This is a genomic window from Mycoplasma sp. SG1 (assembly GCF_023612375.1).
Classification (GTDB): Bacteria; Bacillota_I; Bacilli_A; order Mycoplasmatales; family SG1; genus SG1.
Window position 1 is genome coordinate 230,686 of sequence record NZ_CP076852.1, and the last position, 57,671, is coordinate 288,356.

The 57,671-nt window shown below is 26.3% G+C and carries 56 protein-coding genes, 1 tRNA gene and 2 pseudogenes (1 of these 59 running past the window's edge); 58 read left to right on the forward strand and 1 reads right to left on the reverse strand.

The window, feature by feature from the left end; genetic code table 4:
• Positions 1-481: the 5' portion of a hypothetical protein gene (locus JRW51_RS01160; protein ID WP_250328858.1), read on the reverse strand. 167 nt of this gene lie to the left of the window's left edge; 481 of the gene's 648 nt are visible here — the first part of the coding sequence; its start codon is at positions 479-481; the stop codon falls past the left edge of the window.
• A gap of 247 nt (positions 482-728) precedes the next feature.
• On the opposite strand from JRW51_RS01160, the gene JRW51_RS01165 reads away from it, so the two are divergent.
• From JRW51_RS01165 to JRW51_RS01445, 58 genes and pseudogenes are all read left to right on the forward strand, one after another.
• Positions 729-1,646, forward strand: a complete 918-nt coding sequence (locus JRW51_RS01165; protein WP_250328859.1) for a hypothetical protein — start codon at positions 729-731, stop codon at positions 1,644-1,646.
• A 4-nt stretch (positions 1,647-1,650) separates the two neighbouring features.
• Positions 1,651-2,490 carry a hypothetical protein gene (locus JRW51_RS01170; RefSeq protein WP_250328860.1) on the forward strand — a complete coding sequence of 280 codons (840 nt, stop codon included), beginning with the start codon at positions 1,651-1,653 and terminating at the stop codon, positions 2,488-2,490.
• Positions 2,491-2,493: 3 nt separating this feature from the next.
• On the forward strand, positions 2,494-3,537 hold the full coding sequence (locus JRW51_RS01175; RefSeq protein WP_250328861.1) for a hypothetical protein: 1,044 nt from the start codon (positions 2,494-2,496) through the stop codon (positions 3,535-3,537).
• Between the two features lie 61 nt (positions 3,538-3,598).
• Positions 3,599-4,270 (forward strand): copper homeostasis protein CutC, encoded by a 672-nt coding sequence (locus JRW51_RS01180; RefSeq protein ID WP_250328862.1) that lies wholly within the window; start codon positions 3,599-3,601, stop codon positions 4,268-4,270.
• Between the two features lie 127 nt (positions 4,271-4,397).
• Entirely contained in the window at positions 4,398-5,810 is a 1,413-nt protein-coding gene (locus JRW51_RS01185; protein WP_250328863.1) for a Sapep family Mn(2+)-dependent dipeptidase, read from the forward strand.
• Between the two features lie 98 nt (positions 5,811-5,908).
• Positions 5,909-5,984: transfer RNA gene (locus JRW51_RS01190), tRNA-His, on the forward strand.
• Positions 5,985-6,009: 25 nt separating this feature from the next.
• On the forward strand, positions 6,010-6,465 hold the full coding sequence (tsaE, locus tag JRW51_RS01195) for a tRNA (adenosine(37)-N6)-threonylcarbamoyltransferase complex ATPase subunit type 1 TsaE (protein ID WP_250328864.1): 456 nt from the start codon (positions 6,010-6,012) through the stop codon (positions 6,463-6,465).
• A 1-nt stretch (position 6,466) separates the two neighbouring features.
• Entirely contained in the window at positions 6,467-7,042 is a 576-nt protein-coding gene (locus JRW51_RS01200) for a hypothetical protein (protein ID WP_250328865.1), read from the forward strand.
• Positions 7,036-7,985 (forward strand): annotated as a pseudogene (gene tsaD / locus JRW51_RS01205) (tRNA (adenosine(37)-N6)-threonylcarbamoyltransferase complex transferase subunit TsaD). Before JRW51_RS01200 ends, tsaD begins: the two are co-directional and overlap by 7 nt.
• Before the next feature lie 78 nt (positions 7,986-8,063).
• Positions 8,064-8,612: a DNA-directed RNA polymerase subunit alpha C-terminal domain-containing protein gene (locus JRW51_RS01210; protein WP_250328866.1), complete on the forward strand. Its 549-nt coding sequence runs from the start codon at positions 8,064-8,066 to the stop codon at positions 8,610-8,612.
• Between the two features lie 119 nt (positions 8,613-8,731).
• On the forward strand, positions 8,732-9,739 hold the full coding sequence (gap, locus tag JRW51_RS01215) for a type I glyceraldehyde-3-phosphate dehydrogenase (RefSeq protein ID WP_250328867.1): 1,008 nt from the start codon (positions 8,732-8,734) through the stop codon (positions 9,737-9,739).
• A gap of 13 nt (positions 9,740-9,752) precedes the next feature.
• On the forward strand, positions 9,753-10,976 hold the full coding sequence (locus JRW51_RS01220) for a phosphoglycerate kinase (protein ID WP_250328868.1): 1,224 nt from the start codon (positions 9,753-9,755) through the stop codon (positions 10,974-10,976).
• Positions 10,977-10,984: 8 nt separating this feature from the next.
• Positions 10,985-11,764, forward strand: coding sequence for a triose-phosphate isomerase (gene tpiA, locus JRW51_RS01225; protein ID WP_250328869.1), 780 nt, complete (start codon positions 10,985-10,987; stop codon positions 11,762-11,764).
• 190 nt (positions 11,765-11,954) lie between these two features.
• Complete coding sequence (gpmI, locus tag JRW51_RS01230; RefSeq protein WP_265739912.1) at positions 11,955-13,286, forward strand: 2,3-bisphosphoglycerate-independent phosphoglycerate mutase; 1,332 nt, start codon at positions 11,955-11,957, stop codon at positions 13,284-13,286.
• Positions 13,287-13,296: 10 nt separating this feature from the next.
• Positions 13,297-13,512 carry a hypothetical protein gene (locus tag JRW51_RS02775; protein WP_265739913.1) on the forward strand — a complete coding sequence of 72 codons (216 nt, stop codon included), beginning with the start codon at positions 13,297-13,299 and terminating at the stop codon, positions 13,510-13,512.
• Positions 13,494-14,456 (forward strand): ATP-dependent 6-phosphofructokinase, encoded by a 963-nt coding sequence (locus JRW51_RS01235; protein ID WP_250328870.1) that lies wholly within the window; start codon positions 13,494-13,496, stop codon positions 14,454-14,456. The genes JRW51_RS02775 and JRW51_RS01235 overlap by 19 nt, the downstream gene beginning before the upstream one ends.
• Positions 14,457-14,466: 10 nt before the next feature.
• Positions 14,467-14,679, forward strand: a complete 213-nt coding sequence (locus JRW51_RS01240; RefSeq protein WP_250328871.1) for a hypothetical protein — start codon at positions 14,467-14,469, stop codon at positions 14,677-14,679.
• Positions 14,680-14,707: 28 nt separating this feature from the next.
• Positions 14,708-15,553 (forward strand): peptide chain release factor-like protein, encoded by an 846-nt coding sequence (locus JRW51_RS01245; RefSeq protein ID WP_322948508.1) that lies wholly within the window; start codon positions 14,708-14,710, stop codon positions 15,551-15,553.
• Positions 15,534-16,430 (forward strand): methyltransferase, encoded by an 897-nt coding sequence (locus tag JRW51_RS01250; protein ID WP_250328872.1) that lies wholly within the window; start codon positions 15,534-15,536, stop codon positions 16,428-16,430. The genes JRW51_RS01245 and JRW51_RS01250 overlap by 20 nt, the downstream gene beginning before the upstream one ends.
• A gap of 106 nt (positions 16,431-16,536) precedes the next feature.
• A complete protein-coding gene (locus JRW51_RS01255) occupies positions 16,537-16,809 on the forward strand; it encodes a hypothetical protein (protein ID WP_250328873.1) in 273 nt (90 codons plus the stop codon).
• 167 nt (positions 16,810-16,976) lie between these two features.
• Entirely contained in the window at positions 16,977-17,855 is an 879-nt protein-coding gene (locus tag JRW51_RS01260) for a thymidylate synthase (protein WP_250328874.1), read from the forward strand.
• A gap of 6 nt (positions 17,856-17,861) precedes the next feature.
• Positions 17,862-18,362: a dihydrofolate reductase gene (locus JRW51_RS01265; RefSeq protein WP_250328875.1), complete on the forward strand. Its 501-nt coding sequence runs from the start codon at positions 17,862-17,864 to the stop codon at positions 18,360-18,362.
• Between the two features lie 26 nt (positions 18,363-18,388).
• Positions 18,389-19,126: a lysophospholipid acyltransferase family protein gene (locus tag JRW51_RS01270; protein WP_250328876.1), complete on the forward strand. Its 738-nt coding sequence runs from the start codon at positions 18,389-18,391 to the stop codon at positions 19,124-19,126.
• Positions 19,107-19,877, forward strand: a complete 771-nt coding sequence (locus tag JRW51_RS01275) for a hypothetical protein (protein WP_250328877.1) — start codon at positions 19,107-19,109, stop codon at positions 19,875-19,877. Before JRW51_RS01270 ends, JRW51_RS01275 begins: the two co-directional genes overlap by 20 nt.
• Positions 19,870-20,421, forward strand: a complete 552-nt coding sequence (gene scpB / locus JRW51_RS01280) for an SMC-Scp complex subunit ScpB (RefSeq protein ID WP_250328878.1) — start codon at positions 19,870-19,872, stop codon at positions 20,419-20,421. The genes JRW51_RS01275 and scpB overlap by 8 nt, the downstream gene beginning before the upstream one ends.
• Positions 20,422-20,447: 26 nt before the next feature.
• Positions 20,448-21,080 (forward strand): L-threonylcarbamoyladenylate synthase, encoded by a 633-nt coding sequence (locus JRW51_RS01285; protein WP_250328879.1) that lies wholly within the window; start codon positions 20,448-20,450, stop codon positions 21,078-21,080.
• Positions 21,067-22,314, forward strand: coding sequence for a serine hydroxymethyltransferase (glyA, locus tag JRW51_RS01290; RefSeq protein ID WP_250328880.1), 1,248 nt, complete (start codon positions 21,067-21,069; stop codon positions 22,312-22,314). The genes JRW51_RS01285 and glyA overlap by 14 nt, the downstream gene beginning before the upstream one ends.
• 12 nt (positions 22,315-22,326) lie before the next feature.
• Positions 22,327-22,902: a hypothetical protein gene (locus tag JRW51_RS01295; RefSeq protein WP_250328881.1), complete on the forward strand. Its 576-nt coding sequence runs from the start codon at positions 22,327-22,329 to the stop codon at positions 22,900-22,902.
• A 110-nt stretch (positions 22,903-23,012) separates the two neighbouring features.
• A complete protein-coding gene (locus JRW51_RS01300; protein ID WP_250328882.1) occupies positions 23,013-23,813 on the forward strand; it encodes a F0F1 ATP synthase subunit A in 801 nt (266 codons plus the stop codon).
• A 123-nt stretch (positions 23,814-23,936) separates the two neighbouring features.
• Complete coding sequence (gene atpE, locus JRW51_RS01305; RefSeq protein ID WP_250328883.1) at positions 23,937-24,260, forward strand: ATP synthase F0 subunit C; 324 nt, start codon at positions 23,937-23,939, stop codon at positions 24,258-24,260.
• 30 nt (positions 24,261-24,290) lie between these two features.
• The gene (locus JRW51_RS01310) at positions 24,291-24,875 is read left to right on the forward strand and encodes an ATP synthase F0 subunit B (protein WP_250328884.1); all 585 of its coding nucleotides are present in this window, start codon (positions 24,291-24,293) and stop codon (positions 24,873-24,875) included.
• A 29-nt stretch (positions 24,876-24,904) separates the two neighbouring features.
• On the forward strand, positions 24,905-25,468 hold the full coding sequence (locus JRW51_RS01315; protein WP_250328885.1) for a F0F1 ATP synthase subunit delta: 564 nt from the start codon (positions 24,905-24,907) through the stop codon (positions 25,466-25,468).
• Positions 25,469-25,485: 17 nt separating this feature from the next.
• Positions 25,486-27,105 (forward strand): F0F1 ATP synthase subunit alpha, encoded by a 1,620-nt coding sequence (gene atpA / locus JRW51_RS01320; RefSeq protein WP_250328886.1) that lies wholly within the window; start codon positions 25,486-25,488, stop codon positions 27,103-27,105.
• Positions 27,106-27,114: 9 nt separating this feature from the next.
• Positions 27,115-28,020 (forward strand): ATP synthase F1 subunit gamma, encoded by a 906-nt coding sequence (gene atpG, locus JRW51_RS01325; RefSeq protein WP_250328887.1) that lies wholly within the window; start codon positions 27,115-27,117, stop codon positions 28,018-28,020.
• A 33-nt stretch (positions 28,021-28,053) separates the two neighbouring features.
• Complete coding sequence (gene atpD / locus JRW51_RS01330; protein WP_250328888.1) at positions 28,054-29,523, forward strand: F0F1 ATP synthase subunit beta; 1,470 nt, start codon at positions 28,054-28,056, stop codon at positions 29,521-29,523.
• Positions 29,524-29,532: 9 nt separating this feature from the next.
• Positions 29,533-29,943, forward strand: coding sequence for an ATP synthase F1 subunit epsilon (atpC, locus tag JRW51_RS01335; RefSeq protein ID WP_250328889.1), 411 nt, complete (start codon positions 29,533-29,535; stop codon positions 29,941-29,943).
• Between the two features lie 3 nt (positions 29,944-29,946).
• Positions 29,947-30,159, forward strand: coding sequence for a DUF1146 family protein (locus JRW51_RS01340; RefSeq protein ID WP_250328890.1), 213 nt, complete (start codon positions 29,947-29,949; stop codon positions 30,157-30,159).
• Positions 30,160-30,262: 103 nt separating this feature from the next.
• Positions 30,263-30,793 carry a hypothetical protein gene (locus tag JRW51_RS01345; protein ID WP_250328891.1) on the forward strand — a complete coding sequence of 177 codons (531 nt, stop codon included), beginning with the start codon at positions 30,263-30,265 and terminating at the stop codon, positions 30,791-30,793.
• A 14-nt stretch (positions 30,794-30,807) separates the two neighbouring features.
• Entirely contained in the window at positions 30,808-32,124 is a 1,317-nt protein-coding gene (locus tag JRW51_RS01350) for an ABC transporter permease (protein ID WP_250328892.1), read from the forward strand.
• A gap of 2 nt (positions 32,125-32,126) precedes the next feature.
• Entirely contained in the window at positions 32,127-33,278 is a 1,152-nt protein-coding gene (locus JRW51_RS01355; RefSeq protein WP_250328893.1) for a hypothetical protein, read from the forward strand.
• On the forward strand, positions 33,236-34,096 hold the full coding sequence (locus tag JRW51_RS01360) for an ABC transporter permease (protein WP_250328894.1): 861 nt from the start codon (positions 33,236-33,238) through the stop codon (positions 34,094-34,096). Before JRW51_RS01355 ends, JRW51_RS01360 begins: the two co-directional genes overlap by 43 nt.
• A gap of 158 nt (positions 34,097-34,254) precedes the next feature.
• Positions 34,255-36,594, forward strand: a pseudogene (secA, locus tag JRW51_RS01365) (preprotein translocase subunit SecA); the annotation flags it as partial.
• Between the two features lie 221 nt (positions 36,595-36,815).
• Positions 36,816-37,760: an alpha/beta fold hydrolase gene (locus JRW51_RS01370; RefSeq protein WP_250328896.1), complete on the forward strand. Its 945-nt coding sequence runs from the start codon at positions 36,816-36,818 to the stop codon at positions 37,758-37,760.
• 22 nt (positions 37,761-37,782) lie between these two features.
• Positions 37,783-38,388: a hypothetical protein gene (locus JRW51_RS01375; RefSeq protein WP_250328897.1), complete on the forward strand. Its 606-nt coding sequence runs from the start codon at positions 37,783-37,785 to the stop codon at positions 38,386-38,388.
• A gap of 379 nt (positions 38,389-38,767) precedes the next feature.
• Positions 38,768-40,516 carry a site-specific DNA-methyltransferase gene (locus JRW51_RS01380; protein ID WP_250328898.1) on the forward strand — a complete coding sequence of 583 codons (1,749 nt, stop codon included), beginning with the start codon at positions 38,768-38,770 and terminating at the stop codon, positions 40,514-40,516.
• A 43-nt stretch (positions 40,517-40,559) separates the two neighbouring features.
• A complete protein-coding gene (locus JRW51_RS01385; protein WP_250328899.1) occupies positions 40,560-41,684 on the forward strand; it encodes a hypothetical protein in 1,125 nt (374 codons plus the stop codon).
• Positions 41,685-41,933: 249 nt separating this feature from the next.
• Positions 41,934-43,604 carry a site-specific DNA-methyltransferase gene (locus JRW51_RS01390; protein ID WP_250328900.1) on the forward strand — a complete coding sequence of 557 codons (1,671 nt, stop codon included), beginning with the start codon at positions 41,934-41,936 and terminating at the stop codon, positions 43,602-43,604.
• Between the two features lie 80 nt (positions 43,605-43,684).
• The gene (locus tag JRW51_RS01395; protein WP_250328901.1) at positions 43,685-45,319 is read left to right on the forward strand and encodes a P-loop NTPase fold protein; all 1,635 of its coding nucleotides are present in this window, start codon (positions 43,685-43,687) and stop codon (positions 45,317-45,319) included.
• 514 nt (positions 45,320-45,833) lie between these two features.
• Positions 45,834-47,237, forward strand: a complete 1,404-nt coding sequence (locus tag JRW51_RS01400) for a site-specific DNA-methyltransferase (RefSeq protein WP_250328902.1) — start codon at positions 45,834-45,836, stop codon at positions 47,235-47,237.
• 40 nt (positions 47,238-47,277) lie between these two features.
• Positions 47,278-48,903: a DNA methyltransferase gene (locus JRW51_RS01405; protein ID WP_250328903.1), complete on the forward strand. Its 1,626-nt coding sequence runs from the start codon at positions 47,278-47,280 to the stop codon at positions 48,901-48,903.
• Positions 48,904-49,072: 169 nt separating this feature from the next.
• Entirely contained in the window at positions 49,073-49,804 is a 732-nt protein-coding gene (locus JRW51_RS01410) for a hypothetical protein (protein ID WP_250328904.1), read from the forward strand.
• A gap of 246 nt (positions 49,805-50,050) precedes the next feature.
• Positions 50,051-50,584, forward strand: a complete 534-nt coding sequence (locus tag JRW51_RS01415) for a C-5 cytosine-specific DNA methyltransferase (RefSeq protein ID WP_250328905.1) — start codon at positions 50,051-50,053, stop codon at positions 50,582-50,584.
• 53 nt (positions 50,585-50,637) lie between these two features.
• Entirely contained in the window at positions 50,638-51,072 is a 435-nt protein-coding gene (locus JRW51_RS01420; RefSeq protein WP_250328906.1) for a hypothetical protein, read from the forward strand.
• A 473-nt stretch (positions 51,073-51,545) separates the two neighbouring features.
• Positions 51,546-51,692: a hypothetical protein gene (locus JRW51_RS01425; RefSeq protein ID WP_250328907.1), complete on the forward strand. Its 147-nt coding sequence runs from the start codon at positions 51,546-51,548 to the stop codon at positions 51,690-51,692.
• 325 nt (positions 51,693-52,017) lie between these two features.
• Positions 52,018-52,608: a hypothetical protein gene (locus JRW51_RS01430; RefSeq protein WP_250328908.1), complete on the forward strand. Its 591-nt coding sequence runs from the start codon at positions 52,018-52,020 to the stop codon at positions 52,606-52,608.
• A 496-nt stretch (positions 52,609-53,104) separates the two neighbouring features.
• Complete coding sequence (locus JRW51_RS01435; protein WP_250328909.1) at positions 53,105-54,661, forward strand: site-specific DNA-methyltransferase; 1,557 nt, start codon at positions 53,105-53,107, stop codon at positions 54,659-54,661.
• Between the two features lies 1 nt (position 54,662).
• Positions 54,663-56,957 (forward strand): DEAD/DEAH box helicase family protein, encoded by a 2,295-nt coding sequence (locus tag JRW51_RS01440; protein ID WP_250328910.1) that lies wholly within the window; start codon positions 54,663-54,665, stop codon positions 56,955-56,957.
• 67 nt (positions 56,958-57,024) lie between these two features.
• Positions 57,025-57,639: a hypothetical protein gene (locus JRW51_RS01445; protein ID WP_250328911.1), complete on the forward strand. Its 615-nt coding sequence runs from the start codon at positions 57,025-57,027 to the stop codon at positions 57,637-57,639.
• The last annotated feature ends 32 nt before the right edge of the window (positions 57,640-57,671 follow it).

Consider the following 57,671-nt stretch of genomic DNA (forward strand, 5'->3'; position numbering starts at 1 on the left):
GTCTAGTTGTATCGTATCATTCATATGGTGTCATTCAATGATCATATGCGTCTTTAGCAGAATGGCCTCCGTGAAAACATGGAGTGAATATATTAACTTGGAATTGTATTTTTGCAAAAGTAGATAAAGTTAATGTACCACCAGCGTTAACAAAGGAAATAACAGCGGTTCATAAATAAGTTGGCATATAAAATTTTATTTGATTATATATTCCTGCAGTTTCTTCTTTAAATCCAGACATTTCTCCGTTGTAGTATAGCGAACCGGTATCTTTCTGAATACAATAGGTACCGTAATCACAATTATGATTTATAGATGAAGGATCTGGGATACCGTTATTTGATGATGAATCCTTCAAAGTTTTTTGAAGATCTTTTGATGATGAATTAAACGGATTATTCGATGTTAAAAGGAAACCAAGAACTAAACCAATAGATGTTATTGCAATGCAGATAGAAATTTTAATTTTATTTGTGTTCATTTTTGATATTTTTTTTGACCTTAGAGTAGTTACATTCAGAAAGTATTTTAACAATGGGTACATAAATACAATATTTTACAAAAGTTTTATATACAATTTTATAAATCACAAAAAATAAAAAAAAAATCAAAAAATAAAAATTATTAAGGATTATTTTTTTCAAAATTTTTAATTTTTTTATTTTTTAGAATATTTTATATTTATAAAGGACGTAGTAATACAAAGAGATTCTGTTACTATTTACTTTATGTTTAACAAAATTACCATTCTTAAAGAATCAAAAAAACCGTTAATAGTTTGTACATTATTAACCACCGCATTACTTTCTTTTGCTGGTTGCGGAAAGTCTGAAAATATTTTGAATGATGATATTAGGCATTTTTTAAGCAATAAAACAAATTCAAAAGAATGAGAAGAAGGGATGAGGGATGTTAGTAATAGTGTTACCAATAACCCTAACTTAAATCAAAATAAAAATAAATACTTTGGTGCTTTGAATTTTTTTAATTTTGCATATACAGATAATGTTCATTTTCATGACTATAAATGAGGTAAAACCAAAACACCATTCGATCACGGACAAACATTAACAAATTCAAAAATTATAAAAACAGATAGCGACGGATATTATGTTTTAGTAAACACAAGAGATAATTTTAATGATCGAATATCAAGCCCAGAATTAGTTTTTGTTGATAAAGCTATTGCAAACTATTCAATAATCGATTTCAATGAAACAAAAGCAGATTCTGATCTTGATAATGTTTTTAAATATTTTTATTGGTCATTTATCCAATCTAAATACGCAACTTTTACTGACAACATAATTTCAACATCTTCTAATATTATTTGTGCAATTGAAAAAACACATTATGAAAATACTTTCAAAATGTGTCAACAATTAAATCCCGCTGATCGTAATATAACAGAAGTTACAGATCAAGAATTCGGTTTCATTGATGCGATTTCTGATAGTTTTTATTATTCAAATAATTTTTCTTCTTTGAATGGATGGGTAGATATTAATTTTTTCTTAATTGATAAAGATGATACGATAAACAACCAAAACTTAAAAATAAAAGTTACTTGAAGATTTTATTATCACAAAAACGCTCCTTTATCTTATAAATTTTTAAGATATCAACTTATAGATTATTCAAATTAAAATTATGAAAACAAAGAAATCAATTTTTAAATTAACTCTTTTTATTCCAATTTTATCAGCGTTATTCGCTGGTTGTGGCGTTTCAGATAATTTTAATTGAAGCAAAGAACAAATAAATCAATTTATTAAAGAAAACTATCAAAATTTAGAAAACAATTTAGATTTTAAACAAAAAATATTTGCACAATCTAATGCATTTGAATATGAAGCTTTAGATAATCATTCCATTTATGCAAATAATCTTTGTTCGCCTGCCAATTTATTAAATTTAAGTGAATCATATTATCTTGGCAAATATACAAATGTAGGGAATATTAGCAATGACACTTTTTTTAAAGTTTTGGTTATTTATCAAAATTTAACAACCGGTGGTGATATCATGTTAATTTCATATATTGATCAACAAACCCAAGAAGTTAATATTTCAAAAACATTTCTATACGATATGGGATCATTTTTTAAGTTCCCGCAAAGTCTTTCTAAAGGAAGTACATTGCCTGAAATCAACAATTATATAACCAAATTTTCAACAGATAGAATTCGAAGAAATTATAAAGGTGCAAAAGTAAATACTGATACAGCTGGAGAAAATATTAAATTTTTTAATATTTTAAATGATGGATTCGATTTTAAGAATAGTGATTCAATTGAAAATATTGGGATTAAAATTAATAAAATGAATACCATTTTGGAATTTTCTGTTAATTTTAGTTATGAGGATTATGCTCATACTGCTCAATTTGAAACATTAGTAAACATTGATAATAAAGGTATACATTTCAATTATGAAGATCAAGATAAGAAAGTACTATTAATCAATAAAATAAATTATTTTTTTAGATAAATCATGAAAAAGTTCAAAAAAAATATTATTAAATTATCTAGTTTATTTTTAACATCATCAGGGATGATGATGTTCGCAGGGTGTTTTGATATTAATTACAGCGATAGCGAGATAATTGATAAAATAAATACAATTCTTGAGCAGTATGATAATACAAAACCATTTCAGGCGATGGTTCTTTACAATTCAATGCAAGGAAGAAAAATTTGATCTATATATGATGGTTTTAATGATGATGATCGACTGCCAAAAGATGATACACCATATATTGCAGCATACGATCCTGATTACTTAGCGAATGGACAAGCTAAAACTCAGACATGATCTATTTTTGATGCTGAAGGGGTGGGGAGAAACTATAATTTTGATGTCATTAAACTTGGAGATAAAGTTGCCCCTAACGTTTATAATGCCTTAATTGAATTAGATCAACCGAACCCTACTTCTGAAAGTCCAGCTGTATCACAAGATAATCAACTTTTATTCTGGCTACAGTTCAACATTAAAAATATGTCTTATGATCAAAACAGTTACAACGCAAACACCGTTCTTAATCAGTGGTTTAGACAATCAGACAATCCGATTAATAAATTAACTTCAAAGAATTTTACAGGAATTTATCAAAATATTCAAGCCCAAGTTACAAGCCAAAAATTACCACAACCACCTTTACCTGATGAAAATTCTATTCAAAGGGTAGATGTCCCTGAAAGTGAATACCAATATAATGGTTATTCTGGTTTCATTAAATCAGTTGATCCAAGTATCGCTTGAACAGTTGATTCTAATGACCAAGTTCACATGAAATTTTTAAGCATCAGTTTATGATATCAGCAGATTATTACATATAAAATATGAGATACTAAATCTATGGACTATTATTATGTATATGTTCCTTTGTTTATTGCGATTCATTTTAACATCAACAATGGTCTAATTACAAATCAATACTTTGAGACAGCTTCAGATCCAGGTGATAGCATAGACGTAACCACCCCTCATCGTGATTGAGTATTAGCAAATGAATCATATAATAATAACAATTAAAAGAATAATTATAATTATTAAAAATAGATTAATCAATTAAAAAAATTTATCAAACTTTATTATGTTTTTAGAAGTTATAGCTACATCAGTCGATGATTGTTTAACATTAAATGAGCAGGCCAAGATCATAGACAGAATTGAACTATGCGTTAATTTAAAAAAAGGTGGATTTACCCCAACTATGGAATTAGTTGAAGATTGTCTTAAAATTTCAAAAATACCAATTAACATAATGCTTAGAACAACTAAACATTTTACTTTAAAAGATTCTGAATTGGATGAATTAAAAGGAATAGTTAAATACATAAAACAAAACTTTGCCCACTTAAAAGCTTTTAATGGTTTTGTTTTTGGAGCGATTAATAACGATAAAAAATTAAATATTGACGCGATGAAAGAAATGGTTCAATTAGTTTTACCATACCAATTAGTTTGTCATCGTTGTTTTGAAAAAGTTATTAACAAAGATAAAGCGATTGTTGAATTAGAAAAAATGGGGGTAAAAGAAATTTTATATTCTGCGATTACGGTTGAAGAAATTTCTAAAATCAAGTCATTACCTTCAAAAAAAGTTCAATTTTTAATTGGCGGAGGAGTAAATTTTACGAATAAAGTTTTTCTTTTGAAAAATAATCTAAAACGTTTACATATCGGTAGTTGTATTCGTCATAAAGACAAATGATCAGAACCAATAAATGGCGATAAAATCCAAGAATTTGTTGATCTAAAATAAATTATTTTTAAAACTCCATTCCTATCCTTTAACTTTTGTTATATTTTCTTTTATAATTAAAAAAAATAAATATAACATTTATATTTATGTATTTTTTTTATCCTAAAAACAACAATTGTTAAAACATATGATCGATCAAAAAATTCAACAATTAATTGATAAATATTCAAACGATATCATTAAAGATGTTCAAAAAATAGTTCAAATTGACACCTTATTTGACGGAGATTCTATATCAGATAATGCCCCTTTTGGTAAAAAAATAAGACAAGGAATGGATTATTTTTTAGATAAAGCTAAAAAAGATAAATTTGCAATAAAAGATGATGATGGTTATGCTATTATTATTGAACATGGGTCTAAAGAATTAAGCGACATGGTAATGGCAGCTGTTCATATTGACACAGTTCCATACCTTGCTTCTGAATGAGAATATCCGCCATTAAGTGGTACTATTAGTGATGGTAAAATTTATGGTCGTGGAACACAAGATGATAAAGGACCGTTGGTTGCTATTTATTACGCTTTAAAAATTATTCGCGATTTAGGTGTTCCTGTTAATAAACGAATTCAACTTTTTATCGGTGGTAATGAAGAAAATGGTTCAACTTGTGCTAAACATTTTTTTGAAAATGAAAAGACCGAAAAACCTGTTTTTGCTTTTACTCCTGATAGTTACTTTCCGCTAACTTTTGCTGAAAAAGCCCTCGCTCCTGTTTTAATTACAGGGAAAATAAATCCTTCTTTAATTACTAATGATGTTAAATATTTCTTTGCCAATCAAGCTCATAATGCTGTCCCAAGTAGAGCAAAAGCGGTTGTTATTGGAAGTTATGCAAACCTTACAGAAAATTTTGCTGATTACTTAAAAGAAAATAACATTAAAGGAAAAATCAAACAACTTTCAAAAACAGAAGTTATGCTTGATTTAGAAGGTAAATCAGCTCATGGTTCAACCCCTGAAAAAGGTTTAAATGCAGCGACATATCTTGCTAATTTTTTAAGTCTTTATTTTGAAGATAGATTAGTTGGTTTTATAAATAATTATTTTCATAAATCTACTTTTGGTGAAAAATTAGAAATTTCATATTTTGATGCAGTTGAAAAACGTTTAACTATTTCTCCTAACATTGTTGAATATGACGATAATAAGTTCAAAATATATTTTGATTTAAGAATTCCTAATACTGCTAAAATTAATGAAATTTTAGAACGTTTTAAATATATTGTTGATAAATACTTTGACAACTATGCATCTTTTAACGTTAACTTAACCCCAGGGATTAGATATTCACTTGAAAATCCTTATATTAAAAAACTTTGTCATGTTTATAAAACAATCGCAAACGATGATAAAAATAAACCTTTTGCAATTGGCGGGGGTACTTATGCTAAATCTATTCCAAATTGTGTAGCGTTCGGAATGCTATTCCCTTGAGATGAAGAAACAGAACACCAACCAAATGAAAGAGTTGTTATTAAACATTTATTAAAAGCGGTTGAGATTTTCGTTCATGCATTAATTTCAATTACTTCTTAATTTTTAAAAAAGAAAACATTTTATTTGTTATATAGATATAATAATTCAGATAAACTAAAACCAATTACATCAAAATAAAATTTGATGTAATTTTTATGGCGGGCGTGGCGAAGTGGTTAACGCAGCAGTTTGTGGAACTGACATTCATGGGTTCAAATCCCATCGTTCGCCCCATTTTTTTACATTTTTAACTTTAATAATGATATTTAACATCAATCATCCAAAAGATTTTCAAGCAATCTGTATCTATTTAAAAAAAAAGTATTTTATTAATCAAACAGGATCATTAATTTTTTTTTTAAATGGTAATTTTGGGGTCGGAAAAACAACCTTTGTTAAATATTTAGCAAAATCTTTAAATATAAAAGAAACAATAACAAGCGCTAGTTTTAATTTTTATAATATTTATTCGCTTTTAAATAACAATCTTTTTATTCATGCTGATTTCTATAAACTAGAATCATCCAATCAACATTTAGTAAGTGAAATCTTTGAATATTTTACAACCAATAATAATATTATTGTTATAGAATGAGCAGATAAGTTTAAAAATTATTCTGATTTTATTTTAAAAAACGCCATAAAAATTACAATCAGTTTTAAAGATAACGATCCTTTAAAAACTAGAATATGTCAAATCAACGATAATCATTAATATGCTTAATTTATATTTAGATGCTTCAACAAAATATATGATTATTATTCTTGAAAAAGATAATCTCATTTTAGCTAAAATTAATCAAAATAATTTTCAAAAACATTCTGAAAATTATATTGAAACAGTTTTTAATGATATTTTAAAAAAACATAATTTTAAAATTAACGATCTAGATAATGTTTATACAACAATTGGACCAGGTTCATATGTTGGAGTAAGAATCGTTTTAGTTTTTGTTAAAATGTTAAAAATGATTTATCCTAAAATTAAAGTTTTTACAATCAATTCATTACTAGCCCAGGTTGAAACAAAACATAAAACAATCAGTTTATTAATGGTATCAAATTCAGTTAATTATTTTCAAACTTTTCTTCATTTTAAAGCGATAGATGAGATTCAAAAATGTGATATTTTAACGGTCTATAAACTTTTAGAAAACAAAGATTCAGAAAAAGTAATTGATTTTCAAAGTGTTCATTTTATTGATTCTTTTACAAGAAATTGTAAAAAATATGGAAAATTAATTAAAAATATTCAAAAGATAGACCCCATTTATTTAACTTCAACATGATAATTCTAGCTATTGAAGCAACTTGCGATGATACAAGTTTTGCTGTTTTGAAAGATCATAAAGTTATTAGTTTAACTAAAAAAGTCCAAGCCATTCATCAAAACTATAATGGAATCATTCCAGAATTAGCTGCCCGCTATCATTTTAAAGATTATGATCAATTTCTTCTTCAAGCTTTACAAGAAGCTAAAATAAGTTTTTTTGATCTTAATTTTATTGCATATAGCGAAAAACCAGGATTACCGGCGTGTTTACATATTTGTAAATCAATCGCCAAATCTTTAAGTTTTATTCTAAACATTCCCCTTATTCCAATCAATCATTTATCAGCCCATCTTTTTTCTAGTTTAATTGATAATAATAAACCGCAGTTATTTATCGAACAAACGAATTTAGGTCTTATTTTATCAGGCGGTCACACAAATATTTATCTTTGAAAAGAAAATAAATTAAAAATTATCGGAGAAACTTTAGATGATGCAATTGGGAGTGTTTTGATAAATTAGCGGTTGTTTTAGGTTTAAATTATCCATGAGGAGAAAATTTTGAAAAATTTACAACGAATGGATCATTAAAATTTACCTTTTCTTTACCCAAAAATATTGATTTTAATTTTTCTTATAGTGGTTTAAAAACAGAATTTTTAAAGCAGATTAAAACGATTGATGAAAATGAAAAAGTAAATTTAGCATACAGTTTTCAACATTATGCTTTCCTTCAAGTTATTTTAAATTTAAAAAAAGTTATTTTAAAGTATAAACCAGTCAATTTATTTATTGGAGGAGGGGTCACTCAAAATAAATATTTTCAAAATTTTATTAAAAAAGAACTGCAAAATATGAATATTAATTTTTATTTTCCCCTAAATAAATATTGTAGTGATAACGCTGGAATGATTGGTTATCTAGCTTGACTAAAAATAAATAAACTTATTCAATTAGATTAATGGTTAACATTAAAAATGTATCTTAGTATAATATTTAATAAAATTTAAATATTTTTTCAAAAAAAGTTTTTTTATAAGATGTTAGAAAACGACGAATATGCTTTAACAACTACTAATGATGCAGCAAAAGAACATAAAATTCTTTCCCTTGATGAAGTAGAAAAAATGATTGAAAATAATACTTTTAAAGATTATGATGTTGAAAAACTTTGTCTTTTAGGTTATTTATCAAGAAGAACCGCGAATACTCTTAAAAAAAATGATATTACATCCCTTTCTGAAATTATTTATTTTACACCCGAGGATTTATTAGAATTAGAGTCTCTTGGCAAAGGTGCGTTATTGGAAATAAAAACGATGTTATATAAATTAAATTTATCGCTGTCTTTAAGCGAAAAAGAACAAGACACTTCAAAAAGTGCATCAAAATGATTGGACAAAGAACTTGGTCAACGTAAAGAATTTGAACAAATACAACAACAATTAGAAATAATCAATCAAAGACAAAAAGTGATTGAAGATAAGAAACGAAAACAAAAAAACCAGACAATTATTGGGATTATTTATTGTGTTGTGGCAGTAATTGCAGTAATTATTGTTTTATCTATCACACTTAACCTTAAATAAAGATTTGTTAAACTTTTCTAATTTAAAATGGTTTATTTTATAATTTTTACAATGAACTAAAATTTAAAATTTTAAATCACAATAATACAAATTATTAAAAACTTAAAAATTATTATCACATGAAAAAATACAAAATTGCCATCAATGGATTTGGTAGAATCGGAAGATTAACATTTAAATATTTATATTCAAAAAGCAATATTGAAATAGTAGTTATAAACGATTTAACAGATGCAAAAACACTTGCATATTTATTATCACATGACTCAAGTCAGAAAAAACTTGAAAACTTTAAGGTTAGTTACAAGGATAAATATTTAATTGTAAATGGTAAAGAAATATTAATTTTATCAGAACGCAATCCAAAAGATCTTCCTTGAAAAGATCTAGGAATTGATTTAGTGGTTGAATCTACAGGTTTTTTCCTTACAAAAGAAAAAGCATCACTTCATCTTGAAGCAGGAGCTAAAAAAGTAGTTCTATCTGCACCTGTTAAAGAAAAAGACATTAAAACAATTGTATACAATGTTAACCATAAAACTTTAACAAGCGATGACAAAATTATTTCAGGAGCATCATGTACAACCAATTGTTTAGCTCCAGTTGTAAACGCTATAGATAAAGCTTTCGGTCTAAAATACGGACTAATGACTACCGTTCATGCTGTAACCAATGATCAAAGAATTTTAGATTTACCACACTCTGATTTAAGAAGAGCAAGATCAGCTATGAATAATATAATACCAACCACAACAGGTGCTGCAGTTGCAGTTGGATATGTTCTTCCACATTTAAATGGAAAACTAGATGGGATAGCAATGAGAGTTCCTGTTGTAGTTGGTTCAGTTGTTGACTTAACATGTCATCTTAACAGTAAAGTTTCAGTTACAGAAATTAATCAAGCAATTAAAAAAGCTGCTAATGAAACATTAGGATATTGTGAAGATTACATTGTTTCTACTGATATCATCGGAACTCACTATGGTTCTGTATTTGATAGTCAATTTACGAAAGTTTTAAATCTTGAAGACGGCGGACAATTAGTTAAATTATTATCTTGATATGATAATGAAAGTTCATATGTTTCTCAATTAGTAAGATCTGTATTACATTTTTTAACTATTTAAGAAAGTTTTTAATATGGATTTAAAAAGTTTAAAAGACATCAATTTTAAAAATAAAAAAGTTATTATTAGGGTTGATTACAATGTTCCTTTAGCATTAATTGATAACGAATATACGATAACCGATGATAAAAGGATTGAAGAGTCAATTCCAACATTAGAATATATTTTAAAGCAAAAACCATCTGAAATTATTATTTTATCGCATTTAGGACGTCCTAAATTAGTAACTGATAAAAAAAGATTTTCATTATTTCCAGTCTTTTCAAAACTTGAAAAATATCTTGAAAATCATGATTGTGATTTGACTTTCATCCAAGATCCAAGCCCAAATCAAATTAGCCAACATTTAAGTAAGCATAAGAAAAGTAAACAGACACTTGTTGCGCTTGTTGAAAATACAAGATTTTTGGATATAAATGATAATCTAGAATCAACATTAAATAAAAAATTAGCCCAAGAATGAGCTAATTTAGGCGATGTCTTTGTTTTTGATGGTTGAGGAGTTGCTCATCGTGATTCTACATCAGGGGCAGGAATTCCGCTTTTTATGAAAGAAAGTTGTCTTGGCTTTTTAGTTGAAAAAGAATTATTAACCCTTGAAATAATAACTAAACATCCAAAAAGACCTTTAACTGTTATTATTGGTGGAGCAAAAGTAAGCGATAAAATTAAAGTCATAAAAAATATTTTAAACTTTGCTGATCATTTGATCATAGCTGGGGGATTAGCTTTTAGTTTTTATAAAGCTTTAGGTCATGAAATTGGAACATCATTAGTTGAAAATGATTATTTAGCAACTTTAAAAACTTTACTTGAAAAACATTCAGGCAAAATTATTTTACCGATTGATAATGTTTTAAGCACAGAGTTTAAAGATCAACCAGGAGTTATTAGAAATATAAATCAATTTAAGGCAAATGAAATGGGAATGGATATTGGTCCTTATTCAATCAAAGCTTTTTCTGACATTATTTTAAAATCAAAATCAATTATATGAAACGGCCCTGTTGGTGTTTTTGAAATGGATCATTTCAAAGAAGGAACAAAATCATTGCTAGAACTTTTAGCAAATAATCCGCAAATTTATTCATTTATTGGCGGTGGGGATACCGCTGCTGCTTGCGCTAAATTTGGTTTAGAGAAAAAAGTATCTTTCATATCTACTGGTGGAGGAGTTTGTTTGACATTTCTTGAAGGAAAAGAATTAAAAGGAATAAGTAATATTCAAAAAAGATAAATTAAAAAATGGATTTAAATAAAAAACTTGTTTTAGGCAATTGGAAACTAAATAAAAATAAAAAAACAACAAAAGATTTTTTTAAAGAATTTAATCAATTTCTTAAAGCAGAAAAATTTAATGTTAAATGTGGTATAGCGCCATCACCACTACTGATTCCAGTAGTTGCAAAAGAAATTAGTAAAGGAGTTTCTTTAATTGCTCAAAATTGTTATTTTCATAACGAAGGAGCATTTACTGGTGAAGTTTCAATTAATCAATTAAAAGATTACAAAGTAGCTTATTCACTAGTTGGTCACAGCGAAAGAAGATATCTTTTTGGTGAAAAAGATTATGAAATTAATAAAAAAATCGAATTTTTAATTTTAAATGATTTAACACCTATTTTATGTATCGGAGAAACATTACAACAATTTGAAAATCAGCAAACAAATTATATTTTACACAACCAGTTAAAAGAAGATTTAACTAATATTAATTTCAATGGCAAAAATATTATTTTCGCCTATGAACCGATTTGAGCAATCGGAACTGGTAAAGTTGCAAGCAACGAAATAATTGAAAAAACGGTTGCTTATATTCGTCAAGTTATTAAAGAATTATTTTCTGATAAAACCGCTAAAAAAGCGGTAATTCTTTATGGGGGATCTGTTAATCCAAATAATATTGTTGAATTGAATAAAATTCCTAATATCAATGGTTTTTTAGTTGGCGGAGCATCATTAAAAGCAGAATCTTTTTTTCAACTTATAAAAGCGACAAATAACAGTGTTACTTCAAAAAACTAAAAAGATATAATTTCAAAAATAAAAGCATATTTTTTTAAATCTTTCTATTTTATTGAATAGATAAAGATATATTTTTTTATCTATAAAATATAATAAAATAAGTTTACAAGAAAGTTAGCAGACAATTTCAAACAAAAATTTTACTATTTTTGTTTTGATTTATTTAAAATTAAACTAGAAAACGCTTATTATGAAAATTAAACCGACATTATTATGTATTATGGATGGGTATGGGTTAGATAAACCAGGCGCTTGAAATGCGATATCATCTGCATCTACCCCAAACTTAGATTTTTTGTACAAAAATTATCCAAATATTAAATTACATGCTTCTGGAAAATTCGTTGGATTACCAGATGATCAGTTTGGTAATTCTGAAGTTGGGCATATGAATATTGGTTCAGGGAGAGTTGTTCATCAAACTTTATGCCTAATCAACAACGAAATTGAAAGTGGTGAGTTTTACAAGAAGCCTGCAATTAAAGAATTTGCTGAAAAACTTGAAAATTCTAAAAATCAAAGATTACATATTATTGGGTTGTATTCAAAAGGTGGGGTTCATTCATCAATTGAACATTTTATCGGAGTTCTTAATTTAAAAAAACATTTTAAAATAAAAGAAGTTTACCTTCATTTAATTTTTGATGGAAGGGATGTTAAATATAATTCTGCTTTAGAAGATTTAACAGAACTTTTAAAACTTTTAAAAGAATATAAAAATGTTTATCTAGCTTCTATTTCAGGCCGTTATTATTCAATGGATCGTGATAAGCGTTGAGAAAGAATTTCTTTAGCTTACAATGCTATCGTTTTAAGGGAAGGTAAAAGCTTTACAGATCCTTGTAAATATCTAGAAGAAAGTTATAGCAAAAAAATATATGATGAATTCATAGTTCCAGCATATAACAGCAAAATAGAAGGTTCTAAGTTTAAAGCTAATGATTCGGTTTTTCTTTTTAACTTTAGAAAAGATAGAGCAATTGAATTAGCAAGTTCTATTACTAACAAGGAGTATATTTGAAGACCAAAACAAGTTATTTCAAACATTAATTTTATTTCAATGACTCATTTTGCTGACTCTGTGAAAGGTTTAGTTGCCTACAAAGATCAAGTTATTAAAAACACTTTTGGCGAATGAGTTGCAAATAAAGGTTGAAAACAATTAAGAATCGCTGAAACAGAAAAATACGCCCATGTAACTTTTTTCTTTAACGGTGGTGTTGATGTTACCTATAACAATGAAAAACGAATTCTAATTCCATCTCCAAAAGTTGCAACTTATGATTTAAAACCTGAAATGTCCGCATCAGCAATTACTGAGCAACTTTTAAAAGAAATCGAAAATCATAATCCATATAAGTTAATTGTTTTAAATTTTGCAAATTGCGATATGGTTGGTCATACTGGAAAACTTGAACCTGCTATTAAAGCGGTTGAAGAAGTTGACAAATGTATTGGTATTTTATATCAAAACTTTAAAAAACTAAAAGGAACGAATTTTTTTAACCGCCGATCATGGTAATGCTGATAAAATGTATGATGAAAACGGCGAACCTGTCACTTCTCATACTTTTGCCTTAGTTCCTTTCCTTGTAACCGATCAAAAATATAAATTTATTAAAAAAATCGGTAAACTTGGTGATATTGCACCAACAATTATTAGTTATTGAGGAGAAAATCCGCCAGCAGAAATGACTGGTAATATTCTTTTAGAAAAAAACCCATCTTTATGAAACAAAAAAAAGTAGCGATTTTAACATCTGGGGGTGATGCTCCAGGGATGAATACTTGTCTTCGTGCCATTGTAAGAACAGCCTTAAAAAAAAATATTATCCCTTATTTAGTTTATGATGGTTATCTTGGTTTAGTTAACAATAATATAGTTGAAGCTGATTATAAAAGTGTTGGGAATATCTTAAATAAAGGTGGAACAGTTATTGGAACAGCTAGACTGCCTGAGTTTAAAGAAAAAGCAGTTAGAGCAAAAGGAATTAAGAATCTCCAAGACAGAGGTATAGATTATTTAATTTGCATCGGTGGCGATGGGACTTATATGGGTGCTAGTCGTTTATCTGATGAAGGAATTAATTGTATAACAATTCCTGCAACAATTGATAATAACATCGCTTCTTCTGAATTTACAATTGGATTTTGAACTGCATTACAAACTATTATTGAAGCCATTGATAAACTAAGAGATACTTCTTCATCCCATCATCGTTGTTCAATCGTTGAAGTGATGGGTCAATATAGTGGATATTTAACCTATATAGCAGGAATAACAACCGGCGCTGAAGTTATTTCAACCCCTGATAACAAAAAAAATGTTGATCAATTTGTCGAAGCGATTAAACACGCTAAAGAAGACGGTAAAAATCATTGTTTAATTGTTGTAACTGAAAATATGTATGACATGAAACAACTTGAGATAGATATTACCAAAAAATCTAAAGTAATAACAAGGGCAACCGTTCTAGGTCATGTTCAAAGGGGTGGTTCACCTTGTGGTTTTGATCGTATTTTGGCAACGATGTTTGGTTATCATGCTATTTTAGCAGTTCTTAATAATAAATCAAAGATTTGTTTAGCTTACAAAGATTTAAGAATTATTGAAATTCCAATCCAAGAAGCATTGCTTAAAAAACCCGCTGATTGAAGATGTCTTGAAGATGTTCTTCAAATTATTAAATAATTGTTAGTTTATGGATGAAAAGTTACAAAAAACGCTTCAGTTAAAATTAGATCAATATCATAAAATGAATGATCAAATTTTAAAGATGGTTAATGATCAAAATTTTAATGACGAACTAAAAAAGCTTCAAATTGAACTTAAAAAAATAACCCCAATTTGTGATTTATATCTTAAATATCAAAAAATAAAGCAAGAAATCGCAGAAAAACAATTCGTTAACTAAAGAAGAAGATAAGGATCTTATAAAACTTATTTCTGATGAGATAGATATTTTAAAAAATCAGCAAGCTGAAACTTTAAAAGAAATAATTCAATTCATTCAAGAAGAAAATCAACTTGATGCCCATCTTCAAAATAAAAATATTATTCTTGAAATGCGTGCTGCAACAGGCGGTGAAGAGGCTGCTATTTTTGTTAAAGATTTATTTTCTGCCTATTTAAAATTTATTGAAAGTTTTAAATGAAAATATCAAATTTTAGAACTTTCTGAGTCAAGCACGGGAGCAGGTTATAGTTTTGTTAGCATTGAAGTTAAAGGGGTTAACGTTTATCAATACTTTCAATTTGAATCAGGTGTTCATCGTGTTCAAAGGGTTCCAAAAACAGAAGTTAAAGGCAGGGTTCATACTTCTACTATTTCAGTAGCTGTTTTACCAACTGTTGATGATATCGAAGTAAAAATTGATCCAAAAGATTTAAAAATTGATACCTATCGCGCTTCTGGAGCGGGTGGCCAACATGTTAATATGACCGATTCAGCGGTTCGAATTACGCATTTACCAACCAATATAGTTGTAACAAGTCAAAACGAAAGAAGTCAGCATGAAAATAAAAATCTTGCTATGAAAGCTTTAAGGGCTAAATTATATAAACATAATTTTGATATTCAAGTTGATAAAATAATGTCGCAACGTAATCAACAAATCGGAAGGGGAATGCGTGCTGAAAAAATAAGAACTTATAATTATCCCCAAAACCGTGTTACCGATCATCGATGTGGAAAATCTTGATCTAATCTTGAAGATATTATGAACGGCAATTTTAACGACATCGTTTCAAGTTTAAGAATTTATAAAAATGAACTTTATACAATATAAAAGATGACTTAAAGAAGAACTGTTCAAAATTTATAAATTTGATCAAACGACTTATCTTTCTGATATTTGTTACTACTTTAATCCTGAACTTTCGCAATTTGATTATTTAGTTTCTGATCACGATATTTCTCCTTTTGTTATCAAAGAAACAAAAAAAACATTAACCTATTTAAGAAAAACAAAATTGCCGATTCCTTATCTTTTGGGTTTTACTTATTTTGATAAAATGAAAATTTTTTTAAATAAAAAAACTTTCATTCCGCGTTCGATTACATTAGAATTAGCATCTTTAGTTCAAGAAATTATTCAAAAAGAAGCAGTTTTTAGCAACGCAGTCTTAGTTGATCTTTGTTCAGGTTCAGGAGCGCTTGGTTTTTATTTTAAAAAACACTTTCATAATTTTAATGTTATTTGTCTTGAAAAAAACAATTTACCAATTAATGCTTCTTTAAAAAATAAAGAAACATTAAATCTTGATGTTAATATTTATAAATCAAATCTTTTATCTTACCTTATTCAAAAGAAGCAATCGTTTAACATCCTTGTTTCAAATCCTCCATATATAGATGTTAGCGAAACGTTAAATCAATCAGTTAAACACGAGCCTAAAAGCGCTTTATATACTAAAAAAATTGCAATTTATAAAAAAATTTTTAAAGAACTTGATCAAGCAAAACATTTAGTTTTTAAACCTTTTTTATTTGCTTTTGAAATTAATTCAAAATTCAGTGACCTTTTAAAAAAAGAAAGAAAAAAATATCGATGAATGGAACATTGATATTTTTTAAATTCTAAAGTAACGAATGAAACAGTTTTTTTAATTATTTCTTCTCTTTCTTTATCTTATTTTAAAGATGATCTTAATCTTTTAAACTAAGATAAAAACTGTAAACACAAACTTACAATTTAGATGCTAAAAATGAATTAGAATTATTTTAAATAATAAAATTTACTAATTTTATAAATTTAATTTTTTAAAATATATGATCAATCAAATAGTAATTTTGGGAGAAATTAACCAATTTTTAAATCAGAACCATACAGAAGCAAAGGATTTTCTTTTTTTTCAAATAGTAGTTAAAAATCATTATTCAGGTATAGATAATGATTATTTTTTAAAATGTCAAATCTGACATAAACATTATCTAATTTTTAAAAATTTACTACGCGAAGGTAATAAACTTTTAATAAAAGGAAAACTAGTTGCCAATCAAGATCAGCAGATAATCGATGTCGAAGATTTAATCGTTGTTTAGATTAAAATATTTTTTTTAATTAGATCGTTATATATTTTGATAATCTAAACTTTAAAAGTTAAAAAGTTTTTTTAATAATTACTTTTTTTTTAATATTTTACCGATAAAATATAATATAAAAGTTTAAATTATCAATTTCATCTAAATTAAAATTTATAATAAAAGACATGGAAATAGATTATTTAAACCTTTGTAAAGATGTTCTGGATAATGGTTTTTTCAAAGATGATAGAACTCAAACTGGAACTAAAAGTGTTTTTGGTAGACAATTAAGATTTAATATTAACAAATCTTTTCCGCTTTTAACAACTAAAAAAGTTTTTTTTAAAGCCATTTGTCATGAGCTTATTTGATTTATAAAAGGATCAACCAATATCAAATATTTAGTTGATAATGACGTTAATATTTGAAATGAATGACCTTTTCAAAAGTATCGACAATCATTAGATTATCAAAACGAAACAATCAAAGAGTTTATTCAAAAAATAAAAAGCGATAATAATTTTGCTAAACAATGAGGAGAACTTGGCCCAGTTTATGGATTTCAATGAAGGAATTTTAATGGGCAACGTTGCGATCAATTAAAAGATGTTATTGAAATGATTAAAACGAACCCTAATTCTAGAAGACTGATAGTTACAGCTTGAAATCCTGTTCAAATCAAGGATATGTTACTACCTCCTTGTCATCTGTTGTTTCAGTTTTATGTAACTGATAATAAGTATTTATCATGTCAGTTATATCAAAGGAGCGCAGATCTTTTTCTTGGGGTTCCGTTTAATATTGCATCCTATTCACTACTTACTTACATCTTAGCTAAATTAACCAATTTAGAACCTTTAGAATTTGTTCATACAATCGGTGATGCACATATTTATACAAACCACATTCCTCAGATAAAAGAACAAATTACAAGAAAACCTTATCAGTTTCCGATCCTGAAAATTAACGCTAATTGAAAAACTATAAACGATGTTAAGTTTGAAGATTTTGAAATAATAGGATATCAACATCATAAATTAATTAAAGGGAAAGTGAGTGTTTAAGACATTATGCTAGCAATTATAGTAGCCATGACAGACAAGAATGTCATAGGTAAAAACGGAAAACTTCCGTGAAGTTATCCAGAAGAACTTCAAAATTTTAAATATTTAACCCATGATCACAAAATTATTTTTGGAAGAAAAACCGTAGAATCGATTGGTAAATCTTTACCATCAAGGTCAGTTTTTCTTTTAACAAGTCAAAAAGGGTATAAATTACCATATAAAATGATTAACCCATTAAAAATTGTTCATGATTATAAAAAAATTATCAAAAAATTTGCCCTTGTTAAAGATATAATCTTTGTAGGTGGTGGAAGAGAAGTTTATGAACTTTTTTTACCATATTGTAAATATCTTTATATAAGCAGAATTAATAAAGATTACGAAGGAGATACTTTTTTTCCAGAACTAGATTTAAATGATTTTGAATTATGTATTGAAGAAGTTCATCCTGATTTTAGATTTCAAATATGAAAGAGAATATCTGCTATAAATTTAAAACCATAGCAAAAGAAAAAATATCAAAGTAAAATATGAGAATTTGATTTATCCCAATTTATTTTTTTTATTTTATTGGTTCGTATATTAAAGCAAAACGAATCGTTAAAAAACGTTTAGAACATAAAAAATATACTGAAGAATATTGTGAAAAGTGACTTTTAAGAATGTTAAAAGCATTACGTTTTTTACATAAAGTAAAAATTAATATTATTGATAAAGATAAACTTCCTGAACGAACATCGGTTATTGTTTTTAATCATCAATCTTGATTTGATATTTTTGTTTTACCAGATATTTTAAAAGATCGTCCCTTTTCTGCAATTGTTAAAATAGAACTTGCAAAAGGGCCACTAAGCAGATTTGTGAAAGTTTTTGATCCAATTTTTGTTAACAGAAGCGATTTAAAATCAAAATTAAATACTGTAAGCGAATCAAAAACAAAAATTTTAGATCAAAATTTAGATTTAGTTATTTTCCCAGAAGGAACAAGAAATAAAAATCCTCAAAAACTTTTACCTTTTTTTGATGGTTTATCATTAATTTCAAAAGCGACAATGGCTCCTATTGTTCCGATTGTTATATACAATTCTGCTCAAGTTAAAAAGAAATTTAGATTTCATTTATTTAAAGCGCCAAAAATAGATGTAAAAGTATTAGATTTCGTTCATCCTAATAAGTTTTTAAGTAAAGATTTAAAAATTGTTACAAAAAATATTCAAAAATTAATTCAAGATGAATTAGATGAATATTATGATTCACAAAAAACATAAAGAAATTAATCAAGAAATATTAACAATTAAAGTTGATTTTTATAACGGTTTAATTAATGATTTTACCCGTCTTTTAAAAACGAATAAAACATTATTAAGTAAGGTTTCTTTTTTAAATATTATTAACACTTTAATTGAAAAGATCACAATTTATAAAGAGTTCGCTAATAAATATGATCTTTTGTATTCATCAAGTTACTTTCTTTTACTTTTAAGTAATTTGATTGATTTAAAACTAAAAGTTGTTATTAATGAACAAACTAAAATTGAAATTCCTGAAGAATTTATAAAAGATCAAAAAGATATTTTAATTAATTTAAAAGAACATCGTTTAATTTTAGAATTAATTAAATATTTTAATCACAATAAATATGACAGGCAATTATCGTTTGATAAACAAGCTGACTATAAGTTTTTAAAACCAATTGCTCAATTACAACCATTGGATCTAGAAAAACTAGAAAAGGTTTATCTAAAGATTAAAAAAAGGTTTGAACTAAAACAACCTTTAGTTAAAGATAATGTTAATTTTATTGATATAAATGACGTTGAAAATCATTTTGCTTCCTTTTTTAAAACAACGAAAGAAAAAACCTTTTTTCTAAAAAAACATTTAAAAGAGCATAATATGATAACAACCGATCATTTAGCGCTTTCTTTTTTTGTTTTGCTTTTTTTTGCAAATGACGCTAAAATTGAGTTTGTCAATCAATTAAATTTTAATGATTTAAAAATTATTTTACATGGCTAAAAAATTAGAATTATCATTTCTTAATGCGTTATTATTTGTTAATGGTGAAAATGGCGTTGATATTGATGATTTAAAAAAACATTATTCATGTTCAAAAAAAGCATTAATGGATTTTTTAAATCAGTATCAAAATCAACTTGAAGCTGATAACTCATCAGGGTTAAATTTATTGTTTTACAACAACCGAATTAAACTCATCACCAAACCCTCAGTCTATGAAGATTTACAAAAATTTTTTAAAGATTCAATTACAACAAAAGTTAAATTATCACAACCTGCGCTTGAAGTTTTAGCTATAATTGCTTACAATAAAAAAGTAACCAAAAAATTAATTGAACAATATCGCGGTGTAAGTTCAGAATCTTCATTGAATTTATTGCTTTCAGTCGGTTTAATTGAATCACATCGAACAACAACAAGCCCTTTTTTTAATTGCTACAAAGTAACCGATAAATTTTTTGATTTATTTAAGATCAAAAATTTAAATGAATTGAAAGAAATAATCGTTCCGACCGATTCAAATAATGATTTATATATAAATTAAGGTCAATAACAAATAAAATTACAACTATGACTAACAATCAAATTATTGCTGATATTCAAGAAAAAATTAAGAATGATGAAATTGTCATTTTACCAACTGAAACTATTTTTGGTATATTAGGAAACGCAACATCACTAAAGGCTGCTAATAAGCTTAATGAAATAAAACAAGTTCAAAAAAAAAGATCATTTATAACGATTTTCGCTTCTAAAGAACAAATTAAACAATATGTTGATATTTCAGAAAAAGATTTAAACCTTCTTGAAACATTTCAAGATCTATCGTTAACTTTTATCATTGATAAATTACCAGAAACGAAAATAGTTTCTTTCAATGATAAGATAGCGGTCCGTTTAATTTCAAATCAACATTCACTTTTACAATCGGTTGTCGATGTAACTGGACCTTTGTTTTCAACAAGCTGTAATTACGAAGATGAACCATTTATTACGGAACATTTTAAAATATTGGAGTTTGCAACCGACAATAATTTATTTTTAGTTAATACATCAAGCGATGATTTAACATCAGAAGAACAGGTTCCATCAACAATTATTGATGTTTCAAAAAGACCTTATAAATTTAAAAGAATAGGCAAGAATTATAATCAAATCATAGAAAGACTAGACAATTTAGGGATTGAATATGTTAAAAGATAAAATAGATAAAGATTTATTAGAAATTCTTAAAAAAGAATTAAAACGGCAACAGAATACGATTTCTTTAATTGCAAGTGAAAATTTAGTTTCTGAAGCAGTTTTAAAAATTGCTCAATCAACTTTAACAAATAAATATGCTGAAGGATATCCTGATTATCGTTATTATGAAGGATGTCAATATGCTGATGAAGTTGAAAATTTAGCGATTGAAAAATTAAAAACCTTGTTTGAAGCTGAATATGTTAATGTTCAACCTCACTCAGGATCGCAGGCGAATGCTGCTGCTTATTTGGCTTTTTTAAAACCTAATGATAAGGTTTTAGCGTTAGGATTAAGCGATGGCGGGCATTTAAGTCACGGCTTTAATATTAATTTTTCAGGGATAACTTATCATTTTACGCATTATCATGTTGATCCATCAACCTATCGTTTAAATTATGAAGAAATCAGAAAATTAGCTTTACAAATCAAACCAAAATTAATTTTAACGGGTTATTCAGCCTATCCAAGGGTTATAGATTTTGCTAAGTTTAGAGAAATATGTGATGAAGTTGGAGCATATTTAATGGTTGATATGGCGCATATTGCTGGTTTAATCGCTGCTAAAGTCCATCCTTCACCCGTTCCTTATGCTGATGTTATTACTTCAACGACCCATAAAACTTTAAAAGGACCCCGTTCTGGAATTATTTTAGCTAAAAAAGAACATGCTAAAAAATTAAATTCTGCTGTTTTTCCAGGCATTCAAGGCGGTCCATTGGTCCACATCATAGCTGCCAAAGCACAAGCATTTATTGAGGCTTTATCTTCTGACTTTGTTGATTATCAAAAACAAGTTTTAGCAAATTGTCAAACTTTTTGTGATCAATTTTTAAAAAAAGGATATCATTTGTTAACTGGTGGTTCTGATAACCATTTACTTTTAATTGATGCTTTAAAAAGTGTTAATTTAACTGGAAAAGAAGCTGCCAACAGATTAAATAGAGTTGGGATTATTGTTAATAAAAACTTTCTTCCATATGATACTTTAAAAGCAACCGTAACAAGTGGCGTAAGAATTGGTACGCCATGAATAACAAGCAGGGGTTTTAAAGAAAAAGAAGTTACATTATTAGTTGATTGAATTGATCAGATTTGAAGAAGTAATGATTGAGAAAAGTTAATTCCGACCTTTTCTTTAAAAGTGAAAAATCTTTTAAATGATTTTCCGATCTATAAAGATCTTGAATTTTAAATATTTAATTTAATGAAAAAAGTTCTTACCATTTTATGAAATAAAAAAGGGGTCTTTAATTACATTCTTTTTTTTATTTTTTTCCTTTTAGGTTTATTGATTGCCTTTTTTGTTATTTATTTTTTATATAACAAAAACGATAATATGTTCCAGCTCCTTGGTTTTAGTGCTGGTTATTTTTTATTTTTAGCTTTTCTTTCATTAATCGAAGCAAGCGCTAATAAAGTTTTAAAGCTTGCTCGGAAATCGGTTGTAACCGCTAAAAAAACTTATCTCTTAAGTCTTTTAGGAAGATATGTTCTTTTAATCGCTTTTTTAATCGTTTTTATTATTTTTCGCCAATATTTTCGTTTAATTGGTCTAGCCTCTGGAATAGCAGTTTGTTTAATTTTAGGTATTATTTTGATTATTATTAAATACGTTATAGCACAAGATGAAATTGAAAATGATACACCAAATGACATAAAAGAAACAGCAGTTGATTATGATCTTGAATATCAAAAACTTTTAAAAGACTTAGAAGAAGAAAATAAACATAAAACTCCGTCAGTTTTAAAAAAAGATCAAAATAAAAAAATAACTTTATAGTTAGTTTTTTAAAAAATAATTTATTTTTGATAAAATCAAATCTATAGTAATAAAAAAAAGTACTTGATTTGTTCATCCAGTTTGGTTGCTGGATTAGTTTTTTTAATTGTATGAATTTAGCATCTTCTAAGAGTAGTATATTTAGTTGAAATCTTCAACCGCAACTTTTTACCATCATTATTACAACGGTGATAATTTTAGTTGGGGTCTTTCTTTATTGATGAAAGTTACGAAAACTATCATATAAAGAAGCTCCAAAAGGGTATGTTTTGCTTTGTGAACGTTTTATTGGGTGAGTAGAAGATACTGTTATCGATATTACAAGTCCTAAATTTAGATGATTAACTCCTTATATAATTTTTTTACTTCTATATTTAGGAATTGGTAATTTATTATCTTTAATTGGCCTTTCAGCTATCAGCACATCTTATACAGTCATTTTTGCTTTAGGGATTGTTACTTTAGCTGGTATGATTTTAACTGGTATTTTCTTTCAACGTTTAAAATACATTTTAAAATTCATTTATAATCCGCTTGAAATTTTAAATCAATTTGCTCCTTTTATTTCATTAACTTTTCGGATTTTTGGAAACTTAATTGCAGGGACGATGATTCTTTATCTTATCTATTTAATGACAGGAAATATCTATGCAATTAAGTTAGGAGCAAACATCGAAATTAATTTTCTAGCTGGCTTTATTGCCCCTCCTTTTCATTTTTATTTTGATATTTTTGATGGAATAATTCAAACTTTTATTTTTGTTCTTTTAACCCTTTCATATATTGGTATGGAAGCAATTCATGAAGAAGAAACAAAAGTTATTAAAAAATCTAAAAAATCAAACGCTAAAGCAAAACTTGGTTCATACTACGAGGATAAAAACGTTGATATTGTGCGACATATCGAGTAAGATAGGGCGTTCAATTAGAATCAATAAGTTTTATTACTACTTATCAATAATCTTTATAATATTTAAAAAAAGTAATTTAAAAATACAATCAACAAAACAACAAAACTAGACAAATATTTATTTATGAAATATTTCTTTTTACATCAAAATTTTTCTGATGTCCTTAACTTTTTAGCCCCCTACTATATTAGTTTTGGTAATTTTTTAACAGTTAACATTTCTGATAGAGGACTAGCCCTTCTAGGGGCCGGGATGGCTACAACAGGATGTCTTGGTGCTGGGATTGGACAAGGGTTTTCAGCTGGTAAAGCATGTGAATCAATCGGAAGAAACCCAGATGCAATTAACAAAGTAAGAACAATCATGATTATCGGAGCAGCGATCGCTGAATCAGGTGCGATTTATTCACTTTTAATCGCTTTAATTTTAATCTTTGCTGTTCAATAACACAACAAATAAAAAAAATAATAGACAATAATGGGTAATTTTTTTAGTTTCAATTTTTATGACAGAACTCCAGATATTAAAGGAGATTTATTTCCAAATATTTCGACTTTGATAGCGCACTTAATTGCCTTATTTGTGTTACTTTTCATTATCTACCGTTTTGCTTGAAAGCCGTTTAAAAAGTTTGTTAAAGCAAGACATGATTATATTCAAGATAACATTAAATCTTCAGAACAAAAATTATTTTTATCACTTGAAAATGTCCAAAAATCTAAAGAAAATTTAGATAAAACCAGCATTCAAGCTGATCAAATTATTGAATCTTCAAAACTTGAAGCTTATAAAGTCAAGGAATTGATTATTAATAAAGCTAAAAAAGAGATTGAAATCGAAAGAGAAAATTTTAAAAATGAAATGGAGCAGGTAAAAAATAAATTTTTAAAACAGCAAAAAGATTTTATTGTTGATTCTGCTTATCAAATATCAAAAGAGTTTATTAAAACAAATAACTCAGAAGAAGCAGATAAGAAATTTATTGCTAAACTGCTTGCTCAAAAATCAGAAGAAAATTTATCTCAATCAAAAAATACTAAAAAAATAGATAAACAAAAATAAATCTTATTTTTTAAACATATTACACTTTAATGCTTTTAAATAGCAATTACATTAGAAGTTTATCTGAAGCAGTTTTTGGTCATTTTGAATCGATTAATAAAACTGCTTCTTTAATTAGTGATATTAAAGAATTGAATAATATTTTATCGACAAATAATGGACAAAATTTCCAAAAATTTTTAGATGATTTATTAATTTCAAGGGATGAAAAAATCAAAATAATTAAAAATATTTTTGATAAAAAAATAAGTCCTGATCTTGTTTATTTTTTTACTTTAATCATTAAACTTGGTTGTGAAAGTTTTTTTAAAAGAATTTTAGATAATATTCTTGTCATTAATCAAGTTAGTTTAAATAAACAAACTGTCTTTTTTGAAAGCTATTACAAAATGGATGATAAAAAGATCGAAAAATATATTTTTGAATATTTTCCAAACTTAAAACCACTATTTCAACAAAAATTAATCACTATAACATCATCAGTTAATAAACAACTACTTGGTGGCTTTAAAATCCAAGTCGGTAATTCATTAATTGATAACACTATTTTATTTTCTTTAAATAAAGCAGTTACCCATTTAAAATCAAATTAAATAACAAAAATAAATCTATGAGTTTTAAACCAGAAGAAATTACTTCCTTAATAAAAGAACAATTAAAAACTTTTAATTTAAAAACCGAAATCAAAGAACAGGGTAAAGTTATCTCGCTTGGTGATGGTATCGCCTTGGTTTATGGTTTAACATCAGCTATGATGGGCGAGTTAATTAAATTTCCAAACAATAATTTTGGGATTGTTTTTAATCTTGAAGAATTTTTAGTTGGGGTTGTTTTGTTAGGAAGTGAAGAATCTGTTAAAGAAGGTGATATTGTAACAAGAACAAGCGATATTGTTCAAGTTGGGGTTGGTGATCAATTTTTAGGCAGGGTTATTAACAGTTTAGGACAACCGATTGATGGTTTAGGTGATATTAAATCGAAAAAATTCCGTCAAATCGAAAGGGTAGCTCCTGGGGTTATGACAAGAGAATCGGTTAAAGATACTTTAGAAACAGGGATTCTTTTCATTGATTCAATGATCCCAATCGGAAAAGGGCAACGTGAGTTGATTATTGGTGATAGACAAACAGGAAAAACTTCGATTGCTGTTGACATTATCATTAATCAAAAAGGAAAAGATGTTTATTGTATTTATGTAGCGATTGCTCAAAAAAATTCAACCGTTACCCAAATAGTTAAAAAACTAAAAGAACATGATGCGATGGATTATACGGTTGTTCTTTCATCAACAGCATCAGATTCAACCTCAATGCAATATCTAGCGCCATATACAGGAATAACAATCGCTGAAGAATGAATGGAAAACGGTAAAGATGTGATCATCATCTTTGATGATCTTTCAAAACACGCTGTTGCGTATCGTTCCCTTTCTTTACTTTTAAGAAGACCTCCAGGGCGTGAAGCGTATCCTGGTGATGTTTTCTATCTTCATTCAAGATTACTTGAAAGAAGCGCTAAATTAAATAAAGAATACGGTGGTGGTTCAATTACTGCATTACCAATTATTGAAACGCAAGCTGGTGATATTTCTGCATATATTCCAACCAACGTTATTTCTATTACCGATGGTCAAATTTTCTTAATGATGGATTTATTTAATTCTGGTCAAAGACCAGCTATTTCATCTGGATTATCAGTTTCAAGGGTTGGTTCAGCTGCTCAGAATAAAGCGATGAAATTTGTCGCTTCAAGTTTAAAACTTGAACTTGCTCAATATTTTGAACTTCAAGCTTTTACTCAATTTGGTTCAGATGTTGACGCTTCAACACAGGTTATTTTAGAACATGGTCAAAAAATTTTAAAGATTTTAAAACAACAACTATACACGCCATACAGTCAAACTGATCAAGCGATTTTACTTTTAACTTTAAAAGAAAAATTTATTAGTTGAGTTAATATTGATGATGTTGAAGATTACAAGCATAAACTTCTTGACTATGTTCATAATCACTATCAAAATATTCATCAAAAATTAACGAAAGAAGCAGAATTCACACCAGAGATTTTGCTTGGAACAAAAAAAGCGATTCTTGATCATTTAAATACTTACTTAAAATTAATTCATAATTATCCGCAAACTAAATTAGATCAATTTAGCAATTTTTATAATCAATTTTATCAAGATAACAATTTAGTCAAACCATCATCAAATTCAACTTCAAAAAAATAGTTTTCTAAAATGAGTGCATCATTAACCGCTTTAAAAAAAAGAATCGCCTCTGTTAAAACAATTAACAAAATAACCCATGCCATGGAGTTAATTGCGACTTCTAAACTGCAAAAAATTCAAAAAATTCTTAAGGTTTATCAACCTTATTGTGATGCTACATATCAAATTATTTCTTTAATTTTCAGTGAAAAAAATAATAATGTTCGTGAAATTAAAAGTAAATACATCGAAAATCAACATTTTCAATCATTTTTTCCAACTAAACCAAAAAGTTTATATATTGTTATTTGTTCTGATATGTCGTTTTGTGGTTCCTTTAATCATCAAATCATCAATCTTTTATTAGAACAAGAAGGGCCGATTGATCATGTTATTTTATTGGGCAAAAACGGTATTGATATTTTAAAACGTTATAATATCACCCCAACCGCTTCTTTTATTGGTTTTCATGAAGCGATTAATATAAATCTTGCTAATGAAATAGCGATTACCGCTTTAGAAAAATGTCATGCTGATAATATCGGTTATTTAAATATTGTTTACACAAAATACGTTAATTCATTAACTTTTAAACCAACTGTTACGCGTCTGTTACCGTTTACTCAATCTGATTTTATTAAAGAAGAATTCTCCAATTTAAAAGAATCAGTTAAACAGCAAGTAGCTCTATATGACCCATCGGTTCTTGATATTCTTAAAAATATTGTTTCACAATATTTATCAACCATGATTATGGGATTTTTAATCGAATCGAAAATATCAGAACAAGCAATTCGAAGAAACACGATGGAAAACGCCAATCAAAATGCGAATGATTTAATTGATGAACTAACCATCACCGCTAATAAATTACGGCAAAACAAAATTACTTCTGAAATTTCTGAAATTATTGAAGGAGCAAACGCTAGTTTATAATCTAATTTACCTTATTTTTACAAACCCCACGCTATGATTACAACAAATACTCAAAAAAATAAATCTTCAAAACCACCAAAAAACATTAATAAAGATCCAAATAATTACGGAAGAATTATTCAAGTTTTAGGGTCTGTTATTGATGTTAAATTTTCTGACAATCATCTTCCAAAAATATTAAATGCTTTACAAGTTTTAGATTTTAATCAACATTTAATTCTTGAAGTTGCACAACATATTGGAGATGATGTTGTTAGATGTATTTCAATTGGGCCAACAAATGGTGTTTTTAGAAACATGAAAGTTCTTGATTTAGGTCATCCTATTTCTGTTCCAGTTGGTGAAGCTACTTTAGGAAGAATATTTAATATTTTAGGCGATCCGATTGACAATAAAGGACCATTACCAAAAAATATTCAATATCAATCGATTCACAAAAAAGCCCCTAGTTTTGAAGATCAATCAAATACAACTGAAATTTTAATAACCGGAGTTAAAATTATTGATTTATTATGTCCTTATGTTAAAGGAGGGAAAGTTGGTTTATTTGGTGGTGCTGGAGTTGGTAAAACGGTTTTAGTTCAAGAGTTAATTCACAACGTTGCATCACAACATGGTGGTATTTCAGTTTTTGCTGGAGTTGGTGAAAGAACAAGGGAAGGTAATGATTTATATTATGAAATGATTGCTGGTGGTGTTATTGATAAAACAGCTTTAGTTTTTGGGCAAATGAATGAACCTCCTGGAGCTAGAATGAGGGTTGTGTTATCTGCTTTAACGATTGCTGAACATTTCCGTGATCAAGAAAACAAAGATGTTCTTTTATTTATTGATAATATTTTTAGATTCACTCAAGCAGGCGCTGAAGTATCTGCTTTATTAGGTCGAATGCCATCAGCGGTTGGATATCAACCTACTTTGTCAACTGAGATGGGGCAACTTCAAGAACGGATTACTTCAACTAAAACTGGTTCAATAACATCTGTTCAAGCCATTTATGTTCCTGCTGATGATTTAACCGATCCTGCCCCTGCTACAACTTTTTCCCATCTTGATGCTAAAACAGTTCTTGACCGAAATATCGCTGCCTTAGGGATTTATCCTGCCATCGATCCATTAGAATCAAGTTCAAGATTGCTTGACCCTGAATATGTTGGTATTGTTCATTACAATACAGCGCAGAAAGTAATTGAAACATTACAAAGATTTAAGGAATTACAAGATATTATTGCTATTTTAGGGGTTGATGAGTTATCAGAAGAAGATCAAATCACAATTCAAAGGGCAAGAAAAATTAGAAACTATCTATCACAACCGTTTTTTGTAGCTGAGAAGTTCTCAGGAATTAAAGGCAAATTTGTAACGATTGATCAATCATTACGGGGTTTTTCAAAAATTATTAACGGCGATTGTGATAACATTCCTGAAAAATACTTTTTATATAAAGGTTCATTTCAAGAAGTAGAAGATGCTTATTTTAAAGATTATCCTAAAAAAGGATAAAGCATAACAATGAATTTCAATCTTAAAATAATAACTCCTGAAGGCGTTTTTTTTAATAAAGCGATTAACTTTCTGTTAATTAGAACTGCTAATGGTAATTTTGGAGTTTATGCCAATCATTCTAAAGTTGTTGCCTTGATTGAAATCAGTTGATTAAAAATAATTGATAGCAATAAAAAAGAACGTCTTATTGCTGTTAATGGCGGTATCTTCCGTTTTTATAATAATCAAGCAACCATTTTAAGTGAATTTGTTTCTTTCCAAGAAGATGTTAACTTAAAAGAAGTTGAAAGAATGATCAATTTATACAAACAAGAACTTGAAACTGCTAAAACAAAACAGGAAATTATTAAAGTTCAAACAAGTTTAAAGAAAGCTATCAATTTAGCTCATGGAGCTAGAGATAAAAAAGATATTTAAACTATGATGCTTGATCCCTCAACTAAATATATTATCACAGTTATTGTAATGCTTATTTGTTTTGCACTTAGTTTTTATCTTGTCTATCAACTTGATCTTGAACAAAAAGTAAAAGTTAAAAATAAATATGTTTTACTTTTAATTTATCTTTTCTTTTCTTTAGCGGTTGGTTATTTATCATCAATGTTTCTTTTAACTTTATTTTCAATTCGCTAAAGATAAAGATTTAGGCGTTTTTCTATTTTTATTTTTTAAGAAAAAAATAATTATTTGCGTATTAATTTTTACAACTTTAAAGTTAAAAATTAAACGTAAAATGATGCAAAAAATAAAAATAAATAAGCAATTAGAAATCTGGTATCTGGAAGATTATAATCCAGTTGCAAAAGTTTTAATTCATCAATTAAAGATTAAAAAAAACCCATTTCCTTTAGATATTTATCTAAAAAGTTATCAAAAATACCTAAAAAAACAATTTAATCGCTCAATTCTATGTATTTTAAACGCTAATCCGCTCTTAAATCTTTTACAAGTTTCTTTCCCAAATATTCCATATTTTATACTTTTTGATAAAATAAACTATAAATACAAACAAGCGTATGCAAAAAACAAATCTTTAATTTGCAAAGAAATAGATATAAAACACAATATTTTAAAAAGGATTAAATTTAATAAATATACAACAAATAGAATTATTATTTTTGATGATATTTGAACATCAGGTAATACTATCAAGACCTGTTATCGTTTACTTTTACAAAATATTGAATTTAAAAATTATAAAATTATCATTTTTGTTTTATTTAAAACATTCTACAAGGAAATAACAAATAATTTATATTTGATTTAATAAAAAAATTTCAGATGTGATATATATTTAAAAATACATGGAAGGCGATTTGAAGCAATAAAGTTCATTTTTTTTCTTTATTTCTTTTAATCATTGCCTCTTTAAGCGTTAGTTGGGGAGTTTTAAGTGCCAATTCAGGTCTTAATCAATCTTTTGATAAATTTAAAACTCAATCTAATCCATCACAGTTTTCGATAGATTTAAACAGTTCGGTTACTTTTTTTAAATCACCGCCCAACAATATAGATAATGTTGAACATTTTACTAAACAATTAACATCCGATCTTAAAAAAGAAAATCTTAAAATTGATTTATCTTATCGTGATGAACGTTTATTTCCTTATCATGAATCATTACTATTAGCAATTGGTTATGCCCCTGGTTATCATTTTTCTTGAGGAGATAATAACGCAGTTGATACTATTATTCACACTAGCGAAAATCAAGATTTTTCTAATTTAAAAAAAGATCAGATTTTAACTGAAGGTAATTTTTCAAGTGCAAATAATTGAGATATTAATAATCAATTAACGAATCTTTTTGGTGAAAAATCAATCTATAAAGTTGTAGGGCATGCTACTTCTTTTGATTTTTCTTATCCTTTGCTAAGTCCCATTAATATGGTTGCTTCAACTTCAAGCAATGGAATTATTTTTGTTTCCCCTGAAGCTTTATATAACGTTAATCCCTCTGAAGCAAGATTAAATGTTTCATCATCAGCTGATCGTCAACAATTACTTTTAGTCAGATTCCATGACCCATCTAATTACACTGAAACCAACCTTAATAAGGTTAAAGATGTTTTAAAAGATATATATAGCAATAGTGAAGAGTTTATAGCACCTTCAGATACAAAGTATTATGGAATAAGATCAGATTATTATAACAATGCATTTTTTCAAGAACGAATAAATTCATATCATAGTTTTATGAAATTTGAAGTAATAGCAACTCATTTTTTAAGTTATTTAATTATCATTGTTACTTGTTTTGTTGTTGCAGCTGTTACAAGAAAACGGATTGAGGCAGATCAAGATAATATCTTGATTTTTAAAGCGTTAGGTTATAAAAAAAGTTGAGTTAACTTTATTTATTCTATTTACCCATTGATCTTTAGTTTATTTTGTTTTTTAATCGCTTTATTTATCAGTTATGGGTTTCAAAGTTTAATTTATAAAATTTTTATATCGATGTTTACAATTCCATTGATAACTATTAGTTTTAGTTATATATCCTTTATTGTTAACATTGCTTTGATAACGATCATTTTTATCTTAGTCGCTTTTGTATCAACTAGTTTAACTTTAAGAAAAATACGTAAAGGAGTATAGATATGAAAAAATACCATATTTTAAGAAAAATCAGGAACTCCTTTATTATCAAAAGTAAATTTAAAATCTTTTTAACCGCTTTTCTTATTTTTATTTCAAGTGTTTTGATTTTATTTTCGCTTCTAATTCCTTCTTCTTTACAACAATATTCATCAGGAATGTTAAATGAGTTAAATCCATATAAATCATATGTTGACTATGACACCAACCCCTGAAATTCACCAACTTTTAATTATGGAGGTGAAGATGGTGAAGACAAAGTTCCTGATCCGTTAACCTCTCCATCTAAAAGATATTCAACTTATGGATGATATAACCCGAATGATGAAACCAGTTTTAAAAATCGTAATCCAATAAATGATAGTTCCCTAGCTGTTGCATCTTATTTTGCTTATTTAAGCGGATTAGCGATTAATAATAACTACATAGATCAACTTAATAATATAAAAGACCCGCTATTGGTTCCTATTGTTTGTAATATGATGGGGGATAATAATCCTGATGATATTAAAAAAGGAGTCGGTGCATGTATTAAACATGTTATTACAAGTAATGCTCCTTATTTTGTTAGGCAAAAAATGAACAATAAAAATTTTGCTTTAACGTTTGGTTTAACCCCTTTTGATAAAAAAAGCGACGAACATATTGTAAATATTCCTTTTTATTTAAATAAATTAAATGTTAGTCTTTGAGGTGTTAATTCTCAAACGACAAGATTAAACTCTACCATTAAAAATACATTAAATTCAGATTGAATTAATGATCAAACTGCAAATTATGATAGATTTGCTGAAAATTCAACAAGTGTTTTTACCAATAATCTGCCTGTTGTTATCAATAAAGCTGCTGCCAAACTTTTAAATTTAAAAACCGGTGATCTTAAAAGATTCAACTATTCATATTATCAAATCCAAGTTAAAAACGGTGATAATAAATGAGATCCAGCAGAACCATCACAATTTAAAGCAAATATAAAAACAGCAACCGGAATATTTGTACACCTCCAAACAAACCAGGAGATCCTTGAACATGTTTCAATCCATATGCTACCTATCAGTCAACCTACTGATATAAGGGTCAATCCGTTGTTAAAATGGTTCACGAAGGTAATATGAGAATTCAAGAAATTAACCAAAATGTTAAATATAGCGTAGTTGCAATATCCCCTGATGTTGGATTTCCTCGTTTTTATACAACATCACAATTTGCTACAGCTTTATTATTCGGAAATAAAGAAAATATTCTTAATTTAGCAAAAAATCAAATTGATAAAGATTATTTTATGAGTTTTTTTGGATATTATCCTACGAAAGCGAATAACAGTAATTATGCTTATAAACCATATTCATCATACTATAACGCTAAATTAACTACTGATACATCCCCAAATGATTTATCAACTTATAATGTTAACCAACCATACAATGACTATTCTCAGTTTGGATTAAATGGTGGAAAAGTTCAATTTGGAAATAAAAAAATTGTTAATTTTACTCAAAATGGTAAATCGATTATTTCAAGTTTATTTTCTTGAGATATAGTTCATAATTCATTCTGGAAAGTTATAACTTCTATTATTTATTTAATTATTTTAATTGTTGTTATTTCGTTGTTTTTAGGGTTAATTATTATGGCGATAACTACAAATAGCATTATGATTGAATCAAGAAAACAAATTGTTCTTTTAAAAGCTTTTGGTTACAATGATAAAGAAATTTTAAAAACCAGCGCCGGTTATTATATTTTCTTAGTTATTATCGCTTTTGTCTTATCTTGCTTTCTAACCATATTCCTATCTCAATATTTATTCTATGTTTTCTTTGCAAGCAAGAATTTATATATCCCTTTTTCATTTCAATGATGGGTTTTAATTGTTGGTTTTATTTTGTTATTAGTAATTTACTATGTTAACAAATTGATAGCATGAAAAATAAATAAAACCTTTGTTCCAGCTGAAGCTGTTAAAGAATAATCAAATGAAAGAATTTTAATTAAATAAAATTAAGTTTAATTATTTTAAATTGTTATGGGTTTATAATATATAAAACTTTATTATTCAACGCACGCATACGAATAATTAATCTTAGTAAATTTTTTTTAATTTATTTATTACAAATATTATCAAAAACAATGTATTCATTTCTAAAAGCTTATCTTAACAATGATAAAAAAATCTTAAAGGAAATTAAACAAGTAGCGTTTAAAATCGATAGTTTAAAAGATGAGATGGCTAAACTATCTGATGAGCAACTTGCAGCTAAAACAGATTATCTAAGAGATAAAATATTTAAAGATAAATTATCTTTAGATGATATTTTAATCGAAGCATACGCGGTAGCACGTGAAGCGTGTGGGCGAAAATTAGGTGAGTATCCATATTTTGTTCAATTAATGGGGGCGGTTGTTTTACAATTCGGTGATATCGCTGAAATGAAAACCGGTGAAGGAAAAACCCTAACTGCTATTCTTCCTGCTTATTTAAATGGACTAACAAAAAAAGGGGTTCATATTATTACTGTTAATGAATATTTATCAGAACGTGATTATAACTACGCTAGAAAAGTTCTTGAATTTCTTGGTTTAACCGTTGGCTTAAATTCTGCAACTATATCTCCTGAAATAAAGAAAAAAGCTTATGCAGCTGATGTAACTTATACAACCAACCATGAACTTGGGTTTGATTATTTACGTGATAACATGGTTTATAATATCGATGATAAGAAAGTTAGATCGTTAAACTTTGCTATTATTGATGAGGTCGATTCTATTTTAATTGATGAAGCAAGAACGCCGTTGATCATTTCAGGAGGAACTGCAAAAGATAGTGATTTATACATTGGAGCTGATTCTTTTGCTAAATCATTAAAACGTCATCATTATCAAGTTGATGAAGAACATAAAACCGTTTTTCTAACTGAAGCAGGGCAAAACAGTTTAGCTAAGTGATATAAAATCCCAAACATTTATTCATTTGAATCAAGTGAATTAATTCACTTAATTCAAAACGCTTTAAGGGCTAACTATGTTTTTAAAAACGGTATAGAATACATAGTTCGTGATAATAAGATTATGTTAATTGATTTATTTACTGGAAGAATCATGGAAAATAGATCATACAGCGATGGCTTACAACAAGCCATTCAAGCAAAAGAAAAAGTTGAGATTGAACCTGAAAATCAAATCGTTGCTACTATTACTTATCAAAACTTCTTCCGTTTATATGAAAAGATTTCAGGTATGACAGGAACCGCTAAAACAGAAGAAGATGAATTTAGAAAAATCTTTAATATGCGGGTTATTGTTGTTAACACCAATAAACCAATTATTAGAAAAGATCAAAAAGATTTAATCTTTAGTTCAAAGCAAGCGAAATTTAAATATATAACCAAAAAAATTAAAGAACTCCACAGCAAAGGAGTTCCGATTTTAATCGGAACAACTAGCGTTAATATTTCTGAAGAGATTTCTGAAATATTGACAAAAGAAGAACTTCCGCATAATGTTTTAAACGCTAAAAACCATACTAGGGAAGCTGAAATCATTGCAGCCGCTGGAACTAAAAGTGCTATCACTTTATCAACTAATATGGCAGGAAGAGGAACCGACATTAAAATTTCAGATGAAGTTGTCAAATTAGGTGGTTTATATGTTATGGGAACAGAAAGACATGAATCAAGAAGAATTGATAACCAATTACGAGGAAGAAGCGGAAGACAGGGAGACCCTGGGATTTCAAGATTTTATCTTTCAATTGATGATGATTTAATGGTTCGTTTTGCTGGTGATAAAATCAGAACTATTTTTAAAAAGTTTGGTGATGAAGCTATTTCAAGTAAATTATTAACCAAAGCGTTAACTAATGCTCAGAAAAAAATTGAAGGTTTAAACTATGATACAAGAAAAAATCTTCTTGAATATGATAATATTCTATCACAACAACGTGAATTAATTTATTCACAAAGGGACAAATTTTTAATTGCTACTAACACCGCTCAAATCATTGATGATATGATTAAACATTTGGTTAAGTTATATATCGATGAATCTGCTGAAACAAAACCAGAAGGTGTCTTTATTAATCTTAATACTTTAAAAGAACTTATCTTAGCTAGATTAGGAATTGATCTTGAAAATAATCAATATCTTGATTTTAATTTATTAAAACCACTTATTTCACTTCCTGAAAAACTTTTAGAAAAAATTCATGAAGTAGTTTATAAAAAATATTATCTTATTCGTTCAGAAGTTAATCCAGCTCAAGTTGATGGTTTTGAAAAACAATTGGTTCTTCAAGTTATGGATCAAAACTGGATTAAACATTTAACAACAATTGAAAGATTAAAACACGGCATTCATTTTAGAAGTTATGCTCAAAAAAATCCTTTACAACAATTTATTGAAGAATCTTCAAAAATCTTTGAAGGGTTAAGGGATACAATTGCTAAAAACATTCTTCAAATCATCTTCAATCATAAAGAAGAACATCAAAACTTTATTTTAACCCCTCAAGATTCAAAATTTGAAGCCAAAATAAGTTAGTTATTTTACTTTTATTTTCTTTAAAAATTAATAAGTCTTTCTTCAAAAAAGAAGGACTTATTTTTTTTATATTTATTTTTTTTATAATACAAATAAGTATCTATTTTTTTAAAATTAGATTAATTGAGAGTATTTTATCACAAATTTAACTTATGAAATTCAAAGAATGAGAAGATCAACTAGATGATGGAACAATTTTACATTGTTATCAATGGGCACCTGATAACGACGATGTTAAAGCGGTTGTTCAAATAGTTCACGGATGTGCTGAATATGCCCTTCGTTATGATGATTTTGCTAAATTTTTAGTTAGCAAGAATTATGCTGTTGTCGCTGAAGACCATAGAGGGCATGGCAAAACCGCTCAAAAGCAAGATGATTTAGGTTTTTTTAAAGAAAAACATGGTTGAGAAGCCATTATCAATGATTTAAATCATGTCACAAAGTACATTAAAAACACCTTTTCAAAAAAACCAATCTTTATGTTTGGTGCATCGATGGGTTCATTTATGACTCGTAATTATGGGATTGTTTATGGTAAAAATATTAGTGGGATGATTCTTTGTGGAACCTCAAATTACAACGAACTTTTATTAATTTATTTAATTTGTCTTGCTAAATTAAGACAAATGGTAAAAGGCCCAAAAGCAACCGATCACTTTATCCATAACTTAACTTTTAAAAAACTTAACAAGCGTTTTCAAAATAAAAACAGTTTTGGCACAGAATGATTATCAACTAATAAAGAAATTCAAATAAGATATAAAAATGATAAATTAGCAGGGCATGTTTTATCGACAAGCGGTTTTAAAGATCTTTTCTCTGGTTTATTATTCATTGCTAAGAAAAAGAATGTTCAAAAAACTCCAGATCATCTCCCAATTCTTGTTATTGCAGGAAGCGATGATCCAGTCGGTAAGTTTGGTAAAGCGGTTAAACAAACGGTTAATCTTTATGAAACATGTAAGAAAAACGTTGAAAGTAAAATTTATCCAAACGCTAGACATGAAATTTTAAATGAAACAATCAAAGACCAAGTATACAACGATATTTTAAATTTTATTGAGAAGAATTTAAAAAAAGACTCGCTTAATTAATTTATTTAGAAATTTAACATTTATGACTGAAATAGAAAAATTATTAGAGTGCACGTATGATGAATGCTGTAATCACTTTATAAATAAATATGGACAACCAAAAGGAGATTATTTTTTAGATAAAGAATGTCGGAAAAAAAACACAGCAATCACAAGAGGGAAAGAAGGTTTATATATACATCATATTGACGAGGATAAAGCGATTCAATTATCGCAACCAATATATGCAAGACTAAATCCATTCGATTATCAAAAAGCTGATAGATTGATATATTGTAATCTTTTAGAGCATTTAGTTTTGCATATAAAAATATGAGAGAATCCTAGTAAATTTCAAAATAAAAATGAGGCGGTAGGAGTTGGCGGAGTATATAATTTTATAGTCCCCGAGCTAAATGACATTTACTCTGGTATTTCATATAAAAACTCAAAAGCCAAATGAAAAGAAAAAGTTATTGAAGTAGTATTACCTTTAAAAGAAGATTATTTCAAATGTATAAAAAGGTTAGTTAATTTGGGTTTTCCTCATCCGTTATTAACATCATATACTTTCAATTGAAACTTTTGAGATCCAAAAAACAATGAAAAGATTTTTAAAGAATTAAAAAAACTTGGAGTAAAAATGTAAAATTAAATAATTTTATTTTATTCATATTTCTCTTGTTATTAAAAAAGCAATTTTTAAATTATGAACGAAAAGGTTGTTTAGACAAAGTAGGAAATTTAAATGAAACGTTAAAAGAGACCAAACATACAACGATATTTTAAATTTTATTAAGAAAAATTTAAAAAAAGAAACTACAGGTTATTAACTTATTTATAAGTTTAGAATTTCTACTTTCTACCGTTTTTTTATCTTATTAGATTGAATAATTTATATAATTGTTAAAAGCATAATTTTATATAAATATATTTCATCTTTTTTATTTTTTTATTTAATAATTAACATTATTTATATAAAATTAATAATTAAAAATTATACTATTTAACCGGCAGTCATTTTTATTATGGATCTAAATATAGCATTAAAAAAAATTAAAAATTTTGCAAAAGAAACATTAAATGCTGAGCAAAAAAAAATAGCAGAATCCATACTAAAAAATTCATGTAATGAAAACGGAGATGTCGATGATAAAGTGCTACAATTTATTATTCCTATCATCAAAACCGGTTTTGTTTTTGATAAAGCTCCAGAAGTAGATCAAGATAATATCGCTATTGTTGAAGAATCGAAAAACTACAAAAAAATTGGAACAAGCGGTCCTTGTCATAGTTTAATCATTGGTGAAAATTATGAAGCTTTAAAAAATCTTAAATTAGTTTTTTCTAGATCAGAACGAGGTAATATAGTTGGTTTTATTGATATTATTTATATCGATCCCCCTTATAATACCCAAAAATCAAAAGAAGAAGGAAACGATTATAAAGAAGAAATAAAATCTTTTGGTGATTTTATTTATCGTGATAAGTATAAAAGAACCGGTTGACTAAACATGATGGACGAAAGATTAAGATTAGCTAAAGATCTTTTAACCGATGATGGCGTTATTTTTATTTCTATTGATGACAGTGAATGTTCATATTTAAAGGTATTATGTGATGAAATTTTTGGAGAAGAAAATTTTGTTACATCGATTCCACGCCTTACCAGAACTGGAAGAGGTGGTCAGGAAAAGTATTTGTGTAAAGCTCATGATTATGTTCTTGTTTATTCTTTTGATGTTGATTTTAATTACATAACAGAAAAATTAATGCTAGGGACAGACATTTTAAAAGATGAATACGGAAGAGAATATTTCAAAGGGGACTCTTCTCCGATTGTAGCTGGTAAATCGCAAGGATATTCAAAAGGCGGAGATTATGATTTTGAATATCAAGGTAAAATATATTCTCCAAATGATAAAAGCGGAAACAGGAATAGATGGTTATGAAATAAAACAAGAATGGAAGCAGCCGCAAATCTTGGTATATTAGTTCCTGTCGGAGAACAGTTAAGGCAACGGACATATATACATTGAAAGTTTGAATCTAAAGGTCCTAACAAAAATACAATGGTTCGTAAACATGAAAACTGAAAATTTAATAGTATGGATTTTTTCTTAAATAAACCTGTTATAGACAAAAATTTTTCAGAAACAGAGAAAAACTCTTCTATAAAAAATTTGCTAAAAATTGATAATCAATACACTAATGATAAAGGCACAGCAGAAGTAAAAAAAATTTTTCCTGACTATGCGCACGAAAAATTATTTAATTTTCCAAAACCTTTGGCGTTAATCAAACAATTAATTAAATTAAAAGTGAATAACAAAAACGCTATTATTTTAGATTTTTTTGCAGGTTCAGGAACAACCGGAGAAGCGGTTATGGAACTTAACGAAGAAGACAGCGGAAGCAGAAGATGTATTCTTGTAACTAACAACGAAAATAACATCGCTAAAGATATTACTTATGAAAGACTTTATCGTGTTATAAACGGAAAAGGTTCTAATAATCAGGAAATTAAATGAAAATACTCATCTACTAAACCTTCTTTAACTAATAACACAGTAAATATTTTTGAAATTAATCATTATCCTTGCGGAATTAATGAAAATCCTGATTATCTTCAAAATTTAGTTAAATCGGAATTAATTAAAATAAATCCTGATGTAAAATTTAATGATATTCAATTAAATCGTGATTTATCATCTCTTAATCCGTATGATAAGTCTAAATTAAATAAAACAGAAATCAAAGATTTAGAAAAGTTTTAATATCTTTGTTCTAATTTTTATGTATAACAATTAAAAAATTAATATGTTTCAACCGACAAACAAAAATAAATCAGTTTATTTAAAACATAAAGAAGAATGAAAATTTGTTCAATCGCATATTTATCCTAAATCCATCTTAGAAAGATGATTGCGTAAGTGTTTGTTAGAAGGGAATAATAAACTAAAGATTTACAAAATTAACTTAAACGACAAAAATAAAATAGAAGAAGAAATTTTAGATTCCGATTTAAAAATCAAAAAATATCTAAAAAAGAGTAGTTTATGTTCCTTTCAACAAAGCGAAAAATATATATCAAAGGATGAAAAACAGTGGGCCAATATTGAAAGCGATTTTGTAAACAAAATATACGATCAAATCGATAAAAATCTAAAACAAGAAAGATCGGTTAAATGATTAACTAATTTCTTCAAGAGCGTTATCCTCACAAAATATAGTAAAACTATGTGTAATTTTATTTGATTGAATCTTTTTAGATCTTGTATGTATAGACCTATTTCTAAAATCGAAATAATTAGCAGAGATCAATCTGTTACTACTCACTTCGCTGATGCGTCAAGTTTAAAAAACGATTGTTTTTTGTCCGAAGAAGGTAGTTTTAATGATAAATTCGAAGAGTTCAAAAAAACTTTAGATTTTTCAAAATATAATTCTTGCTTTTTTTCGCTAAAGAATCATACTTTTTGTCGTTTTGTTTGCGACCCCCCTATTTATAACGATGGAGATTTATTTTTTATTTTTCCAGTTTTAGGATTAGGAATTATATTTTTTATAAAAAAAAATTATCGAATAGAAATAACAGATAACTTAAAAGATTTTAGAGTTGTTACTAACATAGATAATATAGATGAAAAAAAATATATTATTGATGAATGTTATATAGTAAAAAAAGAATTTAACAAAGAAAGAAAGGCAGAAGTTTTTTTAGATTTTTTTAATAGCATTATGATATCTTGTTGAATTAATAATGTGGGGTATCAAAAAGGATACATTTACTTTCTTCGAAGTGATTATGAAACTAACCCTAATTGAATTAAAAATATGATTGACTCTTTAGAAAAACATGGAGCATTTTCAAAAAGACAACAATACAAAAATAACCCAAGTAATTTTGGTGTAAAAAATAGCATGGTATCTTTTAAATATTAAAATTCCAATAAAATAAAATTTACACTTTTTATAAATTCAATTTTAAAAAACCAGAATAATTTTTTTGGTTTTTTATTTTATTTAGGTATATAGTAACGCGAGATAATATACAAAAAATTTTAAAAATAAACAAATAAAACAAACGGATTAAAAATCATAGATCAATTTATTTTTTATTTGTAAAGAAAATCTTTTGTTTTATGTTGTAAATGTAAAAAGCATAATATAATGGTCTGTTATAATTTTTTTATGAATTTAAAAAAAGCAATAGAAAAAATTCAAAATATTGCAAAACAATCTTTTAATAGTGAACAAAAAAAATTAGCAGAAATTATTTTAAGAAAGACATCTGATAACGGTGAAATAGATGATAAAATATTTCAATTTATTTTACCTATTATCAAAACAGGTTTTGTTTTTGATAAAGCTCCTGAAGTAGATCAAAACAATATTGCTATTACTCAAGAATCCAAAAATTTTAAAAGAATCGGAACAAACGGAGTTAATCATAGTTTAATCATTGGCGAAAATTATGAAGCTTTAAAAAATCTTAAATTAGCTTTTTCTAAATTAGAAAACGGAAAAAGAACAGGATTAATTGATATCATCTATATCGATCCTCCTTATAATACTTATAAATCTAAAGAAGAAGGAAACGATTACAAAGAAGATATAAAATCTTCTGGTAATTTTATTTATCGTGATAAATATAAACAAACCGGTTGATTAAATATGATGCACGAAAGATTAAAAATAGCCAAGGATCTTTTAAAAGATGATGGGGTTATTTTTATTTCGATTGATGATAGTGAATTGGGTTATTTAATAGTATTATGCGATGAAATTTTTGGAGAAGATAAATTTGTTACAGCAATCCCGAGATTAACCAGAATCGGAAGAGGGGGAGGAGTTGATAAAGATTTATGTAAAGGGCATGATTATATTCTTGTTTATTCTTTTGATAATAGGTTTAACAAAATCAAAAAAAGATCATTTAAAGGTATCGAAATACTAGAAGATAAAAACGGTAAATATATTAAAGGCGATACATCTCCAATCTTAGCAAGCAAATCACAAGGATATTCAAAAGGTGGAGATTATGATTTTGAATATCAAGGCAAAATATATAAACCTATCGATTCTTATGGTAAAAAAAATACTTGGTTATGAAATAAAGAAAGAATGGAAGTAGCAGCTAAACTTGGTATTTTAGTTGTTTCCAAAAATCAGTTAAGGGTTCAAAAGTATTTAGATACAACTTTTGAATTTAAAGGACCTTATAAAAATCAAATGGTTGATAAACCTAAGAACTTTATCTTTCATACAGGCGATTTCATGTTAAATAAATTTGCTAATTTAGAAGGTTCTTCAGAAATGAAAAAAATGTTTTCTGATTATTCATCAGATAAATGATTTACTTTTCCAAAACCACTATCTTTAATTAAAGAATTAATTAAATTAAAAGTGAATAACGAAAACGCTATCATTTTAGATTTTTTTGCAGGTTCAGGAACGACTGGACAAGCTGTTATGGAATTAAATGAAGAAGATGGGGGAAACAGAAAATTTATTCTTGTTACTAACAACGAAAATAACATTGCTAAAGACATTACTTATGAACGGCTTTATCGTGCTATTAACGGAAAGGGTTCTAAGAATCAAGAAATTCTATGGAAATATTCATCTACTAAACCATCTTTAACTAACAATACTGTAAATATCTTTGAAATCAATCATTATCCATGTAGCAACAAAGAAGATCCTGATATTCTTCAAGAGTTAGTTAAATCGGAATTAATTAAATTGAATCCAGATGCAAAATTTAATTATCTTCGATTAAATCGCGATTTATCATCCCTTTTTCCTTATGATAAATCAAAACTAAATAAAACAGAAATCAAAGATTTAGAAACATCTTAATTATTATTTTTTTAAATCAATATTTTATAATCAATTTAATTAATAAGTTCAAACGTAGAGAAGAAACGGAAAAACAACATATGGCTACTGAAAATAACAACATACTATCAATAAATCCGATAGATAACTTGTCTAAACACAATGACAAAATATCGATGATTGATTATGTTATTCGCCCTATTAACGAATATATTCATGATTTTTTTAAAAATAAAAACGCACCTAACAGCAAACCTTTTCATAATGTTTTTAATATTAATGGCGGTTGAGGTTCAGGCAAAACAACTATTATTCAAAACTTAACAACATATTATAAAAAATCTTATCCAAGCGATGATATAAATTTTAAAATACTAAATTTATGAGAATGTGAATTGTATGTTGATCCGGCACGAGTTATTCTTGATATTATAAATTTCATAGACACTTCTGTATACGATGAAAAAGATAAAATAAGCACAACCAGCGGAGAAAAAATAACCAAAAAAGGTATTTTGGTGTTGAAAAGTTTTTGGTACCACCTTTCTGGATCGTATACTTATGAAAAGGTAAAAGAAAATAGTCGTATAAAACATCCCCCAAGGATAGACGAACTCATAAATGGTTATATAGAAGAATTAAACAATAATACAAAAAACAAATCCATTGTGTTTATATTTGATGAATTGGAAAGATGTACTCCAGAGAACCAAATAAAAATTTTATCCATTATTAAAAATATTTTTTGAAAAGTAACAAATATATTTTGAATAGTTGTTTCTAATAATAAATTGATCAATCAACATATAAATGGTAATTTAGATATAAACCTTTTGAAATTAACATACAATGAAAAGTATACAGATAAAATATTCCCTATTCAATTGGATTTAGATAATATATATCCAGAGATATTTATAGACAATTTTACTGACAATAAATATATAAAGGAGTTTTGTAACAAAGTTAATATTTCTTCATTAAAATTGAACATTAAATTAATTATTCAGGTAAATAATTTATTTAACTCATTAAAAAACAAGAATGAATTTGAGGTTCTTTTTAAAGAATATAAATCAAATTCAAAAGAAGCAGAAATTATCAGCATACAAAAAGATTACTTAGAATTGATAATCTTTTATTGTTATTATTTAAAGTACGAGGATAATAAAGAGTATAAAGAACTAATAAAGTTAACAGACAGTCATTTATTAAAATCAAATTTTTTACATCTTTTTATAAATAATATTATTGTTCAATACAGGAAGAAAGCTATATTAGATACAGATAAGTTTCCACTGGAAACATCAATTAAATCTTTAATTACTAAAGGTCGAAACACTGATGATCCTTATATAACCATCGATAGAATAAACTATACGCCTTTTAAGCTTGATTATTTTTTGAATGATCGCTTTAATGATAATAATTTAAAAAATTGATTTTTTGGTTTAATTCCATTTTTTGGCTCCCATTTAACAACAGATAATATTAGTCAAATTTTTTCCATAGAAGAAGGCTCTACCAATCAATTACATATTGTTATTATCAAAAAAGAATATTTGCTATATTATTTTCCAACTCATAAAAAATGTTTTTTTAATATTTTTTTTAGATATATAAAATCAGAAATTCCATTCTCATTCTTTTCAAATGGGAATGATCATTTAAAAATAATTACATACTCTAAAATTAGTAAATTAATTAAAGATTCAATACTTGATCGTTTTAATTAGTTTTGTCATTTAAAACGTGATTAAAATTAAATCAAAACAAAAACATCAAAGATAAGTAAGATTTCGGATTTAATTTAACGCTTAGAAGCGATAAAATACGGATGATAATGGTTATTTTTATATTTAATAATTATTCATTTTAAATTTGTATATTTAAATCATCAGCACTCAAAAGTAAAATTAACAGTAGAATTTATTGCACATTTTGATATTTTAATAAAAACAGATCTTTAAAAATTTTAGAAATAAATTAATAAAAAATGTCCCCATTCATTTTTTGGATAAGACTGTCAATGCCGTTTAAAACAATTGGTCTTAATAAGATTAATCAATATTAACTTATAAAATTAATCTTAATTTCATAAAACCCGTTGGTTAAAAATTATACATAATATATAAAAAAGGATAAATATTATCATATATTGAAGTTTTTAATATTTTTTACCCTGTTATAATAGCATAAATACTGGTTATCACCGGTGTTAATGTAAAAACATAAGTTCTAAATAATTCTATGGACTTAAAAAAAGCTTTAAAAACAATCAATAATATTTCTATAGATTTATTAACTCCTGAAAAAAAACAATTAGTAAATGATATTTTAACCTTAACACTCAAAGACAACGGCGATGTAGATGAAAAAATATTTCGTCTTATTTTACCAATTGTTAAAATCGGATTTATTTTTGATAAAGCCCCTGAAGTTGATCAAGATAATATTGCGGTTATTCAAGAATCTAAAAATTATCCAAAAATAGGAACAAATGGACCTTGTCATAGTTTAATTATTGGTGAAAACTACGAAGCTTTAAAAAATCTTAAATTAATTTTTTCAAATTCAGAAAATGATAACAAGAGTGGTTTAATCGATTTTATTTATATCGATCCTCCTTACAATACTCAAAAAACAAAAGAAGATGGTAATGATTATAAGGAAGATCAAGAAACATATTCTGAGGATTTTTTAAAACTAAACAACAAGAAAACATCTAAAAAACCATCATTTGGTAATTTTATTTATCGTGATAAATACAAAAGAACCGGTTGATTAAACATGATGGATGAAAGACTAAGATTAGCTAAATCGCTTTTAAAAAAGGATGGCCTTATTTTTATTTCGATTGATGATAGTGAATTTTGTTATTTAAAGATAATATGTGATGACATATTTGGCGCTGACAATTTTATTTCATCTTTAGTTTGACATGCACGACGTGGGGGAGGTAATGATGTTAAACTTGTTGCTGTTGATCATGAATATATAATTTGTTACTCCAATTGTCAAGAAACCTCATCATTACAACAAAAAAGAAATAATTTAGATTTTATTAAAAAGTGCCAAAACTTATTAAGATCTAAGAATTTATTAAAAACTTTAGCTACCGTAACGACAAGCACTGGTAATAAAAATTTAAAAGATCTTGGAATTAATTTATTTCCCTATCCAAAACCAGTTAATTTAATCAAAGAATTAATTAGCGTTTTTTCTAAGAAAGATTCTATCATTTTAGATTTTTTTGCAGGATCAGGAACAACTGGACAAGCTGTTATGGAATTAAATGAAGAAGATGGAGGTAACAGAAAATTTATTCTTGTTACTAACAACGAAAACAATATAGCCAAAGACATAACTTATGAACGACTTTATCGTGTTATAAATGGGAAAGGTACTAAGAATCAAAAAATTAAATGAAAATATACATCATCTAAACAATCTTTAACTAATAACACTGTAAATATCTTTGAAATAAACCATATTGATCAAAACACAATTGATAAAGATCGAGATAAAATCCTAGAAGAAGTTAAAGAGCAGTTAAGAAAACTAAATCCAAATCCAAAATTTAAAGATATAGATTTAACTTCTGATTTATCTTCACTTTATCCTTATCATAAATATTTAAATAAAAATCAATAAAAAAAAGGTTTAAAAATTAAAAGATCAAAAAAAAGATTCGATGGATTTAAAAACAGCATGTAGAAAAATTAATAATTTTGCACGACAATCATTAACCGCTGAGCAAAAAAAATTAATAAAATACATCTTAGAAAAAGTTAGTAAAAATAATGAAGTAGATGATAAAATTATCCAGCATCTAACTTTAATTATTCAAACCGGTTTTGTTTTTGATAAAGTTCCTCAAGTTGAACAAGATAACATCCCTGTTATTCAAGAGTCTAAAAATTATCGAAAAATAGGTTCTGGATCTATTGATCATAGTTTGATTTTTGGCAACAATCTTGAAGTTTTAAAAAATCTTCAATTAGCATTTCAACCAAAAATAGGCAGACCCGGATTAATTGACATTATTTATACTAACCTTTCTTCTGTCAATAAAAAACAAGATGAAAAACAAAATTTTAAAAATAAGAATTTATTCACATTTCATTTAAATAAGTTCAAAGCAAACGGTTGATTAAATCAATTAAAGGAAAAATTAAAAATAACCAAAAATCTTTTAACCGATGAAGGGGTTATTTTTATTTCAATAGATGAAAGTGAATATGCTTATTTAAAGGTTTTATGTGATGAGATATTTGGCGAAGATAACTTCATTGCTACTTTGGTTCGTCCATCTTTAAACAAAGAATATGAAGCTTTATCAGTCGATCATGAATATATAGCTTGTTATGGTAAAAACAAAAAAAAATCTTTATTAGAAGGGTCTCTTAAACCAGAAGAAGCTTTTAAGTATAAAGATGAACATTATCAAGAACGGGGAAAATATAATTTAGAACATTTTGAGGCAGGTAGTTTAGATTACACTCCATCGCTTGATTATCCAATTCAAGCTCCTGATGGAACTTTAATTTATCCTGGACACGTATCTAAAGAGGAACATCTTAAAAGAAAAGCAAACAAAAAACCGCGGAATGATTGACGTTGAATGATTAGCAAATCGACATATGATGACTATTTCAAAGATGGCTCGATAGTCTTTCGTCAAAACAAACAAAAACGATGATCTGCTGCAAGAAAAAGTTATCAGTTTATAGATGTTAAAGGTAACCCCGTTCATAAGTTATGAAAGTTAAGAAGTATCATCGAGTCTCCCAAAGATGCAGAAAATAATCATAAATTCAAGTCATTGGGTCTTGATAATTTTAATCGCTTAAAATTAATTCAATTATTAAAAAAAATAATTCGCTCTTTTGATCCAAAAAAAATTAAAAAAAGTATTTTTATCCTTGATTTTAAAACAGATACGACCTTTCTAGCACAAGCAGTTATGGAATTAAATCAAGAAGATAATTACATAAGAAAATGTCTTTTTATTTCAAACAATAAAGATCCAAATTTAAACAAAACTTTTTATAATGATTTATTAAGACTCATTGAGAATAATAATCAAGATAATTCTAAAAAATATTTCAGTAATGGCGAGTTATTTGAACCATTTGTAAATAACACTGTAAATATTTTTGAAATAAATTATCATGATTTTAGGATTGATCAAGATCCAGATTATCTTTTAGATTTAGTTAAATCTGAATTAATTAAACTAAATCCAAAATTTAAATTTAATGATCGTGTTCTTAATAATCAATTATCAACATCGTTCCTTGTAAACAAAACAAAATAGAAATCAAAGATTAATATAACAAAACATAAAACATTGTTATAATTTTTTATGAAATTAGAAATATCACTGAAAAAGTCAATAATTTTACCAAAGAGATATTGAACTCAGAAAAAAAAGTGGTGAAAATTTTGAGGTAAATAGGCGAGAGATATGGAAAGTAAAAAATAGTATGATAAAAAAATTTAATGAAAAAAAGTTATATTATATATTCCAAATCTTTTTAAAAAATAATAAAGTTAATGATGATGTTATAAAAAATTCCAAAATATATAAAAAATTAATTAGTATTGGATTTGTTGAAAAAACTAATTTTTGAATTGTAAATATAACTTCAATGTGTCTTGAAAAAAATCCAGAACAATTAAGAATTAGAAATGATAATTTTTTAACACATGTTAAAAATAATTCAAACTGTTGTATTCTTTCTGCTATAAAAATTGAAAATAAAATATTATATTTAATTTTTTTTGGTAAAAGTTTTTATGGTTATAATTTTAAAAATGATGTTGGTAATAGTTTTATAAATTTTAATTACTCTGAATTAATAAATTTAGGTTCTTATGAAAATGATATTATACAAACAAAAAATGTAAGAGAAAAAACTAAATATTATTTTTATACTTCAATTGATAATAATTTTGATAAAGATAAATTTATAACTTTTTGAGATTTAATTAATAGCACTAAATTCGACCCATATAATTTAAAAAATAGTAAATTAGATCCAAATATTCCAGAAAAAACTAAAGAATATGTAGCAACACTTTTTAATGAAATTTGTTCACTTTATGATACAAACGGTCATGAATATTGTAAAAGCAATATAAATTGAGAAGAATATAAAAAAATAGGTAGAAAATGCTATGAAATTCATCATTTTGTTCCAAAAAAAATATTTTAAAAGTAAAAAAGGTTTATTAAATTGAAATATTATTCATGATCCTATAAATTTAATACCTTTGTGCAATTTATGTCATTCTTCAATACATAAAAAAAATAATAAAAGTTTAGTTATTAAAAAATATAAAGAAATAATTGGAGCATATAAACACATTAATAAATTAAATGAATTAAAAAATTATGTTGAAAAAAATACAATTTATAATTTAAATACATTAATAAATTTTTATATTTAAAAAGGTAAAAAATGAAAAAAATAATTTGAGATTTATTTGGTGGTGGACAAAACAGTGTTTATAATTCATTGAAAAAGTATAATCTTTTATCTATGTATGAAGTATATACTTTTGATATTACCAAACCAACCAGAAAACATCACTATAAAATCGATTTATCACAAGATAATATAGTAGAAATATTTAAAAATTTTCCAGCACCCGATATTATTGTAGCTTCTCCATTATGTCAATCTTTTAGTTGTGTTTTGAATATGAAGGGTGGTGGTACTACATTTTGAAAATATGATAAAGAATTAAATAAGATAGTTTTAAGAAGTGTGGAGGAGTTTGAAAAACTAAAAAGTGGTTTTACAAGACGTTTAAAAGCAGAAACACAACTATTTTTAGCAAAATTAGGACAAAAATGTATTAATAATACCATTGAACTTATTAAGAAATACAAACCTAAATTTTGATATATAGAAAATCCTAAAAATTCTTTAATTTGAAAATATATAACCTTGAATAAAAAAGATTTTTGAGATTTAAATAATTTTTTTTAAATGAAGCGAGTTATGGTAAATATGGATATTTTATAACAAAACCTACTATTTTTATGAGTAATATAAAAATGGATTTATTAAAAGGTAAAATACCACCACCTTACTTTACTAAAATTGATGAAAATGGTCAAAAGTGATACATATTAAAAGATAATGAAAGAATTAAATATAAAATGCAAAGTAGAATTATTGGAATTTCTTCATTAAAAACAATTATCAAGGCTAGAAAAGTAAAATCTGGTATGGCTGGAATGGATTTTATTTCTTTAAATGATACAAAAAAAATATCAATTAAAAATAAATTAACAAATGAACAGATAAATGAAGGTGGTATAACCAGTTCTATTCCATATAAATTAATTAATGATATTTTTTGTTATTTTAATAACGAAACACCAATTTTTGTTGATGACGAACAACAATTTAAAAAAAGTAGTGATAAAAGTTTTGATGTAAATGAAGGACAAAGACGGAAAACAATAATTTAAAAAATAAAAAACTAAAAAAAGAGATTACCGAATTAAAACAATAAATTAATAAAATTAATATTAAAAAAGACACAACTTTTAAATACGGAGAACCTAGTGAATGACAAAAAATGTTTTAAATATTTAATTATATTTTTTTTGTTGTACAAATAATTTGTGTGCTTATTATTTGTTAAATTATTTATCTAATGAATAAAAATATTTTTTTAAATCATGATCAATAATTATTAAATGAAAAAAAGAGAAAAATAAATTAAAGATATTTTAGAAGACCACTATTATGACCGCTTACATGAACCTCATATTAATTGTAAAATTTTTTGAAAGATATTTAGAAAAAAAACCACACATGACTTGTTATCCTTCTTTGAAAAAGTTCATTGAAATGAAATTAATAAAAATTATTTTGCAAGTATCATGTTCAAACAAAGACTTATTTATCACCGTAAAAAATTAGAAAAAAAACTTAATATGTGGATATAAGAGAAGCAAAAATACTTCATAAACTTAGTTTAGTTAGAGATATTTCATCTTTATTTAATTTAATAAGAAATAATAAATACGGAGACTGTTCTGAGGATGTAGTTGTAAAATACCATCTTGCAAAATATATTTGATAAACATAATATAATAACTTATTTAGTCGTTTTTTAATTTTGACACATCAAAAAGATTTAATAGCATTAAGCACAAAAAACACCTTTAAGGTGTTTTTGTTGAAATTTACAACAAAGGATATAACTAAAAGAGAGATTTCAAAAATCTAACATTTTCTAAAATTGATACATTTTTTAATATTTACTAACTTTTATAACAATATTTCGACATTTTTCACTAACATTTTACAAAAATATATAAAAATAAAAATAAAATAGAAAAAAACAAATACTATTAATTTTTTTATGTAATTTTGTTATCATTAATGCTTAAAAGTAAAATTACCATATGAATTTTCTGAATTCAACGATCCTAACGAAAAAGTTATTAAAGAAGATATTAAAGATAGTTCAAAAGGACTACTTTATTTATTACCCTGATACAAATTCTGAAGATGATAAAACAATAATATTAGATTCAATCCCAGAAGCTTTAATTTTTAAAAAACTTAAAAGAATAGTAGAGAATCGTGAAAATGTTCATTTAATTTATTGAGGTAAAAATCCTGGTAAAATCTCTGGGAATAATGTTTCTTTTGAGTATTTAGATGATGACAATACTATTAAAAAAGCTTTTTTTGATTTTATTGTAAAAATAGAAAATAGTCTATTATTTTTAGAAGTTAAAGATCAAAATGATATTGATATCAATAAAACAGCAAACATCGAAGAAGCAATGAATTCATACTTTAAAAAAGGGGTAAATAAAACAAATTTATTTTTAGCAATTGTAAATGTTAAGGATACTGAATATACGATAAAAAATATTTATTGTAAAGACGAAAAACTTAGTGATACATTTAAAAAATATGCTTATAAATTTATAAGTAATTTGGATTATATCATTGATGAAATTTTAGAAATAAATAACCAAAGTTAATCACCAAAAATAGATAAAATTAATATCATTTTTATAAAGTCGATAATAAGAAAATATTAATATTTATAAAATTTACAACCATCTATACTATATTTTTTATTACTACTATTTAGTTACTTTTATAAATTTTTTATCTGTTTTGATTGATTTTTTGGTCATTTTTTATTCATTTATCGCTTAATTTTCACTCATTTTAAGTGTATTTGTCGTGTTGAAGTATATTTTACGTATATTAAAAGTATATTTTACGTATATTTGAAGTAAAAATTGGTATTAATTTTGGGGATGTATATTTTGTTATGCATTAAAATTCTTTGTACATATTTTACGCTATTTTTTGTCATTTTATGCACAATTTTAGTCATTTTACGCTTATTTTTTCGGTTTTACTATTGGTAAAATATATTTTTCTTTAGTTAATTTGGTATATAATAACATAAAATACGGGGATCCACCCCCCATGTTAAACCAAGATAAATAAGTTCTAAATAATTCAATGGATCTTAAAAAAGCTATCACAAAAATAGATAATATAGCAAAACAATTATTAAATACAGAACAAAAATCTTTAGCTAAAACCATATTAAAAAATTCATGTAAAAATGGTGAAGTAGATGACAAAATACTCCAATTCATTTTACCTATTATCAAAACCGGTTTTGTTTTCGATAAAGCCCCAGAAGTAGATCAAGATAACATCGCTGTTATTCAAGAATCTAAAAATTATCGAAAAATAGGGACAAACGGACCTTGCCATAATTTAATTATTGGTGAAAATTATGAAGTTTTAAAAAATCTTAGATTAGTTTTTTCTAAATTAGATTCAGGGGAAAGAATAGGTTTAATTGATGTTATATATATCGATCCTCCTTATAATACTCAAAGATCAAAAGATGAAGGAAACGATTATAAAGAAGAAGTATCTTCTTCTGGTAAGTTTATTTATCGTGATAAATATAAAAGAACTGGTTGATTAAACATGATGGACGAAAGATTAAGATTAGCTAAAGATCTTTTAACTGAAGATGGAGTTATTTTTATTTCTATTGATGACAGTGAATGTGCTTATTTAAAAGTGTTATGCGATGAAATATTCCATGAAGATAATTTTATTTCTTGTCTAACATGACATTCAAGTAATACCGTTTTAAAACCTGGTAAAAATATTAGAAAAGATCATGAATATATTTTAGTTTATAGCAAAGATATAACCAAAACCGCTTTTAATAAACTAAAAGGATCAATGGATTTTTTTAATATAGATAATGATCCGAAAGGACCATGGTTTAGTGCAAACGCAGCCCCTGGAATTGGTAAAGAAGAGTTTCCTATAACATTACCAAATGGTTCAGTTGTTGTAAGAAGATGAGGGTTTACAAAAGAAGAGTATGAAAACGGTTCAGTTAATTTGTATTTTAAAGGTAATAATGTTCCTAGAATTAAAGTTTATAAATCAGAATATATTCAAAATAAAACCCCATCTTCAATCATTTCAAGTGATATCGGTGGAACTTTAACAACCGCTAAAAATGATTTAAAAAAACTTTATATCTCATTTGATACTCCAAAACCAGTTAAATTAATAAAATATCTTTTATCCATTTCTACAAAAAAATCAAGTCTTGTTTTAGATTTTTTTGCAGGTTCAGGAACGACTGGACAAGCGGTTATGGAATTAAATGAAGAAGATGGCGGAAACCGCAGATTTATTCTTGTAACCAACAACGAAAACAATATTGCTAAAGATATTACTTATGAAAGACTTTATCGTCTTATTAACAACAAAGCTTTTAATAATCCAGAAATAACAAATATCAACATTAAAAAATGATTAAACAACAATCAAGTTGATATTTTTGAAATAAATCATTATTTATGTACGATCGATAAAGATCCAGAAAAACTTAAAAAACTGGTCATCTCTGAATTAAAAAAACTAAATGAAGATGTCAAGTTTGAAGATTTAAGATTAAATCGAGATTTGTCATCACTTTTTCCCTATGATAAGTCAAAGCTAAATAAAAATGAAATAAAGGATTTAAATAAATTTTAATATGATTCTTACAGAAGCCCAAGAATGAGCGGTTAGTGATATAGTAAATAGGTATAGAAATAATTTAAAAGAAATTTCTTTTAAAGCACCCACTGCGTCTGGGAAAACATTTATGATTGCAAATGTTATCTCGAGATTATCAAAAATAATAACCGACAATGGCGATAAATTTCTTTGTATTTGTGCAACCATCACTGATGCTGGTTTACCAAGACAAATGGAGGAAAATTTTCGTGATTATCAAATCTATTTAGATCGAACAATCGGAAATCTTTTTGAAATTAAACATTATGTAAGTCCTAGTATCAGTAATGCTAATAAATCTAAAAATGATGCTGATGTAAGAGTGGATCCTATTGAAAACGGGGTTTTGATTTTTGGAAAATCATCATTTGGGAAAGATCGAATTTTTACTGAAAGGGATGTTATTAAACAATTAGTTGATAAAATAAAAATTGCTAATTGAAAATTAATTTACATTAGAGATGAAGCTCACTTAGGGGGGAATAAACTTCCAAAAGAAAATTTATTTATTAATCAACATTTTGAAAGTATATTACAAGAAAATGCTGATTTTGTTATTTTAATGACAGCAACCCCTAAAACTAGCAGTGAACATTTAATTGAAATCAATTTAAATAAGTTGATAAAACCTAGTGATGGTAAGTTTCTAATTAAAACAGATTCAAAATTAGATAGAGGGATTTCCAAAGATATTAAGGAAATAGAAGACTTTGAATATTTTAAACAAGCGATTCAATACTTTAAAAAGAAAGTTCAACCAGCTTATAAAAAAGATCCAGCATTAAAAGATATCCGTCCTTGTGTTTTAATTCAAGTTGATAATTCATCTGCTAATCCAGGAAAAAAAGAAACATGAGAAACAGAATTTGCTAAAGTTACAGCTTATTTAAAAAATGAGTTAGCGACAGCTGTTTATTTTGGAGAAGAAAAATATTCTTTAAACATAAAAGAAGATTGCGATGAACGAGCGCTTTCAAAAAATGATTCTTTATATGATTGTGTTGTTTTTAAAGTTGCCTTAGCAAAAGGGTGAAATATTCCAAGAGCATGTATGTTAATTCAGTTAAGAGACTTATCATCATCTGCTTTAAACATTCAAACTTTAGGAAGAATAAAACGAAACCCAATCAGAACGCTAGAATATAACGCAACAGCTTTAAAATATTATATCTACTCAAGAGTACCTGAATCAAGGGATAATTTTATCAGATACGTCATTAATCCTAAATATAAAGATAAAAAAGAATTTCCGCAAATAAGAATTAAAAACCCTCAACATGTAATAATCACTCCTGAAGAACTTTTAACTAAAACAAAAGACCTTTTAATTAAAAAACAGGGTAGAATAGTTGAAATTTATCATAATGATTTTTTGAAAAAGAAACGTTTAGCAATTGAAATTTCAAATGTTAATAACTTGAAAAGAGTTTATTATATTACTAATTGTTTTCAATTTAAAGAATATGTCTTAAATTTATGTCAGAAATATAATAATCTTTTTAAGACACTAAGCGATCTAATAATAGAACAATTTGAAAATTTTAAAATCAAGAATCCTAAAATAACAAAATACCATTATTATTTCGTATTATTTTCTGATAAATACGAAATTCGTGATGAAATATTTACGATTTACAACACCAGCAAAACAGTTATAAAAAATTCAGTAACTTACGAATTAAAAAAAACAGCTTTGCCATCATCATTTATTGAATCAAATGATCCATCTGAAAAAAAACCATTCGAAAATTATAACCCAAGCCTTAAACAATTATTTTATTACCCAGATACAAAGATACCATCTAAAAAGAAAATATTATTTGATTCAAATTCTGAACGAATTATTTTTGATGAAATTAAAGATATTTTAAAAAACCACAACGATGTTGATTTTATTAATTGAGGGAAAAATCCAGGAAAAATAGTTGATAATCATTTATTTTTTGAATATTTAGATAAAGAAAGTACGATTAAAAAAGCTTTTACTGATTTTATTTTAAAAATAAAAAATAAATTTTTACTTATAGAAGTTAAAAACAAAAAAGATATCGACCCCTTAAAAACCGAAACTTTAAAAAGTGCAATGGCAGATTATTTTAATAAAGGAATCGATGAAAAAAATTTATTTTTTACAGTTTTATCTGTTAATAAAATCCGATATGATATCGATGAAATCCATTGTAAAGATGAAAAACTTTATCGACATTTAAATAACCCCCCTGAAGAAAAAACATTAGAAAAAATTATTAATAAAATTTTGTATTATTCATAAGATATCAAAATAATTTAAAACAATATTTTAAAGCATCAATAAAGAAATCAATTTATAAAAATTTTAAATGATAAATATAGTTATAAATAAAAAAACTGAAATAAACGAAAAAATAAACTTAGAAATAGCATATAAATCTGGTACTTATAATTTAATTTTAAATGGATTAAATTTTCTTTTAGTAGTTAATTTTGAAGAAAATCAAAACGATTATATTTCTTTAATGGGTAAAAAATATTCCGCTGATTATTTATATAGATACGGTGGATGGACAACAGGATTAAAAGTACTAGTTTGAGAGTTGTGATCAAGACATATAGAACATATATCTGAAGCAGAACTTTTAAATGCAAAAAAAAGTTATCACCAAAAAACGATAAAAATCCTTGAATTTAACAAAACATCTTTTGAAGAAAATATCAAAAAAATTATCAATCATTACCCACAATTTTCCAAATTTTATAAAGACGCTAAAAAAAGTCTTGAAGCGATACAAAAAACCGAAAAAGACAGATACATCTTATTAATTAAGCAGATGAAGATCTTAGTTGATTTAAAGCAACAAATGGAATATAACTGTCCAGAAATAAAAAATAAAATATCCAATGATGCCATTGAACAATTTAAAATAAGTAATCCAGAGTTGGCAAAAATGATAATTGATAGTAAAAAAAATTATTAAAAGTTGAATGTAGCAATTAATAAATTTTTGGA